This is a genomic window from Paenibacillus wulumuqiensis (assembly GCF_000971965.1).
GTDB classification, from domain to species: Bacteria; Bacillota; Bacilli; order Paenibacillales; family Paenibacillaceae; genus Saccharibacillus; species Saccharibacillus wulumuqiensis.
This window is the reverse complement of record NZ_LAQP01000001.1, coordinates 749,728-807,398: the sequence shown is the minus strand read 5'-3', so window position 1 is coordinate 807,398 and position 57,671 is coordinate 749,728. Positions and strand designations below refer to the sequence as shown.

Here is a 57,671-nt window from a genome sequence, read left to right as displayed (position 1 = left end):
TTAAGCACGGGGATCGACCGATTCATCGGTCATTCAAGATCCTCATGCTTAACCGGAGAGAATGATAGAATCTCTTTCCGAAGCGGTGCAGCTCACAACCATATACCAGCAGCTACATCAACACACCATTTACATACAACCCAGTATAAGGAGGAGCCCCCACCATGAGCCATGCCAAAAAACTGTTCACCAACGGAATCGCTACAACAACCAATAAAGAAGGCTTCGTCGCCTATAACCGCAGCATCGAAGAGGAATATCTGCAGCTGCTGCTAACCAACACATTCAGCAACACCTTTTATGCCAATACTCAGGAACTGCTGGCCCAGGCGCAATCGATTCACCAGGGCATGGTGGAGCTGAATCCGGAATTTATGGCCAAAGCGCTGATTTACGCGCGCAATGAAGGTTTTATGCGGCTGCAGCCATTGTATGGTCTGGCCGTATTGTCAGGCGCGCATCCCAACCTGTTTGCAGCCGTATTTCCACAGGTAGTCCGTATACCGTCCGATCTGGCGGATTTTCTGACGATTCTGCGAGCGATGCGTCGCGGGCAGGGAGGACGTGCCGTCAAACGGCAGGTCGCCCATTTCCTCGGACAAACGAGCGAATACTGGGCGCTTAAATATAACGGCCGTGGACGCGGCTTTAGCCTGGGTGATGCCATCGCTACTGCCCATCCAAAGCCGGTCAATCTGCAGCAGCAGGCGCTATACCGGTATTTGCGCGGTCAGAAGAGCAACCTGGCGCTGCTTCCCCAGATCGAAGCACTGGAAAAGCTCAAAAAAGCCACCGATGACAATGAACGCATCCGGCTGATCCAGGAAGGCAAGCTGCCCTACGAAGCAGTGACCAGCGCCATCTCGCCAACACGCGGTATCTGGCAGACACTGATGAAGGAAATGCCTGCTTTTGCACTGCTGCGCCATCTGAATACGCTCGATCGGCATGGAGTATTCAGCCGGAAAAAGAACCTGAAATACGTACAGAAACGCTTGACCGATGCCCAGGCACTGCGCAAGGCGCGAATTTTACCGTTTCGCTTTGCTAAAGCTTTTACAGAAGTGAACCACCCCGATCTGCGGGATACTCTTCGTAAAGCGGTGGATCTGAGTTTTGATAACCTGCCGGATCTGCCGGGACGGACAGCGATCTTCCTCGATATTTCCGGTTCGATGACCGGTGAGTATTTGCAGACCGGATCGATCTTTGCACTGGCATTGTACAAAAAGACCGATGGCAGCTCGCTCTTCTGGCTGTTTGATACACTGGTGGAAGACGCCAGGCCTTCACGCCGTGACAGCATTATGAGCCAGGCGGAACGTATCCATGCACGTGGTGGTACCGATACCGGAGCACCGGTACGCCGCCTGATCGAGACGGGGGAAAAGGTAGACCAGATCATTATGATTACAGACGAACAGCAAAATGTCGGCAGCCCGTTCTATCGGGAGCTGCTGGAATACCGTCGTCAAATTAATCCGCATGCCAAAGCCTTTATTGTGGATATTGCGCCCTACCAGAGCGCCATGGTGCCACCGGAAGATACAAATACCTTTTATATCTATGGCTGGAGTGATACGGTATTGTCCTTTATCGCCCAATCGGTACAGGGATATGAAGGAATGGCCCGGCATGTCGAATCGTTGGAACTGGAGGATGCGGGTTTCCGTGATGCGGAAGCTTAAATAGACAGAGCAGCATAGCAAAGCGGCACGAGAGGGAAAATTGCTCTCTCGTGCCGCTTTTTTATTTATACCGTATTTGACGCTTAATCGTGGCTGAAATTGCTGATCATTGAAGCGGGATAATGGCTTCCTGCCGAACCATGAGGGAGGATGTCCTGAATACGCTGCAGATCAGCTTCGGTCAGTGTGACTTTGGCAGCGCGGATATTCTCGTCCAGACGCTGACTGTTTCGTGTGCCGGGGATCGGTACGATATCTTCACCCTGATTGAGCAGCCAGGCCAGAGCCAGCTGGGCTACAGTGATATGTTTGCTGTCCGCGAGCTGCCGCAGCTGCTCGGTGGCGTGCAGATTGTACGTATAGTTGTCACCCTGCCAGCGTTCATCGATTCGCCGGAAATCGTCTGCGGCATATTCATGCGCAGGGTTTACGGCACCAGTGAGGAATCCGCGTCCGAGAGGAGAGTAGGCCACTAGTCCGATTCCCAGTTCACGCAGTGTCGGCAGGATGCGGTCTTCAATTTCCCGTTCGAAAATGGAGTATTCCATCTGCAGTACAGATACCGGTGTAATTGCATGGGCAAGGCGAACAGTTGTAGCTCCCACATTGCTCAGGTCAAAGTATTTCACTTTGCCTTCCTGGATCAGCTCGCCCACGATGCCCGCGACTTCTTCAATCGGTACTTCCGGATCGAATATATGTTGATACAGCACATCAATATAATCGGTTTGCAGATAACGCAGACTGTTGTCCACAACCCGGCGGATATTATCCGGACGGCTGTTCATACGGGAGCCGGGCGGCTCGGCTGTCATATCAAAACCAAATTTGGTTCCGATAATGATCTGGTCGCGGTAGGCTTGTACGGCTTTGCCAAGCAGCTGTTCATTATGACCGTTGCCGTATAACTCGGCAGTGTCAAAAAAGCGAATGCCCTGTTCATAGGCATGATGCAGAGTCTGAACCGATTCTTCAGCATTGGAAGGGCCATAAGCGACAGACATTCTCATCACCCCCAGCCCCAGCTCGACTATCTGGCCAAAAAAATCAGCAAAAATCTGTACTGAAGGTGAATCTTGAACACAAAAAAGACTGCCTTGTATGGAAAAGACCCCTGTCCATTAGACAGAGGCCTATCCGATCAGGCAGTTCTTTTTATTTCACAAAGCAGTAAAATCATTCAAAGCTTATTATTGTACAGCTGTACCGGTAACCGTACTGCCGCTCTTGGTAATGGTATAGTTAATTACCGCGCCGCTCCAGAAATGGAATTTCAGGTTAACCTGTCCATCCTGAGTTTCGTTAAAGAAAGCCGGCTGCAGCTTGATGGCATTACCGCTGTAGACAGGAGTAAAGGCAGTCTCGAACTCTTTGAACGATGTCCAGTTCTGCGGGCCTGCATTGCCGCCGGAAGCATAGGTGGCTTCCATAGTCGCCAGCTGATCGCCATTAAAAGCAGTCGGGATGCTGAACGAACTGGTTGTACCCTGTGCATTGCTCAGTTTTGGTGTGTCGTATACGATTACATTGAATTTCCAGTTAGCCCCTTTGCTGAACTTGGCAAGGATGGTCGCGTTGACACCGTATTTGCCGGAGGAAGTCAGCTTGGTCAGCTGGCTGGCTTTGAGGGTCAGGATATTGCCGCTCAGCGTATAGTCAGTGCCGGATTGCAGCGTCGTACTGCCAACGCTAAGCGAGGACAGCTGGTTGCCGTTCAGATTCAAGGTGATTTTCTTGTCCTGTGCAGCAGCCCCTTTTTTGATATAAATCAGGTCACTTTCGGCATTGGAGGAGCGGCCGGTCCAGCTGGCTTTGATGACGCTGAACAGATCCGGATCGGACCATGTGTAATTGGTACGGCTGAAGTGCTGACCGTTATCCCACAGCATGGTGGCGACTTTTTTCTGCTTCAGGTAATAGCCCAGGAATTCGAAGAACTTGAGCTTCTCACCCTGTTCGATGACACCTGTGTTTTTGTCAAAGCCGAGCAGGCCGTATTCACCGAGAATAACCGGGATACCTTTGGCTGTGAACGTATTGTAAACGTTATCAAAAGTGGTCGTAATGTCTTTTTGTACTTCTTCATTAAACTTGGTATAGCCGGCGATATTCACGCTGAACGGCCAGTAGCCATAGTAGTGGACCGTAGCAATCAGATTCGAATCGTTCAGCTTGCTCATCGTGTTGGACAGTGCCGTCATTCGTTCCTGGGAAGGGGAAGCTTCCAGTGTGGACAATACGAGCGGGCGTGTCGCATTCTGACCACCCGATGCTCTCAGAATTTTGTGGAAAGACACATTCAGCTCATCCAGCATCTGCTGCTGTTTGGCTTCATCCTTGGTACCGCCATCGGTAAAGCGTGGCTCGTTTACACTCTCGAACATCAGCTTGTTGGAACTGTTTTTGAAGCGGTCAGCGATTTGTTTCCAGACAGCATTGTAACGGGCCAGCACCGTGTCATGCTGGGTCTCCATTTTGCTGATCCAGAGCCAGGAGTCATGATGCACATTGATCATTACGTACAGATTCTCATTCAGCGCCCAGTTCACGACTTCTTCCACACGGCTCAGATAGGCCGGGTCAATCGTGTAATTCGGCGCTGCGCCAATGTGAGTATCCCAGGTCACCGGAATACGGATACTTTTGTAACCCTGTGCCGCGATTTGCTTGATCAGTGTCTGGGTGACACGCGGATTGCCCCAGGAAGTCTCGTCAGCTCCTGTCGCATCGAGTGTGTTACCGAGGTTCCAGCCGGGCTGCATGGCATCGACATAGGATTGCATATTGGTTGCAGCAGCGACTTTGGGCTGTACGGATTCTTCAGTACTTGCTGCCGAAGCGGCCGAAGGAATGAGCGAGAGGAGCAGTGCAGCAGCCATCGTCAGAGATAGCAGCGATTTGTACTTTCGTTTGATCATTACATTCTCCCTTTCCGTGCAATATAGTTTTTAAATATGAAAGCGCTTTCTAATTTATAAATTATCATAGTGGTTCTTTAAATAACACCTGCATAATTGCAGATAAATTCATGTGTAAATTAGTGATTTGCTAATAAAAAGATAAATATATAATATATGGGAAATAAAATACCGGATTAAAAGGAAATGAAAGAGAATAACTTTTGAATTTTCTTTATGACTGTCTTCTCGTTGTGCTAAAATATCGGCAATACAAAGTAGGAGGAATATGTCATGATCACCTGTTATCTCAAATACATCATCGATCCCTACAAAACAAAAGAATTCGAACATTATGCCAAGCTGTGGATTCCACTGGTCAATCGGCTTGGCGGGAATCATCATGGCTATTTTCTGCCGCATGAGGGAGCCAATAATATCGCATATGCATTATTCAGTTTTCCGAGTCTGGCTGCCTATGAGCAGTACCGATGCGAGATGGATATCGATGAAGAGTGTCAGGCTGCCTATGCCTATGCCATGGAGACGCGGTGCATTGTGAGTTATGAGCGCAGTTTTATGCGTCCTGTGCTGGAATAGAGGTGACTGGCTGAGACAAGCGCTCTGAATCGCTGGCTGCATCGGTTATATAGACAATTGTACATACAGGCAGGGAGGTACATAATATTGGTAATCAATGTGGAGGGAGCGATCTACGAGGAGGTAGTGACGAATATTGGGTGTCTGTGTGAATATGCAGACGGTCAGGCGCACAGCAAAAGCGCAGAAGAAGTAGAAGCAGTCTACTGGATAACAAGTGAAGAGCTGCTTCAGAATCCGTCTGCACCGCCATGGACGAAGGAAAGTATCCGCCGTGCAGAAGCGGCGCGCCAGCACACTGCTTCGCTCACCACTGTAAAGCAAGGGAAGCGAACGTAGGAGGGCCGGAAGTTACAGGAAGAGAGCCATCAATTCCTCATCATAATATGTCTGGCCGATCTTGAGCGCACGCCAGTCCTTGCCGTACGCTTCAAATCCGAGCGCTTGGTACAGCCGCTTGGCAGGCTCATTATGCGCCATCACGGACAGATAGATCTGTTCCACATTTCCGGCGCTGCGCGCAGTCTGAATCGCCTGCTGCATTAGCTGCTTGCCGATCCCCGAGCCGCGATGGGGCGGCTTTACATACATGGCGATAATATTGGCCCGGTGCCGCAGCTTGGGCTTGCGTTCATACACCAGCGTGACCGATCCGATCAGCTCCGATTCATGCCAGGCACCGAGCGTGATGGAATCTGTACCGGCGAGCCGCCTGTGAAAGCGTTCCAGCGGAAATTCCTTTTCTTCTTCATAGCTGGAAGCGAATGCTTCCGGGTACTGCTCCAGTGCCTCCAGCCGCAGCTGTCTGTAAGCTTCGGCATGCCGGACATCCAGAATTTCAATATTCATTATTGGCCTCCTGACGGGTAGGTAAATATGTACTCCCTTATATTATATCCCGTTACCGACCATTGTCACAAATACTTATCACACTACGATCGGCTGCAAATTTGTAAATTATGGAAGATGATTCTCCCCCTATCCGTAATGAGTATCTGCAATAACCATCAAGGAGGAAGCCCCATGTTCTCTCTGGAAAGACGTAACCAGATTCTGGAGCTGCTGCGGCGTGACGGCAGGGTACTGGCCAAGGATCTGGCAGAAATATTCGGCGTGTCTATCGATTCCATCCGGCGTGATCTGACTGCGATGGAAGAGGAACGTCTGCTGAGGCGTACACATGGCGGAGCCATTCCGCTATCGCATATGCGGACTATCTCCCAGCCACCCCTGCTTCAGCGCCACTATAACGGCGAAAGCAGCCAGCAGCATGCCATTGCCCGGCTGGCTGCTTCCTGTATTGAAGAAGGTCAGACTATATTCATGGGCGGAACATCCTTGCATAAAACGATGCTGCAGTACCTTCCCTCACGGGTTCCTTTTACAGTAGTGACCAATTCACTCCAGATCGCGGATGGTCTTCGTGAAGCGAACCGGATTGACACGTTCCTGCTGGGAGGACGAATGAATTCGTCAGGTACGATGACAGATGTACTGGCTGCCGAATGGATCAGGCAATTTTCGTTGGATGTGAATTTTGCCGTCGTCAAGGGAGTATCGGTGAATGGACTAAGTATGGCTACGCCGGAAGAAGCGGCTTTTGAACGCGCGGTAATGGAGCAATCACGCAGCAGCATCTGTCTGGTAGAGCATACCGGACTTGGGGTGGACGGATTTGCCCGAGTTGTCTCTTTGAAAAAGGTGGATCTGCTCATTACCGATGAGCAGGCTTCCCGGGAAGAGATTCACCGGCTGCAGGCAGCATCCTCACTTCAGATTCGACTGGCAGAAGAGCAGTTCGATACAGGCTGATACGCTTAGCTTGTATAACTCTCATTGCGCGATACGGATTAATATGTTCAGTCTCTGTTATTCACCGCAAAGAACCCCTGTGCACTTTACAAAGCACAGGGGTTCTTTGCCGTCAGACACCGTCACACGAAGTAGGAAGCGGGGAGATACACTTAGAATATTCCTGCTTTCTGGGACGTAGCTTTGATTCCACTCGGATCATTAACGACCGTATTGCCAAAGCTGGTCAGACTGCCATTTGGACCGGTAGCCATATCCAGATAGTTCAGATTACTGCTGTTACCATACCAGGACCAGGCCAGCCAGCCAATCCCTTTCTCCTGGCTATATCTCATGATAGCGTATTCATCAACATCGCCATTAGTGTGGTATCCACCGAATTCACCGATGATAACCGGAAGTCCTTTGTTTAGTACGCTGTCAATATTGGCTCTGACGGTGGCTGCATCTTTGCCTGCATACTCGTACATATGAATCGAGAAGACCGTATTACGCTGCGAATCGGCAGCAAATACGCTTTGTCCGTAATCCGCGATCGATTGCGGGTATTGTCCCCAACCTGCGGCATCCACGATCAGCGTGTTTTTGATGCCGGCATTTCTCAGTTTGGGAATAGCCTGCTTGTAGCCGTCTGCCCATGCGCTGCCATTCCATGTGCCATACCACTCATTCGCGATATTGACGATGACACGGTCTTCCTTACCGATCAGGGCATCCTTGATGCTGATCCAGTAATTTACGGCAGCATCGAGCGAATTGTAATCGTCTTTGCCTGTAGCATCATGGACTTCCAGCACAGCGATCATTTTGTTCTGGTTGACGAGGGAAATGATATTTTTAACGGAGTTGATATCATCCTTTGTATACTGCGTACCATTGGAAAGTACGATACGAACCGTATTGGCTCCCGTGCGTGCAATCGCCGGAATAGCGGTGGACAGATCGTTTTTGTACCATGTATGTGCATGGTTTATACCCCGCATGGCAAAAGGCTTGCCTGTGGAATCATACAATTTGGTACCGCTTACATAAAATCCTGTTGCAGCTGACGCTTTGGGTGCAAAACTGTTCATTCCATAGATAGCCAGAATCATAACGAGTGTAGACAGTATACCTCTGCACAACAGCTTTTTCATACAACAACCTCCAGATTTTTTTTATTTTAACCTTGCGATTCCGGTGCAATTGCATGAAGAGGCTGGCCAGCCGTCCGGAACCGCATGGGCCAAAATCGTACAAAATATTCTTTGATTCATAAGCTGCCGCTTACTGCACGGCAGAGTACGGAAAAGGAAACCGGATCGGGTGGAAGTACATAATCGTACTTTACGCCATATCCTTTACGGAATCCCGATATATGATATTGCCCTGTACAAGTACTCTTCCGAATCTTGTATGAGGGTCACGTATCTTTTTCAAAATAGAATCCACGGCCGTATAGGCCATCTTGTTAATATTGACTTCCACCGTCGTCAGATGAGGCTCGGACAGTGTGGCATAGATATCGTTGTCAAAGCCGACGACCGAGCAGTCCTGCGGCACCCGGTAACCTTCGGCACGCAGCTGCTGGATGAGCAGATGTGCGACCTGGTCACAGTTGCAGACAAAGGCGGATGGCAGGGAAGAAGGAAGCTTCAGATCGACAATCGTCCCTTGTTCATCACGATCACTGAGTATCCATTCCTGCCGCAGTGGAACATGATGCTCCAGCAGCGATTTATAATACCCGAGGAATCGATCCTGGATACTGCTCGTCGAATACAAATTGCCGACATAGGCGATATCGCGGTGTCCCTGACGGATCAGATAGTTGGTCAGCTCATAAGCACCGTAAAAGTTATCCGTAATAATCGAATCAATCTCGGCATGCTCATCGTAAAAGTCGAGAAACATTTTGGGCTGTTCGATCTGTTCGATAACTTCGATATACGCCTTGCTGACCTGTCCGAGCAAAATAAAGCCATCGACTTTTTGCTCATGATAGATACGCGGCAGATTCAGCTGCTCTTCATCTTCGCGGCTCAGAATATGCAGAATGCCATAATAATTATGCTGCTGGAGCGCTACAGCGATCTCCTGATATAGACGTAAGTAGAAGGTCTGGGAAGTGCCGGTGAACCGCTCCGGGATAATAACGCCCAGATTATAGGTCAGTCCTTCGCGCATCGACTTGGCGACCGTATTCATGCGGTAGCCCATTTCCCACGCAGCCAGCTTGATTTTTTCCTTAAGTTCATCGCTGACGCCGTCTTTGTCATTCAGCGCTTTGGAGACGGTGACACTGCTGACACCCATTTTGAGTGCAATATCACGCATCGTAATATTTTTATTCATCATTTCTCTCCCGGCCTCTCTTGTAAATGGATACTGGTTGTCGCGACAAAAGTCGGTATTGTACACACAGTATACATTTTTACTGTAGAGTAATAAAGCAAATGAGGACGGGAAGTGAAAAGACCCATGGATTAACGGGATGCCAGCAGGCGTTCATTATCTTCAATCAGCGCAGATCGCTGAATCGCACAATCCAGAGAACGGAAAGGATCGGCAGGTGTATTGAATGCATAGTCAACCAGCTTGTCCAGAGTGGTGGTAGCCACATGGATGCGGGTGTCGCTGGATGCGTAGTAGATGTAGACTTCGCCCTTTTCATTGACGACCGCGCCGTTGCAGAAAATTACATTGGATACATCTCCGACACGTTCATCATCATAAGGAGCAATAAACAGACCGCCCGGCTTGGCAATAACAACCGTCGGATCTTCCAGACTGGTTACAAATACATACAGTACATAGCGCAGACCTGCTGCCGTATTGCGCACCCCGTGAGCGATATGAATCCAGCCGCGATCCGTCTTGATCGGTGCGGGACCCTGGCCGTTCTTGGCTTCATAGACGGTATGGTAACGGCGTTCGTCCATGACTGTCTCGGTCTCGATGACCGGATTCAGAATGTCGTCGCATACGCCGAAGGCGATGCCGCCGCCGGAACCGGTGGAGATGAATCCATCCTGCGGACGAGTGTAGAATCCGTATTTGCCATTTACAAATTCCGGATGCAGCACCACATTACGCTGCTGTGGGGAAGAGGTGCGGATATTCGGCAGACGCTCCCATGTGTTCAAGTCACGGGTGCGGACGAGTCCTGCTTGCGCCACTGCACTGGACGTATCACCGGCTGGTGCATCCGGGTCCTTTTGCTCGGAGCAGTAGATGCCGTAGATCCAGCCGTCTTCATGCTTGACGAGACGCATATCATACATATTGGTCTCTGCCGGATCGGTATCTTCCCAGGTGAGCGGTTTGCCGGTAAACCGGAATCCGTCTACGCCATTATCGCTTTCCGCCAGGGCGAAGAACGATTTGCGGTCCATACCCTCCGTGCGTACGACCAGAATATATTTGCCTTCATGATAAATGGCTCCCGGATTAAGCGCGGCATTAATGCCCAGGCGCTCCATGAAATGAGGATTGCGCGCTGCATCCAGATCAAATCGCCAGTGTACCGGTACATGATGACGGGTCAGGACAGGATAGAGGTAACGGTCATAGATGCCGTTATAAAACTCGGTATTTTTCTCATTGCGTCGGTTCAGTAATTGTTCCTGCTTGGCTGCGAGTGCTGCGTATTGTTCATGAATCATCGTTTAATTCATCCTCTCGGTAATTTCGATACAAAAACGGCTGTTGTGATACGGGCATTTCCACATGCCGGCGACTTCGCGCTGACCGGGTTCTCCCTGATCGCCGGTAGACCAGAACCATTCCCCGCCCGGACGCGGGTCGATAATATGAGCCTTGATATAGTCCCACATGCTCCCAATTAGCTTGAGGAACTGCTCGTCCCCGGTACGCTGATACGCATTGTAAAAGCCGACAATTGCCTCGGCCTGTACCCACCAGATCCGCGAAGTATCCACATGTTCGTCTTCCTGTTCATTCATCAGCGATCCATCGGACTGCACAGCGGCTTCGGCGACCCTGTAGGCCATATCGATAACCATCTGTTCATAGGCCGGATGGGTGCTGCCGATCACCTGCATCGCGTCGTCAATCAGCCAGCTGGCTTCAATATCATGTCCAAATGAAGTCAGATCGATCAGCGAATTCCACTGGTTATCAAAAAACACGTTCAGTCTGCGCCGCTGCGAATCGTACATCCGTTCATGCAGAATAACGAGCAGATTATCCAGAGCAAGGCGTACCTGCTCATCCGGCCAGACCCGGTACAGATTGGTATACGCTTCCAATACATGGATATGCGTATTCATCGTAATATCCGCGATGATTCCATTCTCACTCAGCATTTCATTTGGCTGCTCCTGCCAGAAGCGGTCGAATTCCTCGCGATAGGCACCGGTTACCCGGTTATAGCCGGTCTGCTCCAGCCATCTGAACAGCCGGATACACAGCTGCAGGGCTTCTTCATCACCGGTCGCCCGGTAATATTCACTGAATGCATAGATGGCAAATGCCTGATTATACACATGCTTGCGTGTATCCAGCGGTGCACCCAGATGATCGACAGCCCAGTAGATGCCTTCATGTTCAGAGTCATAGAGCGGACCACTGAGAAACTGATAGGCATGACGGGCATGGTCGGCATACTGCGGTTCGCCGGTGATCCGGTAAGCGGAGGCAAAGGACCAGAGAATGCGCGCTGTCGCGATTCCGCCTTTGGGCTTGTCCCGGATAATATTCAGATCATACCCGACCTCACCGTAATAACCTCCGTGTTGTTCATCTTTAAGATTCATCCAGAAAGGAAGGATATGCTCCAGCCATTCCTGCCGAATCTCTGTCTGTAATATTGTCACATCGGCACCACCCTAACTAACTTTATCGATAACCTTATGTGAACACTATAATGACTAACAAAAGCAAATGTCAATTGAAAAATACAGAAGTAGAAGTTAGCAATTTAGAAATAACAATCAAAATAACGATTGACTAGAAAGCGCTAACAATATAGAATGCGTATGTAACCTAATCGATAAGGTTAAATAAAGTTAAGAATTAAGGAAGGGGATTGGAATGAAGAAGCACAAATGGTTGTCCAGCTTCGTAGCGTCATTGCTGGTAGTTTCACTATTGGGAGGCTGTTCCAAAGGCAGCTCGGACAATAGCGACCCAAATAAAATTGAAGGCGATATCACTGTTATTACTCAGCGTACGGATATTGTGGATACCGTATTTCAGGATTATGCCAAGGAATTCAACAAGATTTATCCTGACGTTAAAGTAAATTTTGAGGCGCTGTCCGACTACGAAGGACAGATTAAAGTACGTATGAGTACAGAAGATTATGGAGATGTGCTGCTCATTCCGACCAGTATTCCGATCAAGGATATTCCCGATTTTTTCGAACCGCTCGGTTCCTATGATGAAATGAAGCAGAAATACACCGGGATCGAAGAGCGAATGGTAGACAACCAGATCTACGGTATTCCAGTAGCGATTACATACTCTGGAATTATCTATAACAAGCAGGTATTCAAACAGGCGGGAATTACCAAAGTTCCGCAAACAACCGAGCAGTTCCAGCAGGCACTGCAGCAAATCAAAGCCAAAACGCAAGCGGTTCCATTGTATACCAACTATGCTGCCGGCTGGCCGCTGACCCAGTGGGAATCCGATCTGATGACAGTGGCAGGCGATCCGGACTATGTCAATGTCGCTCAGCCTAACTCGGATGACAACTTTGTACCGGGACAGCCGCATTATGAATTGTACAAAGTAATGTATGATGCAGCTAAAAATGGCCTGATCGAGAAAGATCCAACCACCACTGACTGGGAGAGTTCCAAGGCTGATCTTGCCAATGGCAAAATCGGTACAATGGTACTCGGTTCCTGGGCAATCGACCAGATCAAGAGCGTAGCTTCCAACCCGGATGATATCGACTTTATGCCATTCCCGACCAATGCCTCCAAAGTGGTCGTACCCCTGGCGGCAGACTACAATATCGCCATTAACGTAAACAGCGAGAACAAACCGGCTGCCAAAGCATGGGTAGACTGGTTTATCAATAAATCCAATTATTCCGTAGAGCAGGCCGGAAGCATCAGCCCCGTCAAAGGTTCCGAACTGCCAGCCATCCTCAAGGATTATGAAAAGGAAGGCGTCAGCTTTGAGACGCTGACTCCAGGCAAAGCCGGTCAGGAAGGTCTCGTGGACAAAATCGATAAGGAAGCCGAGATCGGACTGTGGCAGCCTGACTTCAAAAAGCGGATTATCGAAGCGGCAATCGGCAATACGAATGAGTCGTATGACGACATTATGAAGCAATTGAATGACGCGTGGATCAAAGCAAGAGCAGCTGTCGCCCAGCAGTAGACTGTTATGCGGACGGGAGGGAAAGTTCTATTCTCTCCCCGGGCCGCCTGCAGTGAGGCGACAAGATTTTGGTATCTGAGTGAAGCTGGAGGTACAAGGATGTTTAAACTTTCCCATTATAATTATTCGACCCAACGGAAAATCATTATCGCTGCTTTTTCGGCTATTCCGATGCTGCTGCTGATTGTATTCTCCTATCTGCCTGTATTCAATATGTTCAAGTATAGCTTTACCGACTGGAACGGCTACAGCAAGCATATGGACTATGTCGGTCTGGAGAATTATACCCGGATCTTTAGCGAGCCGGAATATTTCGCCGTATTCAAAGTCAGTTTGTATTACTTCTTTGCCACTTTCGTGCAAATGGGATTGGCGCTTTATTTTGCGACCATTCTCAGCTTTAACACCCGCTTCAAGAACTTTTTTAAAGGGGTGCTGTTTTTCCCGTATATGCTGAACGGGGTAGCGATCGGCTTTATTTTCCTGTTTTTCTTCCGTCCGGATGGAACGCTGGATACGCTGCTGAATGCGCTAGGACTGAGCCAGTACATTCAGCTGTGGCTGGGCAATCCGAACATTATCAACTATTCGTTGGCCGGAGCTTCCGTATGGCGGTATATGGGCTTTAACTTTATTATTTTCCTCGGCGCGATCTCGTCTATCGACCGTGATGTCTACGAGGCAGCCGATATTGATGGTGCCAACCGCTGGCATCAGTTCCGGCACATCATTTTGCCGAGTATCGGCAAGATTGTACAGTTGAATATCATTCTCGCCGTCAGCGGTGCGATCAGTGCTTTTGATATTCCTTACATTATGGTTGGCGGTTCGAATGGTAGTGAAACCTTTGTTATTCAGACGATCGATCTGGCATTCAAATACAGCAAGCTGGGGCTGGCATCAGCCATGGCGGTTATCCTGCTATTTATCGTAGTGATCGTTACGGTTGCACAGCGCATGCTGGTAAAGGAGGAGAAGTAAGCGGTGTATAGACTCAAATATTCGGCAATGTCCACGTTCAAATACGCCACTCTGATTATCGGCGCGATTATTGCCCTGCTGCCTATTATGGTTGTATTTTTCGCTTCATTCAAAACCAAGCAGGAATACGGAAGCACCAGTCCGCTGCTGCCTCCGGAGAACTGGCTCAACTTTGCCAATTACACCAAAGCTTTTGTCGATGGCAAAATGCTGCTCGGTTTTGCCAATACGACGTTTATTCTGGTGATCTCGATTATTGGGGCGACCCTGACCGGTTCCATGATCGCTTTTGTACTCAACCGCTTCAAATTCAGAGGCAGCAAGCTGATTATGGGTGCATTTCTGCTGGCGACACTGATTCCGAGCGTAACGACCCAGGTGGCGACCTTCCAGATTGTGAATGCGCTGGATCTGGTCAATACCCACTGGGCGGCCATTATCCTGTATCTCGGTACGGATATTATCGCTGTCTACATTTTCCTGCAATTCCTGGAGTCCATCTCTCCGGCGCTTGATGAATCGGCGATGCTGGATGGTGCTTCGTACTTTACGATTTACTGGAAAATTATTTTGCCGCTGCTCAAACCGGCCATTGTCACCGTCATTATCGTCAAAGGGATTAACATTTACAATGATTTCTATATTCCGTTTCTGTACATGCCCAAGTCGGGATTGCAGGTCATCTCAACGGCCCTGTTCAAGTTCAAAGGGCCATATGGATCACAGTGGGAAGTCATTTGTGCCGGCATTATGATTGCGATTATCCCGACATTGATTATTTTCCTGATCCTGCAAAAGTACATCTATAACGGATTTACGAATGGCTCTGTGAAATAAAAACCCAAAAAAAGAGAATATGGAGGAGATTAATCATGACTGAACTTCAACAAAACACGGTAAATAAAGTAAAAATTATTGGTGAAGCATTATCATCCATGCCCTGGCAGGACAAGCCGGAAGGATACGAATTTCCGGTATGGCGCCACAGTGCCAACCCGGTCATCGATCGCAATCCGGTCAAAGGAATCGCCCGTATTTTCAATAGCGCAGTTGTTCCTTATGAAGGCCGGTTCGTAGGCATATTCCGTGCGGAAACGGTGAATGGACGCCCGCATCTGCATCTGGGCTGGAGTGACAATGGGCTGGACTGGCAGATTGAAGAAGATCGCATTGAATTTCACGATGAAGCAGGCAATCCGTTTCAACCGAACTATGCCTATGATCCGCGTCTCGTGAAGGTCGAGGATACATATTATATTATCTGGTGTACCGATTTCTATGGAGCGGCGATTGGCTTTGCCAGCACCCAGGATTTCAAATCATTTACCCGTCTGGAGAATCCGTTCCTGCCGTTCAACCGTAACGGCGTATTGTTCCCGCGCAAAGTGAACGGCAACTTCCTGATGCTGTCCCGTCCAAGTGACAGCGGACATACACCATTTGGTGATGTATTTGTCAGTGAGAGTCCGGATCTAGTCTACTGGGGCAAGCATCGTCATGTGATGAGCAAAGGCGGTCAGGGCTGGTGGCAGTCGGTCAAAATCGGCGGCGGTCCTGCACCGATCGAGACAAGCGAAGGGTGGCTGATGTTCTATCATGGCGTTACCGGTACATGCAACGGACTCGTATACAGCATGGGTGCGGTCATTCTCGACAAAGATGAGCCATCCCGGGTGAAATACCGCGCGTCGACATTCGTACTGACGCCGGAAGAATGGTATGAAGAGCGCGGATTTGTCGCCAATGTGATATTCCCGTGCGCGACACTGCATGATGCCGATACCGGCCGGATCGCTATTTATTATGGAGCGGCAGATACGTATGTAGGGGTTGCCTATACGACAGTTGAAGAGATTGTCAGCTATGTGATCGAACACCATGAAGATATTGCGGATGATCAGGAAATTGGCCGAATGTAGGCAAGCCTGAATCATAACGAAAGGAATGGAATATGGACTATATCAAAGGATTTACCTACGGATGGATGAGCGGACGCGGCAGCTTCCGCACACCGGAAGCCAGAGAGTCGCTGCGCCTGATGCAGGAGCGCACAGGCAGCAATTATGTTATTTTTGCCCTGGCAGCACTGCAGGATACACCGCACTCCACCGAAGTGGATTACCGGGGAGAGCATATGGTGGATGATGAGGAACTGATCGATATGCTGGAGTATGCCCGTTCGCTGGGACTCCGGTTAATTATGAAACCGACAGTGAACTGCCGCAACGGCACATGGCGGGCACATATTAATTTCTTTGATGAGGATGTACCGTGTGAGCCCAAATGGCATGAGTGGTTCGCCAGCTATACCGAATATCAGCGTCATTATGCGCGGATTGCCGAGCAAACCGGCTGCGAGATGATGATGGTGGGCTGCGAAATGGTGCAGACCGAGCGCCGGGCAGAGCAGTGGCGCCAGCTGATAGCCGATGTGCGTCAGGACTATTCCGGTCTGATCACCTACAATACGGATAAATATCAGGAGAATAATGTGAAATGGTGGGATGCGGTGGATGTGATCTCGTCCAGCGGATATTATCCGATAAATGACTGGGATCATCAGCTCGATCGGATCGAGAACATTATCCGTCCTTACAACAAGCCCTTTTTCTTTGCCGAAGCCGGGTGTCCGAGCCGGACGGGTTCAGCGATGATCCCGAATGACTGGGAACTGGCGGGAGCAGCCAATCCGGATGAACAGGCGGACTACTACCGGGCGATGTTCAGCGCGACAAGGTCTCGTCCATGGGTGAGGGGATTCGGGTTGTGGGATTGGAGTGCCGTACTGCATAATGAACAGGAAGCACTGAACGATGATGGGTACAGTGTCTATGGCAAGCCTGCCGAGCAGGTCATCCGGGAATTCTATAACTCACTGACGGAGCAGCCGCAGACAGCAGGCTGAGCACCAATGACAAATGGAAGAGGGGAAAGCCGATGGCAGCAGACATGCCTTTGGAGCAATTAAAGCAATACATGGGCAGCAGTCCGATCCCTGATGATTTTGATGCATACTGGGACAGGGGACTCGCCGAGCTGGACCGGCAGACGATGGAATATGAGCTTGTTCCAGCAGAATTTCATTCACCGGTAGCGCAGTGTTATCATCTGTATTTTACAGGTGTCGGCGGCGCCCGTATTCACTGCAAACTGGTACGACCAACCGCTCCATCCAATCTTCCGGCAGGAGGGCCAGGCATCGTGATGTTCCACGGATATGCCTGTGACAGCGGAGACTGGTTTGACAAAATCGGCTATACCGCTCACGGCTTTACCGTACTGGCGATGGACTGCCGGGGACAGGGAGGGTGGTCGGAAGATACACTGACGGTCAAGGGAACGACGATTCGCGGACATTTTATTCGCGGTATCGATGATCCGGACCCGGACAGGCTGTACTTCCGTAACGTTTTCCTGGATACGGTACAGGCTGCACGTATCCTGATGTCGCTGGATGGCGTGGACCCGGAGCGGATCGGAGCCCATGGTCTGTCGCAGGGCGGTGCACTGACGGTAGCCTGCGCTGCTCTGGAACCGCGAGTAAAGATCGCTGTACCGGTCTATCCGTTCCTGTCGGATTACAAGCAGGCGAACCAGCTAAGTCCGACGACTTCTGCCTATGAGGAACTGGTCTATTATTTCCGGTTCTTCGATCCGCATCATCAGCGGGAGGATGAGATCTTCGAACGGCTGGGCTATATCGATATTCAGAATCTGGCACCACGGATTCAGGCAGATGTGCTGTGGGTCACCGGACTTGCGGATATTATCTGTCCGCCATCGACCCAATTTGCCGCCTACAACAAGATTACCTCAGCCAAGGAAATGCTGATTTATCATGAATATGGACATGAGTATTTGCCTGCTCTGGCTGACCGTACACTGGAGAAGCTGATGCAGCTGACCAAATGATTTGTTGCATGTATTCATATTTCATTGTATAAGAATGTTAACGGACGATAATAACCGGACCTTCTCGGAGGCTCCGGTTATTATTTCATTTCAGGCCGCAGTTTCCAGAAATAGGATGCAGCCTGCACCGATAGACGGGCAGCAGTCAGGAACAAGCCATTTCGCCGTGTTCTGACTGATATGAAGGAGTAAATAATAACCATGATATTGCTAAATGCCAGACAGCAGGATATTTTGCGGATTTTGCTGAACCGACCGGGCCAGTTTATCCAGATTCAGAGCATTGCCGATCAGCTGCACTGCTCGGAGAAGACCGTACGTAACGACTGCAAAATGATTGAACAGTATATAGCCGACTATCCGCCGACTGCGCTGATCCGTCGTCCGGGCGCAGGCATCAGCCTGGACGTATCGGGTGAAATGGCGAATACCATGCTGACCCGGCTGCAGACGGTACAATCTTCTGCGGCGGCAGTCGTCCCGAATAAAGAGCGGATCGTACAGATCGCCTACCGCTTGCTGATGAGCGCCGAGCCGCTGACTGCCCAGGAATTGGCCGACCGCTTCTATGTCAGTCGCAATACGATTCGCAGCGATCTGGATCTGATCGCCGACTGGCTGGAGCCCTTGCAGCTGAGGGTAGTCACCCGGCAGCGTATTGGCATGATCATTGAAGGAGAAGAGCGGTACAAGCGGCTGGCGCTGGTTCGGCTCAACCGACTCGCTGACAATGGAGAGCCTGCAGGCAAATGGCTGAAAAGCCAGTTCGCCGCTCATGAAGTGGATACGGTCTACCATGAGCTGGAAGCGTTATGCAGACGGCATCAGCTGCATTTCACAGATGAGACATTTGACAGCCTGGTCATACATATTCTGCTGATCAGCCGCCGGATCAAGCTGGGACAGCCGATTACAGTAACCGGAGGCGAGATGGAAGAGATTCGCCGCAAGCGCGAATATGAATGGGCCCATGAGCTGTCGACAGTGCTGGGTAAAGTATTTGCCATATCGTTCCCGGAGATGGAGCAGTGCTATCTGGCGCTGCATCTGCTCGGCGGCAAGCTGCGTTACAAACCGGCTGTACCCGCTGAAGAACCGACAGCCGAAGAAAATGAACAACTGCCGGCAATTCTCGTAGAGCAGCTGGTACGCAAAATGTGCAGTCTCAACCTGATTGATTTTACCCGGGACGAGACGCTGATCAGCGGACTGCATGTCCATCTGCGTACCATGCTGAATCGGCTGAATTATGGATTGCCGGTATCGAATCCGATGCTCAGTGAGATCAAGAAAATGTATCCGTACATGTTCGATATGATGGTGTCCGCAGTCGATGAGCTTAACCGGGAATACGGACTGAATATTCCCGAGGAAGAGATGGCCTATCTGACGCTGCATTTTCAGGCGGCGGTGGAGCGGCTCAATCACAGCAGCCATAAGCACAAGCAGGTAGTCATTGTCTGCCATATGGGGATCGGGATGTCCCAGCTGCTGTCTTCCCGGATTGAACGCAAATTCTATGCGGTCCATGTGGTGGGCTGCATCGCTCTGACCGAGCTGGATGAATTCCTTCGTCAGCATCAGGTCGATATGATCATCTCGACAATTGAACTGCCGCCTGTCAGCATCCCGCATATTGTCATTTCTCCTCTGCTGGAAGCCGGGGAAGAGAAGAAGCTGGAGCAGTTTATCCAAAAGTCCGAGAACGCTCCGGCAGGCCAGCCCCAGCAATCGGTACTGCTCAAATACACGACGCCTTTTCTCGTATTGCTTCAGCAGCAGGCGGAGCACCCGTATGAGATTATCGAGCGGCTCGCTCAACTGCTGCATCAAAAAGGCTTTGTGACCGCCGAATACGTGCACAGCGCCATTGTCCGGGAAAAGATGTCTGCTACGACAATCGGCATGGGAGTCGCTATCCCGCATGGCAGTCCGCAGCATATTGTGCAGTCGGCGATCGCCATTGCGACGCTGCAGCAGCCGCTGCGCTGGGGCAATGAATATGTATCGCTCGTATTCATGCTGGCGGTGCAAAATGATGATCAGCAGGAGACGCGCCTGCTATTCCGCGAACTGTCGAGTATCAGCGAGAACCCGCTGCTCGTGCAGCGCCTGCGTGAACAGCAGGATGTGATGACTTTTCTAAGCGGATTCTGATAGGCAGCTCCGCTTTTTCGACAATAAAATCGCTTTTACCGCATCTTCTGTCCGCTTCCGGTAAAAGGTTGAACATTTGATACTCATTCTCCGGTTTATAATACATGTAAGCGTTACAACAATGGAGGATGATAAGCATGAAACTATTGGCAATTACCTCATGTCCTAACGGAATTGCGCATACGTATATGGCGGCAGAGAATCTGCAAAAAGCTGCCGATCAGCTTGGTGTACAGATGAAAGTCGAGACGCAGGGCTCCATCGGCGTCGAGAATGAATTTACCGAACAGGATATTCGTGAAGCGGATGGTATTATTATCGCCGCAGACAAGACGGTCAACACTTCCCGGTTCGGCGGCAAACGGCTGCTGGTAGTCGGTGTACAGGATGGAATCCGCAAGCCGCAGGAACTGATCAAGCGTTTTAGCGAAGGACAGGTACCTGTTCATCAGGCAGAGAAAGGTTCTTCCTCCGCCGGTAAGCAGGAGCGTCAGGACAAGCAGAATCCGATCTACCGCCATCTGATGAGCGGGGTATCGTACATGATTCCGTTTATCGTTGTCGGCGGTCTGCTGATTGCGATTGCACTGACGCTGGGCGGACAGAAGACACCGGGCGGGCTCGTGATACCGGATGGTTCGTTCTGGAAAACGATTGAGCAGATCGGTTCGGCGTCCTTTACCTTTATGGTGCCGATTCTGGCGGGATTTATCGCCTACAGTATTGCTGATCGGCCGGGTATTGCGCCGGGGGTGATCGGTGGTTTTATCGCCGCTAACGGCAGCTTTTATCATAGTGAATCCGGTGCAGGATTTATCGGCGGGATCGTAGCCGGCTTCCTGGCAGGTTATGTAGCACTGGGAATCAAGAAGCTCAAGGTCCCGCGGGCGCTGCAGCCGATTATGCCGATCATCATTATTCCGATATTAGCGTCGCTTGTCGTTGGATTGGTGTTCGTCTATCTGATCGGAGCGCCAATCGCCCAGATTTTCGAGACGCTGACCGTATGGCTGGCGAGTATGCAGGGAACGAGTTCGGTACTACTGGCGCTTATTCTTGGAGCGATGATTTCGTTTGATATGGGTGGACCGGTTAACAAAGTCGCTTTCCTGTTTGGTTCGGCGATGATTGCGGAAGGCAATTATGAGATTATGGGTCCGATTGCCGTGGCAATCTGTATTCCGCCAATCAGTATGGGACTAGCTACATTTATTGCCAAGCACAAATTCCGTCCGGCAGAACGTGAAGCCGGCAAAGCGGCATTTACGATGGGATTGTTCGGGATTACTGAAGGGGCGATTCCATTCGCAGCCCAGGACCCGCTGCGCGTCATTCCGAGTATTATGGTCGGTTCGATGACCGGATCGGTAATTGCGATGCTCGGTCATGTAGGAGACCGCGTCGCTCATGGCGGCCCGATCGTGGGTGTGCTGGGAGCTGTAGACAATGTCATTATGTTCTTTATCGCGATTATTGTCGGTGCGGTCGTCGGCGCACTGCTGATCACACTGCTCAAAAAGGCCGTCCCGCTGGAAGATTCCGTGCAGCTTGAAGGCATTCCTGCGGATATGATTGCCGATCATGCTCCGGCTCCATCAAATCATGTTTCTGTTCAGCCGGGCAGCACTTCCGTACCAGCATCCGCCGCTGCAGTATCTGCCAGCCATGCATCATCGTCTCAGGCAGCCGAGGAGACCCGGATCGAACAGCTGACCGATATTATGGATCTGGATCTGATCCGACTCGATCTGCAGGGAGAGACGCGCGACCAGGTTATTGACGAGATGATCGATATTCTGGATCAGAACGGCAAATTATCATCTGCACCCGATTTCAAGCAGGCAATTCTGGCACGTGAGCAGGAGAGCACAACAGGCATCGGCATGAATATCGCGATTCCACACGGCAAATCGCAGGCAGTTCAGCGTCCGGCAGTCGTGTTCGGCTTGAAGCGTGACGGAGTGGACTGGCACAGCATGGACGGTACGGATGCCCGGTTGATCTTTATGATCGCTGTACCGCGCAGCAGCCAGGGCAATGCCCATCTCAAAGTACTGCAAATGCTTTCCCGCAAATTAATGGATGAGCAGTACCGGAACCAGCTGCTTCAGGTGAACAGCCGTGAAGAGGCCTATCAACTGCTGGAGCAGATCCGTTAATGGGCATTGCTTTTTGGAATAGACAGCATCTGCAATTCCATAATAAATAATGAAAAGGAGCACTGATCCTATGCAGTGCTCCTTTTGTCATTTGAAGACAATCCGTATGAGGGACATGTATTCCAGAGCTTGTAGGCACACTCCAACAACATTATGCGATCATTTATATTAAATTTTATAGGGAACGTTTTGTAATCTGCATTACAGAAGCTCAAATCAGGGTGGTTTATGATGAATATCATTCTGGTATGGATTATCCTATATAAGGAACAATAATCAAGAAGCACATAACGCTGGTCATTCGCAGCATAAAAAGGAGGGCAAAATGGTACAGTATGAGATGACAGAACATATCACATCACTTTTGCCGCAAATCAAAATATTTGAATCGCTTCCCGCAGAAATTATCCATGAAATCGAACGATTGGTAACAAGATCCAATGTGTACACACTTGCCAAAAATTCTCTTTTTCAGACGCCCGGTGATGAAAGAAAGGGTTTATTTTTCGTAATCACCGGTAAACTTCGCTTCTACAAGACCAACCCGGCCGGCAAACAACATACCGTCTGTATCCTCAGTGAAGGCGGCATATTTGGCGAACTTGATACCTTTTCACTGGGCGCCAAAGGGGCTTACGTAGAGACGATGGAAGACTCGATAGTGTTCTCGATTGCGACGGAGCAATTCGAACCGCTTTTGGTCAAGTACCCTGAGTTGTCTTTGCGATTCCTGTCGGAAATGAGCAAACGTCTGCGAGATCAGGATGAATTGGTGGAAAAGCTGGTTTTTAGAGATTTACGCGGTAAAGTGCTGTACTTTCTCAATCGATTATCCCAAAAATTCGGCACCGAAGAAAAGGAATATCGTAAAATCGATATCCCCCTGACACATCAGGAATTGGCCGATATGATCGGCGCTACCCGGGAAGCGGTATCAGTGACCCTGAAGGAACTATCCAATGAAGGTATTCTTGTGACCAGTCGTCGCACGGTCATGATTCATATGGAGAAAACGATGCACGAACTGGCTTGATCACTTGCCTGTATCCAATTCCCTTTGACGATATGTTTTCCAGCGTAATCCAGATTACGGAGGAATAATTCATTCCGCGTTATGATCAATATTGTAACGTAATCACTACCAAACAGGACACGTACAGGAGGCATATAGACATGGGGAAATTGGAAGGGAAAGTAGCGGTTATTACGGGAGGAACAAGTGGTATTGGACTTACGACAGCGCAGCGATTCGTTGCAGAAGGGGCCTACGTATTTATCACCGGTCGCAGACAAAGCGAGCTGGACGCGGCCGTGCAATTGATCGGTGACCGGGTGACTGGCGTTCAAGGTGACATTTCCAATCTGGGAGACCTGGACCAACTGTTTGCTGCGGTCAAACAGGAAAAAGGACATCTGGATATTCTGTTCGCCAACGCCGGCATTGGCAGCATTTTGCCCTTGGGTCAGATTACCGAAGAGCAGTATGACAAGACCTTTGATGTGAATGTAAAAGGGACTTTGTTTACTGTTCAAAAAGCTTTGCCGCTGTTTCCCAATATGACGGGAACGATCATCTTAACCGGCTCGACAGCGGGTTCGGTCGGCGACGCAGGCTTTAGCGTCTACGGTGGTACCAAGGCGGCGCTTCGCCAGATGGCGCGGAACTGGATCACGGATCTGAAAGGCACAGGAATACGGCTTAATGTCATAAGTCCCGGCTGGGTCCACACACCCGCTTATGATGATCTGTTTGGCGAAGCGCTCAATCAAGTCGTGGAATCGGCCAAGAATCTCGTTCCACTAAGTCGCCTGGGCAAGACAGAAGAGATTGCCAGCGCGGTAGTGTTCCTGGCTTCGGAAGAAAGCAGCTATGTGAACGGCATCGAATTGTTCGTAGATGGCGGTATCGCTCAAGTCTGACGTTGAATGGTACGGGATAAGTTGTGATTCAAGTCCTTTCCCAATAAGTGTATATATCCAAACAGGCAGAGAAGTCTATACAGGCTCTCTGTCTATTTGTCATACCATAACGGATTAGATTGCACTGATCCACTATCAATTCATCCTCTCTTAAGGTTCCGATCTTGCTATTCATCGTTCTGACCGTGCTACTGGTGAGCGCGTCGGACAATATCCCGGCAGTGATCTGCTTTGGCCTGCTGGTAACCGAAGGGATCATACTGGTAATCGTTTGTCAGCTGCCGCTTCAATTCCCCATACTGCAAGGCTTGCTCTGGATGCCGGGCCAGATAGTTCCGGAACAGCAGATGATCGCTAACCTGCGGGTGTGATTGCTCATATACATGCAGATGATGGGTACGATGATCTCGGCCTTCTCTGTTACGGATAGAGTTAATGCCCGGAGGGAACGCCGTTCCATTCCCGTAGACTGTCTGCATTGTTGTAGTCACTGGCTATTTTCCAGTTTCCATTTTCATTCTGCATAATCAGCTTGCCGCCCAGCGGGATGGACTTATTTGGTTTATCCAGATGCAAATCAAGCCGGTAGGACAGCCGGATCATCTGATCCGTATTGGAAACGGTACGCGAGCGGATGGTGATATCCTTTGGAGTGATGGAGGTCTTTTCCTGAATGGCGATCTGCAAAGGGAACCCGGCAGAACGTTCTTTGCGAACCCACTCATAATATTCCGGTGTCAGCAGGGTTTTGATCTTTTGCTGAATCTGCTTCAGCTGGGCAGTTTCCTCGTCTTCATCATAAATATCCTCGACGGTATACTGTGTTTTCAAATACTTGGCGGCAGCTTTCATGGCCTCCTGTATCTGTACATCATTCAGGCCCACTATATCATCTGCTTGATGACCGGATTCATTCGTACGGGCGGCCTGAGCAGAGTTGGCATTGGGCGGATTACCGGTATCTGTACAGCCGAGCAAAATGGCTGTCAGCAGAGAGAGGCTCAGCAGGGGAGCGGTAATTTTACGCATGGCGTTCTCCTTTCGTCGTATGCAGCAGATTTCGGCTGAAATCGCCGATTTTCCTTTTATGCAAAATATTTTGCTGCGCAAACATCCTCTGAGATGGAATCGATCACGTCATATAACCAGACGCTATCAAGTAACTGAACGTTTGGGCTGCTGGTCTCTCTGAAGCTGAATATATGAGTACAAATGAAGGAAGGAAAATGGTCGGTCAGGAGGAAGATCGTTGCCCGAAGAGCAGTAAAAGAAGTTGTTGCTCATTACATACCCAGCCGAGCGATTAAGAAAAGGGAACAAGTTACAAAAATGAAAAAAATGTAACTTTTTATAAAACAGTGAATACAGCAGGATATAGCGTATCCAAATATCTTCACAGTATATGAACCTGTATGAGAAGCTGCAGCAAATAGCCCGGCGGTATCGGGTCGCCAACATAGTAGATCAGCGACCGTACGTTTGCCGATTAGACGAGTGTACAAACCGGTTAATAAATGAAGTGATTTACCAGGCAGCTATCTACAGGCTGTCTGATCATACTGGATTATATCCATCCAGCAGCCTGCAGAGGGCTGCCGGAAAGCGAGGTTATACAATAATGCGCTATCTGTTGCTGATCGTCTGGATTGGATTTATCGGCTATGCACTGCTGCTGTATATCTGGCAGACACGCCTGCCGGTAAATGAAGAACAGACCATTAAATGAACAACAGAAATGAACACTGCATCAGCATGCTATAATACCTGCAGCAGGAAATCATTCCAGATTAATAACCGAAGGAGATTGTAATCGTGCAGGTGCTTTTTCATCAAATAACATCCCATGCAGATATCACCGTGTATGAGACCCATGAATTGTACGGGGAGAAGGGGCATTTCCGGGTACTTCAGTTTGCCAATTCCGATATCCAGGGAGCGCTCGATCTCCGTAACCCGCAGCGGATTGTTTTTGAATATCCCCGGGCGATCATTCATCTGCTGGAGTATAATTTGGGGGACCCTCAGCATTTGTTTATGATCGGCCAGGGAATTGGTACACTTAGCCGTTATTTTGCCGATAGACAGATTCAGGTTGCCGAGCTGGACCGGACAGTAGCGGAGCTGAGTGTGGAGTATTTTGGCTGCTCCTCTGATTCATTGTGGATTGGCGATGGCCGGGAACTGCTGGAGAGGCAGTCGGCTGGGCAGTATGAAAGCGTGATTCTTGATGCATTCGACGAATCAGGGACGCCGGATCAACTGGTATCGCTGGAATTTTTCACACTGGTGGATCACAAACTTCATGAACAGGGAGCACTGATCATGAATCTGATCGGCAGGGGTACGCATGATACACGCATTCATGCGATCTATACGACGCTATGTGAAGTGTTCCCTTATGTGCGCTGCTTTCAGCTGCCGGTGGAGAAGAATAGCGATGTGCGCAATATTATTATGATGGGCAGCAAGCGCCCGATTCGCTACCAGTCCCGCCAGCTGGCCGGATTCACCGAGGAACAGCCGGAGTATGCTTATATTATCAGGGACTGAGCCAGATAAGGAGCAGAGAAATACATTTCACCCACCTGCCAGTCTGTACACCGAAGTTATCTATTTATACAGACATCATTTTATAGGAGCCATTCAACATGGCTTATCCAAATATGAATTCTCGAAACAGCAAAAGCACTCTGCACAGTCATGATGAGCATGACTGTTACAGAGTGCTTTTTGGCTGTTAACCGGAATATATCCATATATTCGTTGGTATTACACGCCTACTTTGGTTTCCTGTCCGAGCTGACGGCGGATATCCTGAGCGGCTTCGACCATTAGTTTCAGTGCAGCGACCGTCTCCGGATGGGCACGGGTCTTCAGACCGCAGTCGGGATTGATCCAGAACAGCTTCGGATCGAGTACACGCAGGGCGCGTTCGATCAGCTGTACCATTTCTTCCTTGGCTGGTACACGCGGGCTGTGGATATCGTACACGCCAAGACCGATCCCTTTATCATATCCATGCACTTCAAAGGAAGAGATCAGCTCGCCATGACTGCGCGATGTCTCGATCGAGATGACATCGGCATCCATTGCCTTGATTGCATCGATAATATCATGGAATTCCGAATAGCACATATGCGTATGAATCTGGGTCGTTTCCTTGACAGCAGCGGTAGAGAGACGGAACGAACCGACTGCCCAATCCAGATATTCCTGCCATTTGGAGCGCTTGAGCGGCAGACCTTCACGCAGTGCCGGCTCATCCACCTGGATCATCTCGATACCCGCTGCTTCCAGTGCCAGAATTTCGTCGGAAATGGCACGGGCAATCTGATACGATACCTGGCTGCGCGGAATATCATCCCGTACGAATGACCAGTTGAGAATCGTCACCGGACCTGTCAGCATGCCTTTAACCGGCTTGGAGGTGAGGGACTGTGCATATTTGGTTTCTTTGACCGTCATCGGCTCCACAAAATTCACATTGCCGTAGATGATCGGCGGTTTTACGCAGCGTGAGCCATACGATTGAACCCATCCATTTTTGGTAAAGGCAAAACCGTCCAGCTGCTCTCCGAAAAATTCCACCATATCCGTACGCTCAAACTCACCATGAACGAGTACATCCAGTCCCAGTTCTTCCTGAATCTCGATCCATTCACGAATCTCCTGCTGGATAAACTGCTCGTACTGCTCCGGTGTCCATTCGCCGGTACGCCACAGGCGGCGCGCACGACGAACTTCAACCGTCTGCGGGAAGCTGCCGATCGTCGTCGTCGGCAGAACAGGCAGCTGCCATTTCTCATCATGGAGAGCACGACGCTCTTCAAATGGAACATTCCGTGTATCGTTATCTTTCTCCGCTTGATCCGGATGCAGCGGGGAACGCCAGTCCGAACCCGCCAGCTGGGATACCGCTTTGCGGCTCTGTTCCAGCTCGGTCTGCACGGCAGCGCCGCCAATATTGGCTGCACGAGTCAACAGTGCCAGCTCAGCCAATTTCTCATCGGCAAAAGCAAGTGCATTTTGCAGAACAGGCTCCAGCGCGTTCTCATGACGGGTCGTTACCGGCACGAACTGCAGACTGCATGAAGGCTGCAGCAAAATGCGGTCACGCGATACCGTCTGGGCAATCACATTGATCAGTCCCAGCTTTTCCTCCAGATTAGAGCGCCATACATTACGACCGTCGATCAGACCGACGCCAATCACTTTATCTTCCGGGAAGCCCCAGTCATCCAGCGCATTCAGATTCTGTTCCAGACCGTAGACAAAGTCCAGACCAATCCCCTGCACCGGCAGATCGATCAGTTTGCCGAATCCGTCCACACCTTCAAAGTAGGTTTGTACCAGCAGATTACTGCTGCCGGACGCTTCGTTCAGCTGTGTATAGGCTTCCTGTACGAGTGTCCATTCGTCAGCGGACACTTCCAGAGCGAGGGAAGGCTCGTCGATCTGCACCCAGTTGGCGCCCGCCTGGTTCAGCTCGCTGAGCACCTGGGCGTACAGCGGCACCAGCTTGTTCAGCCAACCAGCGAATTCGCTGCTGTCATACCCTTTGGACAATTTGAGGAAGGTATACGGTCCGAGCAGTACCGGCTTGCCTTCCAGTCCAAGCTCCTGCTTGGCTTCCAGATACAGCTTTAGTACACGATTCTCGGTCAGCTGCGGTGTCAGATCGTTCAGCTCAGGCACGATATAATGGTAGTTGGTATTGAACCATTTGGTCATCTCGCCTGCTGCCGCTTCCTTGGTTCCGCGGGCAATGCCAAAGTATTGTTCCAGCGACACTTCGCCGCCGGTATAACCGAACCGTGAAGGAACCAGACCAAAAGTGACAGCCGTATCCAGTACATGATCGTAATACGAGAAGTCACCAACCGGAATCAGATCCACACCGGCCTGCTGCTGCTTGCGCAGATGATCAAGACGCAGACTTTTCATCGTATCCAGAAAATTCTCTTTATCCGTCTTGCCACTCCAATAGCTTTCCAGTGTTTTTTTCCATTCACGCTGTTCACCGAGACGCGGGTAACCGAGATTGCTGCTAAGTACTCTTGGCATTTTCATTTCCTCCCAGATTTGGATTGCGATACTATCGCTTAAGTTGTTTCTCATATTACAGCATTCAGGCGCAGCGTGGTTATACGTTTTGGCTATACCATACAATGGCATGGGGCTATAACAATGGAATCGCCGGTTATCCATCAGCCTCATCCCTTTTGGAAAAGGCTGATGTAATGGTAAAATAATAACGTTCGTACATAGATCAATCTGCCGTACAGCTGTCTGCATGACTTTTCCCTTTTCGAGAATACAGCGTGCAGATAGATGGACCGCAGTACGATTAGACACAGATGTACAGGTGAGAGGAGAGACTTGATGAGTTTTTTATACTTTTTTTACGGGTTTTTATGCCAGTGGGTACTGGCGCTGATTACATCGGCATTCAGCACGTCCGGTCTGGTCGGCAGCTGGATCGATAGCATCCCGATGCTGATTGCTTATGTCCTGTTTTATATCGGGTTTCAGAAATTAGAGCCGATCCAGCCATTGTTCGTCAAAGGTAAAATCAGTGCGCTAATCCTGTTCGTACTGTCCCTGATTTCGATGTTCATTCCCGCCAGTACAACGGCACTCAGCCAACCCTGGTGGGGAACACTGCTAACACTGATCGTGATCATTCCGGAGACGTATATGATCTATTATCTGTGCACCGGTATCGGCGAGATCGCGGATAAACAGTATCAATCCAATCTGCAGGAAACTGCCAAAAAGCGCTGGCGCTTATTCATCTACTGTCAGGTAACTATCGTCCTGGCCCTGCTGTCCGGCCTGCTCGCCAATACAACCGATCCCACCACATGGACATTCGTATCCGGCATATTCAGCGTAATCTACGTCATACTGAACCTGGTCGTCTACATCCTGATGCTCACCCTCGTATGGCGCGCACATAAACAGCTGGAACTGCCTACTGAGCAAAAGCATCATCATTAAAGATTAAAGATTAAAGACTAAAGACTAAAGATTAAAATAGCAGGAGAATAACCCGACGACTAATCATGAACACAGGAGGTATTACATTATGCAAAATGTACTCGTCATTGGTGGCACCCGCTTTTTTGGTAGAGATCTGGTTGAACTGCTGCTAGACAAAGGAATCAACGTAACGCTGCTTACGCGCGGAAAGACCGAAGATTCGTTCGGCGACCGCGTACAGCGTCTAATAGCCGATCGGACGGATATGCAGGCGCTTCAGCAGGCTGTAGGCAGCCGGACATTCGATATTGTATATGACAATATTTGTTACAACGCACAGGAAGCCATAGATGCCTGCGCGGTATTCAGCGGCAAGGTGGGACGATACATTGTAACTTCATCGCTGTCTGTCTATGACTTTGGAGAACAGGTGCTGCATGAGGAACAGGTGGATACTTACCATCATCCGTTTGACCCGCAAGCCAAGCCGGATTATGCAGAAGGAAAACGCCAGGTGGAGGCGGTATTTTTCCAGCAGGCTAATTTCCCTGCTGCTGCCGTCCGCTTCCCGATCGTGCTGGGACCAAATGATTATACGAAGAGACTCCATTTTCACGTAGGCAGAGTGCAGCGCGGCGAAGTGATCGGTATACCCAACCCAGCTGCTCGCATGAACTTTATCCATGAACAGGAAGCGGCCGAATTCCTGTACTGGCTGGGATTATCCTCGGAGCTGACCGGTCCGGTCAATGCCCGTTCCGACGGAGAAATGACACTGCTGGAAATGATGACTCTGATCGAACAGGAGACCGGGGTGAAAGCAATCGTCCGCAGCAAGACTGAAGAGAGCGAGCAGTCCCCATTCGGTGTACCATCGTCATGGATCATGGATACGTCCAAAGCCTACAAGGCGGGATTCCGCTTCCGCCAGCTGTCCGAGTGGTTCCCGCTGCTGGTCAGCCAGATTGCGGCAGAGGAGAGAGGAGAACAAACATAATGAGAAAACAAAGTATCCATCAAGAGCTGTTCGCAGCGGATGTACCGCTGGTGGACGGAATTATCGAATCCATCACCCTGCTGCCTGAAGAAGTCAAAGTCTATTTCAGAACAGAAAATGGCGCAGCAGCAGTGTTCACATTTGAACAAACCGCAGGCGTATGGGAACGGCGTGCAGCCGGTCAGGAGATCGGCGGGATGACCATACGGCCGGTTCACCTGGCCCAGCCGCATATCCGTGAAGCCCTGCTGGCCGACGTGGAGACCGGCGAACTGACTCAGGAGAGGCTGGACAGTCTGTCGATCTATTCCTTTCTCAACAGCTGGAGCGAACAGCCGCTTCTGGAGATCGCTGCTGCAGAGATGAGAGTAGACAGCTGATGAAATAAAATAAAGCTTCAATCCATAGATCACAGCATACTTGATGTCAATCTACGGAGGAGATCGCGGTGATAAAGGAAGAACAGATTGTTTGCTATGAAGAAAAATTGCGCAAAGCGATGCTGGAAAGTGATGTTAACGCTCTTGATGAGCTGACTCATGATGATCTTGCCTTTGTGAATCATTTCGGGCAAATACTGACCAAGACAGATGATCTGGAAGCTCATCGCTCTGGAGTAGTGGACTTTACCACTATTGAATTTCTGGAGCAAAAGATAACGATCCTGGAAAGTGCCGCTGTTACGATCACACGGGCTGCACTGCAGGGAAATGTTAGCGGAAATCCAATCCAGGAAGAAATGTGCTACACACGCATCTGGTTGATGAACGCGGACAAAGCAAAGGTAATTTCTGGACACTGCAGTTTGGTCCAAGCCTAATCCTGTAAAACAAATGTCCATATATATGTAAAAGAATATGTAAAAGCCGGATTGTGAACTACGACATTTTTAGGGTCATCTGTCCATTATGCAGCAATAGAAAATAGACAGCAGAACAGAATAGCAGCGAAATGAAGACAAAACGGACAAAAATAGGGTCTATTGATATCTTCCCAAATTGCTGTTCAATCAACTGCTGCCACAGTACCCTATTTTTGTCTTATTTCATTAAATGCTTTGGCAATAGTTAAATGGCTCCTTTTTCAAATACCATGCGATATTGTTATAAATCAGTCTGTGTCTGGACATACTCTTTTAATAAACGCATAGACGAACGGTATTAACTGCAGAATATTAATCAACACCTATTAATAAGCGCAAAAAGAGCGTATCCCATCGCAAGGGGTACGCTCTTTTTATTGCAGACGATCAGACAATCTGCCCACTTTTGCTATTAGCCTGTTATTGGACATCTTAACAGCTGCCAGCAGAGTGGACTGCCGGTTTTTGAATCCTTTTGCCATCGCTCTGCCTGGATCGATACAGCCACTGTTAAAGGTAAACTGTCGTCTCACCAATCTTATTCGTAGCAGTGGTTCATTAATCTCCAGATGTCACATGCTATGCCTGTTCGCTCCGATACACTTCCATGGTATAGTCTGCGAAAAACTTCTTCTGGATAAACTGCTGGAAATACGCTCCTGTCATACGATGCGGATCGGTCGCATCCTCGTCAATAATATCGATATCCTTGTCTTTCACGCTTGCTTTGAGCCCGGACAGTTCAGCTTCCAGCTCTGCCGGTGACAGACGGCCAATAAAATCGCTGACTTTTTGGGAAAGTGCTTTGTAGTAACTTTCCGCTTCGATCGCTTTTTGTTTTTGCGCATGTTTTTCTTCCTGCATTCGTTCCTGTTCAGCCTGCAGACCGGTTTTGGGACTGCGATAATCATTTTTTAGGGCAGCCATCGTATAGGCAGGAATATCCTTCACTTTGCCGCGCAGCACATCCTGCCTTACTTTCTCCAGATTCTCCAGAATATAATCTCTCGTATACTCGGCCAGAATCGGCTGGATCGCCGGCGGCTTGAGTCCGAATTCGTACTTCAGCAGGCTGCTCAGCTGCTGGGAAGTGTTCGGCTGGGCAATTGCCGCAGTCTCACGGTTTGGCAGCAGAGTAGTCTTTTTCTCAGGCGCTTTGGACGTAATAATGAATTTCACTTCACTGACCTTGCGCCCGGATTTGATTTCGATATAGTCGATTTTGATATCGGTATGCTTGTTGATCTCTTCCTGCGCTTTGACTATGACACGCTTCTTGAAATCGGAATAGACCGGGTACAGCTCCTCCACCCCGAGCAGTTCCTTTAGCCGCTGAATCGTAAATGTTCGTGTGCCGATCCGTTCGTACTGCTTGAGCAGTTCGTAGATCCGCATCGCATAGGCGCTTTTCAGCTTGATAATATCCTGCAGCCGGTAGGTGGTGAACTTCTCCTTGAGCTGCAGCAGATAAGGTTTGAGCTTGGGGGAGAACTCCACTTCAATCATGCCTTCTCCCGGAAAATATTCCGCCGAGGCGAGCCAGGTGACCTGCAGATTGTCATGTACATAAAACGGCTGGGACATCAGGCTGTATGTATAATCCTTGATCTGCTGATACACATTTTTATTTTTCACGCCAATTAGTTTGGCAAAGTCGCTGATTTTGAAGCGATAAGGTTTGAACTCCTCATCATTGGGAGAGATGGTGCTGATCAGCACAAAAATAATACGCAGTTCCACAACGCCCAGATTAAGCGGCGTTTCGATCAAATTATTGGATTTGGTGACAAGACTGTTTTTCCGCATGTAAGCCTCCGTATCTGAATCATAGGCTCATTATAAAGCAAGGTGAAGGATAAGAATAGGATAAAGCAGAGTGAAAGAGCAGAATTGGGGAGTGGAGAAAAATGACATCATCCCTTTGTGATGTTTTCTCCTGTTTTATAAACATGGTTTTAATATCTTTTAAATCTTTTGCTTGTTTTAGATCGCCCTGAACTCTTATAGATAAAGGGCTTACAAGCTCTATCCCGGACATAAATAGGGTGAAGTGAGACTTTTTTAGGGTTAACCATGGACAGGAAGAGGGCAAAGCATGGACAAAAAAAGGGTGGTTAATCAGACAGAAATAGGGCGAAGACAGACAACTTTAGGGTATAAGGAGACATTTCTAGGGTATCACAGACAAAATTAGGGCCTAATCCACTCTATTCATTCCGATCACCCTATTTTTGTCCGATTAAACGATAGATCGGCTGAAGAAAACAGCCGGAAAAAGGAGAATGACAAGCGAAAACAAAAGTTCGGCAATTGAAACAGCCATTCACCCTATTTTTGTCCGATTTTATAGCTGTTCGGCCATTAAGGAAATTTACTATCGTCCGTTACCTGTACATAGCCTAATTACCATATGCAAAATATTGAATATCAAATTCATGTTTGTTCGCAGGAAGAGACGGGTAACAATATAGAGGAACAGCAAAACGGTAATATACTAACTTATTGTTATCATTATTGTGTTTCTGATACTTATTCGCAAGTTGACTACAGGGAGGAACAACATATGACACTTTTACAATCCAAATTTGCCAAATGGAATAAACAGTTTATCGCCGGTGAGTGGGTCGAAGGTTCGTCCGATAAAACCGTCAAGGATATAAACCCATATAATGGGGAACTGCTCGTTGAAATGAAAGCATCCAGCCAGGACGATCTGGACCGTGCCTATCAGACGGCTTACAAAGCAGGCAAAGAATGGTCCAAAGCGCCGCTTGGCGTTCGTGCCCAGGTCATCTACAAAGCGCTCGCCCAGATGGATGAGCGCAAGGAAGAGATTGTGGAACTGCTGATTGCCGAAGCCGGCAGCACACGTATCAAAGCCGAACGGGAATGGATGGCTGCACGACGGGTAATGGAAGAATCCGCCTCATTCCCTTACCGGATGAAAGGCGATATTATCGGTTCGGATATTCCGGGCAAAGAAAATCGCGTCGTTCGTGAAGCCAAAGGCGTAGTCGGCATGATCGGTCCATGGAACTTCCCGCTTCATCTATGTATGCGTACCGTTGCTCCGGCGCTTGCGCTCGGTAATGGTGTGGTGATCAAGCCAGCTTCGGATACGCCGATTACAGCCGGACTGTTGATTGCAGACATTTTCGACCAGGCGGGTCTGCCCAAAGGTGTACTGAGCGTCGTCAGCGGCAGCGGTAGTGAGATCGGTGATGCGTTTGTCGCACATCCAATTCCCAAAATAATTTCCTTTACCGGTTCGACAGAAGTCGGTCGTGGCATCGGCAAGCTGGCCGGTGAGAATCTGAAGGAAGTAGCGCTGGAGCTGGGCGGAGATAACGCGATGATCGTACTGGACGATGCGGATATTGATCGGGCGGTAGATGCAGCCGTATACGGCAAGTTTTTCCATCAGGGACAGATCTGTATGGCACTGAACCGGATTATCGTGGATGATTCCATTTACGATACTTTTACCGATAAATTTGTCGCCAAAGTCAAAACGCTGAAATACGGTGATCCCTCCGATCCGAAAACGGTCGTTGGTCCGCTGATTCATGAGAAAGAAGCAGAGCGTCTGCTGGAGGTAGTCGACAAAGCACAACAAGCCGGAGCCAAGCTGCTGTATGGCGGCAAAGCAGACGGTAGTGTGTTGGAGCCTACCGTGCTGAGTGAAGTGGCAGCAGATAACCCAGCAGCCCAGAAAGAGCTGTTCGGCCCTGTAGCCCTGCTCATTCGTGCCAAAGGGGAAGAAGATGCCCTGCGCATTATGAACAGCAGCGAATATGGACTGAGCGGTTCGGTATTTACCACCAATCTGGAACGCGGCTACCAGGTCGCCCAGCAGATGGAGACCGGCATGATTCATGTCAATGACCAGTCGGTGAATGATGAAGCACATGTCATGTTCGGCGGCGAGAAAGCTTCAGGTGTAGGACGCTTTGGCGGCGAATGGGCGATTGAGAAGTTCACCCGCAGCCGGTGGATCAGCATTCAGCACCAGTACCGCGATTTCTTCTGAACCAGCGAGCATTGAAATAGTATAAGCAGATTCCGACTCCTATATAATGATCCTGATTATATTATCCCCGGTCTATTCTCCGCAGCAGGAGGATAGGCCTTTTATGGGCAAATAAGCAAGTGGTCTGGCGGTATTCCAAGTCGCTATATCTCTACATATCAAGCAGTTTGCAGCAGGTAGAAGCAATAATACAAATATGAAAAATAGTTACAAAATTTTTACCGGATAAATACAATATAATAGCGTTTATTGCGGTTTAGAAGCCATGGGAAAAGGTTATTAATGGATACCGGAACATTTACAACGAATACACCAGACTACATCTATCCGGCGACTTGAGAGGGAGTGAACAGGCATGTCAATAGACCGTTTTATATTGCAAAAGCTGAGCCGGAATGCCGACGAACATACGCGTACGAATCTGCTGCGTCTGTTCATCATTCGCATCCGCAGAGCGGAAAAGATGGAAGCCGGTAAAAACACACAATATGTTAGCTAGTGATCACGAACTTGCTGTAATAGGCATTATTTGATTGCAATATTCACTCCAATTAATTTCACTGCGATACCTGACCGGCATCCATAGGATAAATAAAATCATAGAGCACACCCATTTTTTATGACAAAAAAACATCCGGCTCCTCTTTTAATGAGGAAAGCCGGATGTTTTTGTTATCCTATGGTTTGTTTACTTGGCAGCTTGAGTATATTCGCATTCTGCCTGCTGTTCCCCTGGCTGGATCCAGGCTTGAGACCAATCCTGAATACCACGGATGACAGTTTCCAATGCCAATCCTTTTTCGGTCAGTTCATATTCGATACGTACAGGAGTCTCCGGATAGACATGACGAACAACCATTCCTTCATGCTCCAGATCTTTGAGACGTTCGGATAAAAGACGACCGCTTACAGGAAGTGATGATTGAATTGAGCAAAAGCGCTGGGGACCATTCAGCAACTGATAAATGATAAGACCATTCCAACGTTTACTTAAAATCTGCATCCCTTTTTCAAATCGGGGACAAAGCATTGATGTATCCATCTATATCACCTCTTTTATTAAACCTATTATAACATACAATATATATTTGATACAGACTAACCTATTGGTAATATAATAACTTTATACATCCTTCTTATAAAAAGCTATCAAATTACTTAAAGTCAATTTGTTATCAATTGATTATGACGCAATAGAGTGAAATACATATTACTTTAATACGTATACATTTGACACCAAAAGACCGGATTCCTGCTGAATAGAGTCTATTCAGCAGGAATCCGGTCTTTTATTCTATCCTGCATCAACAGGAGAAATATAGAAGTGATAGTAATCAATAGCATCCAAAAGCCTGCCTAAAAACAGAAAGGGCCGTTCGGAAAATCAATTTCCGGTTCCCAGGCCCGTCCAAGTTTCTGTTTATGATCGTTTTTTAATGATCATGCTCATTATGTCTGTAATTGATTTTAGTAAAGTGATAAGGCTAACGTATCACTTTCACGGTAAGTATGCAAAATGGCTTCCGATCCGATAACTTCGATACTGATTACGGTATCCAGACAATTTTTAATCATTTTTTTGCCGTTAATCACTTTATTTTCAATGGTTCTGCGTAATAGTCTGAGAAGTTTGGATACGGGTTGTGTATTATCGGCGTTAAAGTAAACCGGAACGATTTTGCTTTCTAACAGAATTGTCGTTTTCACTATTAATCACCTCATCTATTTGTAAGTCATTCCTAGTTAACGGCAAGTGATCATAAGTCTATCATTCAGGAAAATAGATATAGTATTCCGTTAACTTGAGATTATTGTAATATCCTTTCCTTAAAGAAAACTTAAAGGAACCTGATATTCACCTAAAACATCAGTAAAAATCAGCATCCAGGACACAAAATTCTCAAAAAAACAAAGCATTGAAGAAATGTTATTAATGTAATGTTCATAATAAGAAGATAAGATGCAGAAAATTCTAATTATTGTTTAAACTATAATTGACAAATTTAAGTCTATAGTGCTACATTTAAATGGGCATAAAGAACCTTTAAATACTATTATATAAACATGATTACCCTTTTATATAGATATAAAAGCTTACATGTCAATATTGAAGGGAGAAGACCTGCCATATGTTCGCCTTTAACTCATTTAATGAGAGAACGTTGACACTGACAGATAAAGAAATGTTTTTTCTGGCTGGCATTCTGGGTTTTGACCGGATTCTGGGAAGAGATAATCCGTTTCCGTCTCAGGGCACAGGAACACTGACCACAAGCTGGAAACAGGTCGCTGTGTCGTTACTGCAAAAAGGCTGTCTGAGTGCAGAGCAGTTTGAATCTCTGGTCACACGGACGTCAGCGGGTGCCCATCCATTTAACGGTATTTATAAGCGTGGATGCTGTCTTCGTTATCAATATAAGACAGAATCGGGCAAGCAGATTTATGATAGCCATACTTATTTCAGCAGTGATGGAGTGATCGAGATTCGACAGGCCGATGATCTGCCCGGGCATTACATCCTGAGACCAATGGGCGCATTGTCCGAGGCATGCAGCCTGGTAATGGAACAGATGAATCTGAACACCTACCCGGCCAATGAGATGCCGGCGCTGACGTTTTCGGGCCAGTGGTTTGATGACTATATACGGAACAAGCAGGCTCGCCGTAATCGCCAGTTAACGAACCAGCTGAGTGAAATGACGGGTGATCTGGAAGGGTCCAGACTGTTTGCCGGTGTATTGTCGGAGAACCGATTGTATGCGGAAGTTCAATTCTCCTACTGGGACGAAGAGAACTGGCAGCGCAAAGGTGCCATCCTGCTGGCTGATGACGATACCAACTGGATCGTACGGCGCAGCAATCTGGATCAGGAAGATTGGATGATCGCGGTACCGGCTGACAAGATCCATTTTCGCCAGATGCTGCTGGATTGGGTGCAGCAGCCCGAGTCGGTCTAGGACTTTATCCGGTTACAGAGTTGATAGGCTAAATTAGTCAGTGACCTTATTTTTTTTGGATAAAGGTTTCATTTCATGTCGAGAGTGTCAAAACGTTCATACGAGAAGTCTTATCAGACCGGACAGCCTATTATGCTGTTCGGTTTTGTCGTTTTTCTCCCATAACTGTACATAAATATATATTAAGGTGATTCCTTATCGGCTTCATGTGGGTAATTGTTGTGGCAAGCTAATTAGCAAAGGGCCAATAACATATGTGAGGGAGTGAATGATATGGAATCCACAGTTCAATCTAACCGTTTTGAAGGCAAGACGGCGCTGGTTACCGGTGGCGGCTCCGGTATTGGTAAGGCTACAGCATTGAAGTTTGCTGCACAGGGAGCCAATGTCATTATTTGTGATCTGTCGCCGGAACGAATTCGGGAGACTGAAGAAGAGATCAATGCGATCCGTGCCGATGCCGCACTCGCTTTCGAGATAGATATCGCTGATGAAGAACAGGTCAAACATGCTATTGAGAAGGGTGCCGAGCATTTTGGCGGACTGAATGTTGTCTTTGCCAATGCAGGGATCAACGGTACGGTAGCCCCTATCGATGAAATTAGCTATGAAGATTGGCAGCGCACGATCAATACCAATCTGGGTGGTACATTCCTGACTGTAAAATATGCGCTTCCTTTCCTGAAAAAAGAAGGCGGCAGTATCGTAGTCACCAGTTCCATTAATGGCAATACCACGTTTGCAAGCTTCGGAATGTCCGCGTATAGTTCATCCAAGGCGGCACAGGTTGCTTTTACCAAAATGGCAGCGTTGGAGCTGGCTCAGTTCAAAGTACGTGTCAATGTTATCTGTCCGGGAGCAATCTCGACCAATATTGATCAGAGTACTGAACGTAATGAAACGGTTGAGAAAATCGCGATTCCGATTGAATTCCCGAATGGCAGACAGCCGCTGGCAGGTCAATCCGGCTCAGCTGATAATGTAGCGGATCTGGTTACGTTCCTGTCGTCGGGTGAAGCTTCCCATATTACAGGCGCACAGATCGTAATTGATGGCGCGGAATCTCTGCTCTGTTAAAATAACAGAAAATCTGTTTACAGAACGGCATACACATAAATAGTTAAAAAAGGAAGCTTTCGAAGAGGGAGCTTCCTTTTTTGCGTTCAGGCTCAATATTTGGAGACGTATCATGTATAATTAAAAATAGGAATAGACAGTCGTTCGTTATGCATATAAGGAGATTTGAACATCATTATAAGAGACATGACCTTTATTATGGTATGGGACATGAACCTTATTTATGAGATTGAACTTTGTGCTTCGCATTCGGACATTGCGCTATTCCATGACTGCCGAGAGGAGATGGAGATATGCTATCCTGGTTAGCAGATCAGATGATTGAAGAAGCGATGCAAAAAGGAGAATTCGACGATCTGCCCGGCAAAGGCAAACCGCTGGAGCTGGAAGATCTGTCTCATGTGCCCGAGGAACTGCGGGCTGCCTATAAAATTATGAAAAATGCGGGCATTATGCCGGAGGAATTGACTCTCCGTCAGGAAATGCTCACACTGACCGATCTGATTGCGGCTTGTCAGCATGATGGCGAGCGGCAGGAGCTGCGGAGGAAGCTGGATGAGAAGACGCTTCGCCTGAATATGCTCACCGCGCAAAATGGATGGTCGGATAATCCATCCTATGGACGTTATGAGAGCAAAATCCGCAAGCGTCTGACCGGACGGTAATTCGACCAATTTATAGATGTGGATTTATAAATGCTGTTTCGCTTGACACAACTGTTTTTCACCTTGTTGATCGGAAAGGAACTCCAATGCTGAATGAATCTGTACACTTACCGGTGGATGATCTGATCCCCGATTTGAAATATGCGCTGGCACAGTCCGGTTCTGCGGTATTGACTGCAGAACCGGGAGCCGGCAAAACGACGCGTCTACCGCTGGCACTGCGGCATGAACCCTGGCTGGAAGGCCGCCGCATCATTATGCTGGAGCCAAGACGCCTGGCAGCCATCTCGGCTGCACGGTATATGGCGGCTGCGCTGGGAGAACGGGTCGGAGAGACAGTCGGTTACCGCGTCGCTCTGGATACACGTGTAGGTCCGCGTACGTTGATTGAAGTGGTGACTGAAGGAGTGCTGACACGTATGCTTCAGCATGACCCCTCACTGGAACAGGCGGGACTGCTGATTTTTGATGAATTTCATGAGCGTAATCTGCATGCGGATCTCGGACTTGCTTTCGCACTGGAAAGCAGGTCCCTTTTGCGTGAAGATCTGAAAATACTGATTATGTCCGCGACGATGGACCCGGAGCCGGTAACCTCACTGCTCGGCGGTGCACCTGTTCTGTCCAGCGCTGGCCGAAGCTACCCGGTAGAAACGATCCATGAAGAAGGGGAATCCGCCTATACGCTGTATCGCCGTGCTCCCGGAAGAATGGAGCAGAAAGTGGCATCTGCTGTATTCCGGGCGCTGCATCGTCATGAAGGCCACGCGCTGGTATTCCTGCCGGGTGTGCGGGAGATTCGGCGCGTATACGACGAACTGCTAAAAAGCGGTGATCCGCTGCTCAGGCAAACAGACATCGTCATGCTGCACGGCGGACTGAAGCCGGAACAGCAGGATCTGGCGGTCAAGCCGGGACCCGCCGATCGCCGCAAAATTGTACTGGCTACCTCGCTCGCCGAATCGAGTGTCACGGTGGATGGTGTCAATATCGTTATCGATAGCGGTCTGATGCGTACGAGACTATTCTCGGCGCGTACAGGTATGGAGCGGATGGAGACGCTGCGGGTATCGGTGGATGCGGCAGACCAGCGCCGAGGCCGGGCGGGACGGCAGCGTCCCGGTGTCTGTTACCGAATGTGGAGTAGAGAAGAGCATCAGCGGCTGGCAGCAGCCCGTACTCCCGAGATTATGCAGAGTGATCTGGCCCCGCTGGCACTGGAAGTCGCTTCCTGGGGAACTTCGGTGCAGGAACTGAGCTGGCTGGATCAACCGCCGACAGCTTCCTATGATCATGCGGTTGAACTACTGAAGCAGCTGGAAGGACTTCATCCGGACGGGCGAATTACCGGACACGGTCGCCGTCTGGCACGGCTGGGTACGCATCCTCGTCTTGGTCACATGATTCTGCGGGCTGCGCATTGGAAGATGGAGCGAGAAGCATGTGAACTGGCTGCTCTGCTGCAGGAACGGGATATACTGTCCCCGGCAGCTGCCGGTATTGATCTGATACACAGGATGGAAGCATTACAGGGCAAAGGCAGTTATACTGCAGACCATCATACAATTGGACGGATCAGGGAGTGGGCAGACCGTTTTCATAGTCAGCTGGGCCAACTGCTGCAGAATGATCGTACTGCTCGTTCTGTGGAGCAAGAAAAGAGTCCGTCTGCTGAAAATATCGGCTATCAGCGAAATGATGATTGGCTGGGTGCACTTCTGTCTCTGGCGTATCCGGATCGGATTGCCAAAGCCCGGGGGGATGGTAAATTCCTGCTTCGTCTGGGGCGGGGCGCTTCTATCCCAGCCAGCCGCGGACGTACGGAATATCTGGCAGCTGCCGCTTATCTGGTCGCTGCCGAGCTGGATGATAACGGCAGTGAGAGCAGGATTCTGCTGGCTGCCGGCATCCGGGAACAGACGATCCGCCAGATTCATGGTGATCACATCCAGACTGTTCAGGAAGTGACTTATGAGGCAGAGCGGGAATCCGTATCTGCACGTAAAATCACGCGGCTGGGAGCGATTGAGCTGCTTGCAGTCAATGATCCATCACCTTCCGCAGAAGCTGTACAGCAGGCGCTGCTGGAAGCTATTCGTGAACAAGGGCTTGCAGCGCTCCAGTGGTCACGTCCGGCCAACCAGCTGCGTCAGCGGATGGGATTTATGCATCGGGTTGATCCTGACTATCCATCTGCAGAGGAGCAGCAGCTTCTGGAGGAAGCGGACGAATGGCTGCTGCCTTATTTACAGGGAATGCGGCGCCTGTCGGAAGTGAGAAAGCTGAATCCGGCCGAACTGCTGGCGAACCGTCTCACCTGGGAGCAGAAGCAGAAAATGGACCAGCTCGTTCCTACTCATATTCAGGTGCCGAGCGGGTCGCGTATTCCGGTCGATTATACAGATCCGGATCGTCCGTCGATCGCCGTACGTCTGCAGGAGATGTTTGGCTGTACCTCCACACCGCTGATTGGCGGGAGGGTGCCGCTGACGATCCAACTGCTCTCTCCGGCGAGCCGACCGGTTCAGGTGACCAATGATCTGGAGAGCTTCTGGCAGAATGCCTATTTTGAAGTGAAAAAGGATCTCAAAGGACGCTATCCAAAGCATTACTGGCCGGATAATCCGCTGGAAGCCCAGGCGACGAGCCGGGTCAAACCGCGCCAGTAGATGCTTACATGCTGGGCGGACGTTTGAACGAATCCCTGTACGGGTAAGTATAGACAGGACCACATGTACAGTTATGTACCATCTTGGAAGTTACAACATCTTCACGAAGGCTTGCATAAGCCAACAATAGGAGGTAACAATCATGGATAAGAAAATTGTGGGTGTATTCGAAACGGAACGCGAAGCATCTAAAGCGATAGAAGACCTGAAAGCCAAGGGATTTACTACAGATGAAATCTCGGTCATTACCAAGGATAAAGAAGACATGCGTAGCATTACGGATGAAACAGATACCAAAGCGCCGGAAGGCGTCGCTACAGGTGCTACTACTGGTGGTATCCTGGGCGGCACAGCAGGCTTACTCGCTGGATTGGGCGCACTGGCTATTCCGGGTATTGGACCGATTCTGGCAGCCGGACCAATTGCAGCGACGATCACCGGAGCGGCAGTAGGCGCAGGTGCAGGCGGTCTTGTAGGCGGTCTGGTCGGCATGGGAATTCCGGAAGATGAAGCGAACGAGTACGAAGGCTATGTTAATGAAGGCAAGATTCTGGTACTGGTAGATGAAGATGACCGTTATGATCATGCTTATGGCGTATTCCGGAATAATCGTTCCCTGAACGAATCCAGATACCGTACACATGATAGCGGACAGATGATCGATTCTACGGCTACCGGCACAGGGATGAATGCTTCCACGGGAACATCCAACCTTGACAATATGTCCCAAACAGGACAAAAAGAAACACGTACCGAAGATGATCCAAACGCGTCGGAAGTGCGCAGCGATGTCACTCCAAAAGACACTAATAATGACAGTCAGGGATCCGATAACAAATTGACTTCCTACTCGAATGGCGGATACGGTGTCTAAATAAAGCCGTATGACCCAGGCGAAATATACCAGTGAACCCAATAAATGATGCAGCAAAACAGACAGGTTAATTGCTTGTCATACGCAGCCATGACGCTTAAAATAGGCTCATCTTCGGTAAACTTCTACCGAAGGTGGGCCTTTCGTCATATTTCTACCGGTTTCGCTATAATCTTTGGGTAAGATTTGCGGATTAGGTTATAAATGCCCTATCCGATTTAAAGGATTGGCGTTATACTGGCAGTGAAGGTATGATATCTTCAAACTATGGATAAGGAGGTGATACGGATGCAAGCTCAACTTATGTTTAATCACCAGGCGTCAGGCTCTGCCAAGGAAAAGAAAAAGATACGCCGTGAGTGGATTAAAAAGCTGCGTAATGAACTGCGTATGCCAGGTTCATCTTCACAGAATCCAAAACAACAGGGCTCTCAGATTCCAGCACCGCCAGCCATGTCAAATACAGGTGACTGGAATGATGAAATGGTAATGATGTGTAAATAATCATGCAGTTGTTATGATGATCGGGAGAGCAGTATGATACAAAAACAAAGACTTGGAGAAATTGAGATTTTGCGTGGCATGGCTTTTGCCGCCGTTGTGCTGCAGCACTCGATCGCTCATTACTCCGTCGTGCCTGAAGTGACGGCGGGAGATGGTGTAAGGCTCACATTGATGCTCTTAGCGGCCAAATTTGCGGTACCGGCCTTTATTTTTATCACTGGGCTGGTGCTTTTTTATAACTATGACGGGGTGATATCCTACAGCTCTTTTATCCGCAAACGGTTTAAAGATATTATTGTGCCCTATTTATTATGGTCACTGCTTTATGCCGGGCTGAATGGAACCTATGCCAGACCGGTTATAGAATGGCTGCCGGATGTTACCCGGTACTGGTATACTGGCAAGTCCAGCTACCATCTCTGGTATATCGTGATGATCATACCGATGTATCTGCTGTTTCCTTTTCTGCGTACAATCGTGCGCAAAGCAGTGCAATGGACAAGTGACCGGCGATATGGAATACTGATTTTGCCGGGTGTACTGTTTGCGGGTTATGAGCTGATTTTGTTGCTGCGTCCATGGTTATCCGAGCTGGCGCAAGCCTGGCAGATTCCGGTGCTCATGCCGTACTTTACAACCTATGCGGACCGTAATATTGTGTACTATCTGTACTATTTCTTGCTGGGCGCACTGGCCGGCTTACATATCAATACTTTCCTGGATACGCTGCGACGGGTAAAGTTCCCGGTCGTGCTGCTATGCGGGTTATTTGTAGTGTATTATACAGGTCTGGTGATGGGCGGGTATCCACTGGATGCTACCTATGGCAGACGATTTATTGGTCTTACGCTGCTGCAGCCGCTGATGGCTGTGTTCCTTACGGCCTCCGTGCTGCTGGTCTATCAGCTTGCCCTGAGCATTACGAAGTCAGGCGGCGACAGACATCGTCAGTTCTGGATTACGATCAGTCGTTATTCCTACGGGGGTTATCTGGCACATGCCCTGATGCTCAGAATTACGTATGAACTCGATGATTGGATCATGGCAGGCTGGGATGTGACGATACGCACCCTAATTACGGCTGTCATTACGCTCGGTCTGTCCGTACTGCTGACCTATTTGCTGACCCGTATCCCCTATGGGGTATGGTTGACCGGGATTCCATACAAGAAAGTCCAAAAACAAGCCTGATCCAGCCAAAGACCTGTTCGTTTCTGAACAGGTCTTTTTGTCGGTGCTGCTTAACTTTTCAAAGTAGTGAAAGTTTCATATAATAGAACAAGTGGAATAATTTGTTCCACAGCGTTGCATGCACAGGCAATTAGGGAAAGGAGCAGAGTGATATGGCATTTATGATCGCCCAGCGCGCCTTTATTAAATTATATCTGATCACCATGGTGGAAGAGCATCGCGGCTACGGATACGAGATGCTGGAGAACATGAAGGAACGGTTTAAATCATTCGGCTATTCTCCACCGCAGAGCGAGATTTATCGGGCACTGCATGAACTGGTGCATGAAGGTATTTTTTACCGGACCAAGCAGTTAAAAGGTAACGATCCCAAGGTTGATTTCCAGGAGATTGTTATTTACCATTTTACGGATGATGGACGCGAGAAAGCCAAACTATACAAAAAGCAGGTCAAAACCGATCTCGATCGCTGCATCGGTATGCTGACCAAAGCCGAAGCGGATAACTATAACTGACAGGCTGCTTGACTATATTGGAACAGCCTGCAGATGGTTCATCGGCCTGTAGGGATCACTCGAACGAACCGAACAGGTGCGGGTGACCCCTATCCGGTCCGCCGGCAGTGCCGGATATGTATTTTACTTTTACTGGAAAACAAGGTGACCTGACAGGATGCACTCTATATAATAGAAAGAAGTCTAATCTTCTGCAGAAGCGGAAAAGGATGCCATTCGGGATAGAGGCTTGTCCCAAGGCAGGCAAAACCGCATCTGAAGCGAAGGGAAGGGATACAGCCATGACTGAACGTAAATTGAAGTGGGGCATTATCAGTACTGCAGAAATTGCTGTAAGCGCCATCATACCTGCCATCAAAGAATCCCGGCGTAATGAAGTACTGGCAATCTCCAGCCGTGATGCCGAGGTGGCAAGACATGTGGCAGACCACTGCGAGATTCCCAGATCTTACGGAAGCTATGAAGCGCTGCTGACAGATAGCGATATCGATGCTGTCTATATTCCGTTACCCAATCATCTTCACAAGGAATGGACGATCAAGGCTGCAGAAGCAGGCAAGCATGTATTGTGTGAAAAGCCAGCCGCCCTGGAAGCAGCCGATGCGGCCGAGATGGTAGACCGCTGCCGTAAGGCAGGCGTGACTTTTGCAGAAGGATTTATGTACCGTTATCATCCCAAGCATGACCGGGTCAGGGAAATTATCCAGTCGGGAGAAATCGGAGTGCTGCGCAGCATGCATGGGCGTTTTACTTCAAGCAATGCCGATGATCTTGACAATGTCCGCTATCAGCGGGCGATGGGTGGAGGTTCCCTGTATGATCTCGGCGTCTATCCCGTATCCGCTGCCCGCATGTATTTTGGAGCCGAGCCGACAGCCGTTACTGTTCATGCGATGTTCTCGGCCAAGCATGATCATGTGGATATGATGGCATCGGGTCTGATGGAGTTTCCAGATGCGAGGTCAGCTACATTTGAGTGCGGGATGTGGGCCTATTCCAGCTGCGCGCTGGAAATCATCGGGACAAAAGGAAGAATCAAGCTTCCTTATGCTTTTCGTCGTGACGATATTCATGGGGAACCGCAGATTACTATTTATACGGATGAAGGCAAACGGGACGAATACATTGAGCCCGCCAATCATTTCGCGCTTCAGATGGATGCTTTTGCAGCTTCGGTACTGGATCGAACGCCATTGCCCTACAGCCCTGAGGATGCGGTGCGTAATACGCGGGTAATTGCTGCCTGTTTGGAATCGGCCCGTAAAGGTGAAAAAGTACGTATCGTCTAAATGAAATGAACAGCACCGGGGAGATTCAGTCCTGTGTCTTCCCGGCAGTCTGTTTTCTTTTGGCGGATGGTTGAAAATATGCTACACTCATTAATAGTTGGCTTATATATTAATTAGTAAGCAAAATCATTAACGTTAGCTGCAACCTGCATAGACAGGATATCCCATTACATAACGAATTTTCTGCCTATGCCATTTTGATTTGATCAGAAAAGGAGACTTTAATTATGTCCAATCATTCCAGTGCTTATGAACAACCTTATCAGGGAGAGCCGGCAGTATGGCTGAAATATGGTCCGTATGAAGCTGCTGTACTGCCAGGAGTAGGAGCGAATCTGATCGCTTACCGTGATACTGTCAAAGGATATAACTTCCTGCGTGAACCGGAGCAGGGTGAAATGGACGAGTTCCGTGCCAGCCCGGGAACTCATGGTATTCCGGTATTGTTCCCACCGAACCGTTATGAAGACGGTACATTTACATGGAACGGCAGACGATACAGCTTCCCTATTAATGAAGAAGCGACCAACAACCATCTGCACGGGTTCTTGCATACGATTGTATGGGAAGTGGATTCCTATGATGCCAACGAGTTCTACAGTACGGTCTGCCTGAGTGTGAGTATTGATGATTCGCATCCGGTCTACCAATACTGGCCGCATCAGTTTACGGTGAAACTGCAGTATACATTGTCCGAAGACGGACTGCAGCAGCAGGTTACGGTACGCAACGAAGGCAATGATCCGATGCCGATGATGCTGGCATTCCATACGGCACTGAATGCGCCGTTTGCACCGGACAGCACAGCGGATGATATGACGTTCCGTGCCACCTACGGTCAGCGCCGCCAGATGACCGAGCGTATGCTGCCGACAGGCGAATTCCAGCCGCTCTCTGACTGGGAAGAACAGCTCAAGGCAGAAGGAGCCAACCCATACGGTGAAGTGATGGATAACCATTATACAGCTGCACCGCAAAATGGCCGCAACTATGCAGAGATTATCGACAGCCGTCTGGGTGAGAAGCTGGTATATGACGTAGGAACAGGGTACAAGCACTGGATGATCTGGAACAGCGAAGCTTCCGGCGCCTTCCTCTGTCCGGAGCCGCAGACCAATCTGGTCAATGCACCAAATGTGGACCTGCCGGATGAAGAAAAAGGATTCTTTAGTCTGAAGCAGGGCGAGATTTGGGAAGAGACTTCCCGACTGTATCTGATCCAGAAATAATGTGACAGGCAAGGATAGGCATACCGTTCAACCGCACATGGCAAAGTATGCATGCAAATAAACGGCAATACACAGGCACGGCACACGCTGCGGGTTAATAATCTGTAGAGGTGCCGTGCTTCTTTGCTTGCCAAAAGGATGGAACTGCTGATCAGGTGGGGTGACGATCCAGATCGTAATTATTTTGGATAAACGTATTGACAATGCTGACATACGAGGAGTAAAGTAAGTCAGGTGGTATTCGTAACGGTTACGATAAGAACGGAAGGAGGGCTAATCTTGTTATTGGCTTCCATGCAGGATATAGTGTTTGGTTATGACCGGGAACCGGTAGTGAATCGGTTGTCGATGGAAATATACAGTAATGAATTTATGGCACTCAGCGGGCCCAATGGTGCTGCCAAGACGACATCATTAAAGCTGCTGCTCGGCATATTGAAGCCTTGGAGCGGACGGGTACAGATTAATCGTAATGAAAAAGGAAAGCGTCCGGTGATCGGCTATGTGCCCCAGCAGGTCGCTTCATTCAATAGCGGTTTTCCCAGCACGGTCTATGAACTGGTGCGCTCGGGATGTTATATGAGACTCGGTTTGTTCAAGCGTTTTGGCGAGAAGCAGGAGGCGCTGGTGCACTCCTCCCTCGAAGCGGTAGGCATGTGGGAACTGCGTGACCGCAAAATTGGCGAGCTGTCCGGCGGGCAGAAGCAGCGTGTATGTATCGCGCGTGCTTTGGCCCAGGAACCGGATGTATTGATTCTGGATGAACCGACGACCGGGATGGATCTGGAGAGCCGCAAAGGATTCTATGAATTGATGCGCCATCATGTAAAACAGCACGGACGGACGGTAGTCATGGTAACCCATGGACTGGAAGAGGCAGAGCCTTATCTGGACCGCATGATCCGTCTGGAACGAGAGGAGGGTGGAGGATGGGCATGTTTGACTACGAGTTCATGCAGCGCGCGTTTTGGGCCGGAGGAATGATTGCTGTCATCGCTCCGCTGCTCGGGATATATCTGGTGCTGCGCAGGCAGATTCTGATGGCGGATACGCTGTCTCACGTCTCGCTGGCCGGTGTGGCAATCGGAGCGATTATGGGCATTAACCCTTCGGTCGGAGGGTTTGTTATTGCGGTAGCCGGAGCGCTCGTCATTGAGCGATTGCGGCAAAATTTCCGCGGATATGGAGAAGTGTCCATCGCCGTTATTATGACTGGCGGCCTCGCCCTGGCGCTGGTGCTCATGAGTATGGATTCCGGGCTGAACCGCAGCTTCAGCTCCTATCTGTTTGGTTCGATCGTGGCTGTCAGCTCTACCCAGCTGTGGATTATCGGTACGGTCTTTGCACTCGTGCTGATCTACTGGGCAGCGATGAGACGGCCGCTGTACAATATTACTTTTGATGAAGAAACGGCGCAGATCGGTGGCACCCGTGTGCGCTGGCTGTCCCAGACCTTCTCGGTACTGACCGGGATGACCGTAGCTGCAGCGATGCCGATTGTCGGTGTACTGCTGGTGTCCGCATTGATGGCACTGCCTGCTGCACTGGCACTTCGTTTCGCGAGAGGATTTACCTCTGCACTGATCATGGCTGTCAGTATCGGTCTGCTCGGCATGTTCGGTGGACTCACGACTTCCTATTATGTCAATACGCCGCCGGGAGCGACAGTAGCGTTGCTGCTGCTGGCTTTCCTGCTGATCGGCATGGGCATTCAGCGTATTGTCTATCGTATTCGCCGGGATAAAGACCCCGGTTATGTGGTCGATGTGGACAGCCGCCGTTTCTGGCAGCGCCAGAGCCGCAGTTCACAGCAGAGCAATGTCAAAACAGAAGTACTGAACAAAAACTAATATAACCACTTAATCACGGAGTGGGGAGGAGAAGTATGGAAATGAAATGGAACAAAGGTAAATTGTTGGCTCTGCCGGCAGTAATCGTTCTGGGAATGAGCACGGTGCTGGCAGGATGCGGTGACAGCAGCCCATCCACATCCGGTACAACTCCGGGACAAGGCAGTACAGACAAACTTCAGATTGTCACCAGTTTCTATCCAATGCAGGAATTCACCTCCAAGGTCGCCGGCGATCTGGCGGATGTGCAGGTACTGGTTCCGCCGGGAACCGAGCCGCATGACTGGGAACCTACTCCACAGGATATTGCCAAAATCACCGAAGCCGACATGGTCGTCTATAATGGAGCCGGCCTCGAATCATGGATGACCCAGGTACAGGATGCTGTAGGCACCAGCGGCCCCAAAATGGTAGAAGCAAGCAAAAGCGTACAGGTGATGGACGGTTACAGTGAAGAAGAAGAGCATGCAGGCGAAGCGGAAGCCCATGCGGGTGAAGAGGCTCATGATCATGCTGCAGAAGAAGGACATGATCACGATCATGGCGGTATGGACCCGCATGTATGGCTGTCTCCGATGCAGGCTCAGACCGAAGTGCGCAATATCGAGACTGCACTGAGCGAGCTGGCTCCTGATCATGCGGCCGACTTCAAGAAAAATGCCGATACCTATCTGGCCGAACTGAAAAAGCTGGACGAAGATTACAAAACCGATCTGTCCAATACGAAACGCAAAGACTTTATTACCCAGCACACTGCGTTTGGCTATCTGGCACGTGATTACGGGCTGACTCAGGTAGGAATCAGTGGACTGTCTCCCGAAGAAGAGCCAACAGCTGCCAAAATGGCGGAAGTGGTTGATTTTGCCAAGCAGAACAATGTAAAAACGATCTTCTTCGAAACGCTGGTCTCCTCCAAAGTGGCTGATACCATCGCGAACGAAGTCGGTGCCCAGACGGCCGTACTGAATCCGCTGGAAGGACTGACCAGTGAGCAGACGGCTGCCGGAGAAGATTATATCTCCGTTATGCGCGAGAATCTGGCTGCACTGAAAAAGGCACTGAACGAGTAAACTTGAGCTATTCAAGCATTCGGGTAATCAGGATATTGCCTGTTCTCAAGCAGGCTGCCGATCCAAACGGATTGCTCATAATATCACAATAATATGTATTCAGGGCACCCTTACCTTTGGTGGTACAGGGTGCTTTTTGATATGGTGCAGTAATAGACGGATAGCAGATTAATGAATAATACGAAGTAGAGAGGTTAATAAATAAAAGCGCATATCTGAATGAAAAGGAGCCGAGCAGCAGTGGCTATCGATAAATGAAGAGAAAATTATCCGCTCTGGCAGATCGGAAAAGAATATATACATTTATTACATTGTATACATATTTTTGTTAGGACAACGATTGACTTTGTAAATAAGTTCATATAAAATAGTAAGTAAGAACTGACGGGTTTCCTGAGTACCATCAGGTTTCATGGGGTATATTAGAAAATAGGAGATGTACGATTATGGCAGAGGACCGGAAGAAAACGATCCTGTATGCAGGGAGCCAGTTATTCGCAGAGAAAGGATATTTTGCGACGACTGTTCAGGATATTGCCGAGCAATGCAATATGTCCAAGGCTTCCATTTATAAATTATTTCAGTCCAAAGAGGACATACTGCTTCAGATCGTAAGCACATTGCATGAGGAGATTGTACAGGCGAGCAGTGCACTTCATTTTGAAGATAATGTGCCACCGCGGGATCAGCTGGTACAGAAGCTGGTTGTTCAGCTGCGTGAATTTATAGTGAGACACGACTTTTTTATTAACCTGAACCAGAACGTACCGATGGAGCTGGGCAGCCAGATTCGTACGGTAATGCTCAGTTTCAAGCGCACGATGATTAACTGGCAGAAGGAAGCGCTTGTTCAGGCATTTGGCACAGAGGTTGAGCCAATTGTGTGGGATCTGGCGGTCTGTATGCAGGGGATGATGAGAGAGTTTGTATTTCTGTCTCATGTCGACCGCAAGACCATACTGGATCTGGAAGCACTGGCTGGCTTTATCGTGGACAGCATGGAGGCCATCATTCAGCAGCGGATGGGCAAGACTCCTGTACTGGATGCGGAGCTGGCCGCCCATCTGAACCTGTATGATCCGGAAGTGGGGCGCCGATACTTTGGAGAGAGTGAATGGCGTAAGTCCGTACGTGAACTGACGCTGGCCATTCATCAGCGTTCCCCGGAAAATATCCGGGCAGATCTGCTGGCTGCTGTCGAACGACTGGATGCCGAGCGCAGAAAGAAAGTGCCGCAGGCATTTATGATTGATGCACTGATCGCCTATCTCCGGCAGCGTGAAGAACTGAGTGAAGAGGTCTCCTACCTTCAACATGTCTATTTTGCAAATTGGGAGGAAGAGAAACATGGGTAATGCTGTAGCACAACAGCCACAACCGAAAGTAAATGTAAAACTCATTGTCGGCATTATGCTGGCCGGCGCGTTTGTGGCGATTCTGAACCAGACTCTGCTGGTGACGGCGCTGCCGCATATTATGCGTGATTTGAATATTGATGCCACAGCCGCACAATGGCTGACCACAATCTTTATGCTGGTCAACGGGATCATGATCCCGGTCACCGCTTATTTAATTGATAAGTTCAACACGAGAGCACTGTTTATTACATCCATCGGATTGTTTGCACTCGGTACGCTGATCGCAGCGATCTCGCCGAACTTTGGCACACTGCTCGTCGGGCGGGTTGTACAGGCTGCCGGAGCAGGGATTATTATGCCGCTGATGCAGACGGTATTTCTGATTATTTTCCCCAAAGAAAGCCGCGGAGCAGCGATGGGTATGATCGGTCTGGTCATTTCCTTTGCGCCGGCGATTGGTCCGACACTGTCCGGGTGGATCGTCGACACGTTCTCCTGGCGTGATCTGTTTTATATTATTTTGCCGATTGCCCTGATTGACCTGGTGATTGCAATATTTGCACTCAAAAATGTAGGTCAGCTGCGTGATCCGAAGCTGGATATTCCATCGGTCATGTTGTCTACGCTGGGATTCGGTGGACTGCTGTACGGATTCAGTACCGCTTCCAAAGGCTGGGGTGATCCGGTCGTGATCGTGACGATCGCCGTCGGTGTCATCAGTCTGATTCTGTTTGTAACACGCCAGTTCAAATTGAAGCAGCCGCTGCTGGAGTTCCGTGTATTCCAGAACCGCCTGTTTACCATTTCCATGATTATTACGGTTATTGTCTTTACAGCGATGATCGGTGCGTCGACACTGCTTCCGCTCTATATCCAGAATGCACGCCATCTGACTGCGATGCAGTCCGGTCTGATTGTACTGCCGGGTGCGATTCTAATGGGCATTATGTCGCCGATCACCGGACGGATATTTGATAAATTCGGTGCCAAGCGCATCGGGGTGATCGGTCTGCTGTTGCTGACCATCGGTACAATTCCATTCGCTTTCCTGACGGATCAGACACCGGTTCCGTTTATCGTGGCGATGTTCGCTCTGCGGATGTTCGGTCTGTCGATGGTCATGATGCCGGTAACGACAGCCGGCCTGAATCAGCTGCCGGTGCATCTGCTGTCTCACGCTTCAGCGATGAACAATACCCTGCGGCAGGTAGGCGGATCGATCGGTACAGCGGTGCTGATCACCATATTCACCAATGCGTCCATCTCGGCGGCCTCTTCCGGCCAGAATGCGGATCTGTCATTGATCCATGGTACGAATATGGCCTTCCTGGTCGCTTCGGCGCTGTCCGTACTCGCGCTGATCATGATGTTCTTCCTCAAGGAACCTCCGCGTGTGGATGTTCAGAAGAAAGAGCAGGCGGCAGAAGCTGCCGGTCAGAAGAGCAAGCCGGTCTCGCAGTCCTGAGAAGGTAATATAACAGGCTAAACACTCCAAGCCTTTCGAAATGCGGATTGCTTTACTGCAGGAACGAAGTCGATCATGCCGCAATTTATAGGTTACAAAATATATAACATCAGCGTTTGAAAACAGGTTCCACTGGCTAAAGGTTAACGTATAACCATGCCAGAGGGAGCCTGTTTTTGCATGAATTTGGATAACAATAAAACGGGTAAACACAGGACGGATCAGCCGAATTTCAAAAAAATAAAGAACATTTATAAAATAACTTGTGAAAAATATAATTGTTTACTATAATATATATTGTTACTTTTAATAAGAGCTTTTGGTGTATACCATACGCTTCGCAAACCAACACATATAGATAGGAGAGAGAAATCTTGAATCCAAAATATAATGCTTTGTTCGAACCGTTTGAACTGAATGAAGGTATTCAGCTGAAAAACCGTCTGGTACTGGCACCGATGACTCACTCCTCTTCCAACCCGGATGAGACTGTATCCGATGCAGAGCTGGAATACTATGCAAGCCGTACAACCGGTGTAGGTCTGGCGATTACTGCTGTTGCTCACGTGACTCCAGGTGGAAAAGGCTTTGCCAACCAGTTCCGTGCAGTGGGTGAGGAGTTCACGCCAGGACTGACTCGTCTGGCAGAAACACTGAAAAAGAACGGTGCCAAAGCGGTACTGCAAATTTTCCATGCGGGTCGTCTGGCTCCGCCTGAACTGGTCAATAACGATGTAGCTGCACCAAGCGCAGTGCCAAGCGAGCGTGGTGATGGTGGTCAGGGTCCAACTCCACGTGAGCTGACCGGGCAGGAAATCGAAGACATTATCAAGGATTTTGGTAAAGCAACCGCCAACGCGATTGCAGCAGGCTTTGACGGCGTGGAGATCCACGGTGCCAACGGCTACCTGATCCAGCAGTTCTTCTCCCCGCACTCCAACCGTCGTGAAGACAAATGGGGCGGTGATGTGCACCAGCGTCTGGCATTCCCGCTGGCTGTTGTGGATGAAGTGCAGCGTGTCGTCAAAGAACAAGCCAAAGGTCCGTTCATCGTTGGCTACCGCTTCTCGCCGGAAGAGCCGGAAACTCCGGGAATCACAATGGCAGATACACTGGTACTGATCGATGCACTGGCTGACAAAAACCTCAGCTACCTGCACACTTCCCTGATGGAATACACTTCCGTACCACGCCGTGGTGTAGAAGATACACGCTCCCGTCTGGAAATCATCCAGGAACGCGTAGGTGCCAAAGTGCCGGTTATCGGCGTTGGTTCCGTGAAGACTCCTGATGATGCAGCTGCTGTACTGGCAACAGGCGCTCCACTGGTCGCACTGGGCCGTCAGCTGATCGTAGATCCAGCATGGGTGGAGAAAGTAGAATCCGGCCGCGAGGACGAGATTCTGTATACACTTAGCAAAAATGATCAAAAAGCGCTGACCCTGCCGGATCCGCTGTGGAACATGGTAATTAACGTTCCTGGCTGGTTCCCTATCGTGGAAGCGGAACAGTCTGCGAAGTAATATGCTTTGAATCTAACACCCCGGCATGTACGCAGACGCGGAAGCCGGGGTGTTTTACATATACAGGGCAGGCAGCAGCAGGCTGACCGTCCACAAAGGAAACAGATGTACAGGAACACGGAATAGGCTACAAAGAGAGGGATATAATGTCATTGTCCAGTTATGAGCGAATGCAGCAGAAGCTGGCTTACAGTAAAATTAAACGATATGCAGATCAACTCCAGGGCATAACCGGAGTAGTCATTATGGACCGGCAGACCATCGATACATCATGGCACGAGCAGATGCTGCGCAGCATTCACCGTTATGAACAGCGGCCTGCTCCTACAGCGGTACTACCGTATCCGGCAGATGCGGACTTTGCCCATATCTGGGTGAAAAGCCTGCTGCAGGAAGCTGGTGTGCAGAAAGTTATTCAGCCTGTAGACGATACTTTTTGGCTGAGTATGACGATTATAGATAAGGATCTGTTTTTGAACAGTCTGTGGGAAGGTCAGGGAAACCGTGATGTTACGCTAATGATGTTCCGTCCGGACCGGCTGATTGTGTTTAGCGATAATGAGTATGAACTGGAGTATTTTCATATATGAAATTCTGAACATTAAACAGCCTGTATATGCTGAACTTCAGCATAACAGGCTGTTTGTGTCGCTTATGGTATGCATGATGCAGTGGATCTTTTTATTCCGTTAGTCGATGGTAAAAGGGATTAATTCTGCTGGGAATAGGTACGACCCTGTGCATCCACATAGACAGATTTGATCAGTGTGCGTTTGTAAGGCGTTCCGCTGGCGGTTTTGCCTTCCACATCAGTCGTGATCACATAGTTGGAAGCCTGTCCGGGAGCCGGTGCTTTGACGCTTTCTTTTACACTGTCAGCAGAGAGGGAGCGGCGGCTTTCGGTTGGTGCAGCCAGACGATTGCCCTGTGCATCGTAATATTCGACTTTGTAAGTGAGAGCTGTCTGCTCGGTATCCAGCCCATGTGTATTCACCGTCATATCGAGCGACTTGCCGGAGAAATGAGCATCCAGGCGTGCCTTCTCCGCTCCTGGAGCATAGATGGCAGTCATTAGATAAGCGCCGGATTGGCTGCTCACTGC

Annotated in this window: 52 protein-coding genes (1 of these 52 running past the window's edge); 38 read left to right on the top strand and 14 right to left on the bottom strand. The window is 49.3% G+C overall.

Translation table 11 applies throughout. The features are described from left to right. Window positions 1-164 precede the first annotated feature (164 nt). A complete protein-coding gene (locus WH45_RS11575; RefSeq protein WP_046214468.1) occupies window positions 165-1,688 on the top strand; it encodes a TROVE domain-containing protein in 1,524 nt (507 codons plus the stop codon). 83 nt (window positions 1,689-1,771) lie between these two features. On the opposite strand, the gene WH45_RS11570 is transcribed toward WH45_RS11575, so the two are convergent. Together WH45_RS11570 and WH45_RS11565 are read right to left on the bottom strand one after the other, a co-directional pair. Beyond that, window positions 1,772-2,707, bottom strand: coding sequence for an aldo/keto reductase (locus WH45_RS11570; protein WP_268748571.1), 936 nt, complete (start codon window positions 2,705-2,707; stop codon window positions 1,772-1,774). Window positions 2,708-2,878: 171 nt separating this feature from the next. Then, a complete protein-coding gene (locus WH45_RS11565) occupies window positions 2,879-4,606 on the bottom strand; it encodes a cellulase family glycosylhydrolase (RefSeq protein WP_046214466.1) in 1,728 nt (575 codons plus the stop codon). 273 nt (window positions 4,607-4,879) lie between these two features. Here WH45_RS11565 and WH45_RS11560 point away from each other — a divergent pair, with 273 nt between their 5' ends. Then, window positions 4,880-5,185 carry an NIPSNAP family protein gene (locus WH45_RS11560; protein ID WP_046214465.1) on the top strand — a complete coding sequence of 102 codons (306 nt, stop codon included), beginning with the start codon at window positions 4,880-4,882 and terminating at the stop codon, window positions 5,183-5,185. 87 nt (window positions 5,186-5,272) lie between these two features. Beyond that, window positions 5,273-5,524 (top strand): hypothetical protein, encoded by a 252-nt coding sequence (locus tag WH45_RS11555; protein WP_235338347.1) that lies wholly within the window; start codon window positions 5,273-5,275, stop codon window positions 5,522-5,524. A 12-nt stretch (window positions 5,525-5,536) separates the two neighbouring features. Here WH45_RS11555 and WH45_RS11550 read toward each other — a convergent pair whose 3' ends face one another. Next, complete coding sequence (locus WH45_RS11550) at window positions 5,537-6,034, bottom strand: GNAT family N-acetyltransferase (RefSeq protein ID WP_046214464.1); 498 nt, start codon at window positions 6,032-6,034, stop codon at window positions 5,537-5,539. A gap of 174 nt (window positions 6,035-6,208) precedes the next feature. On the opposite strand from WH45_RS11550, the gene WH45_RS11545 reads away from it, so the two are divergent. Next, the gene (locus WH45_RS11545) at window positions 6,209-6,997 is read left to right on the top strand and encodes a DeoR/GlpR family DNA-binding transcription regulator (protein ID WP_046214463.1); all 789 of its coding nucleotides are present in this window, start codon (window positions 6,209-6,211) and stop codon (window positions 6,995-6,997) included. A 152-nt stretch (window positions 6,998-7,149) separates the two neighbouring features. Here the strand turns inward: WH45_RS11545 and WH45_RS11540 are convergent, their stop codons facing one another. From WH45_RS11540 to WH45_RS11525, 4 genes are all read right to left on the bottom strand, one after another. Continuing rightward, entirely contained in the window at window positions 7,150-8,133 is a 984-nt protein-coding gene (locus tag WH45_RS11540) for a glycoside hydrolase family 5 protein (protein ID WP_046214462.1), read from the bottom strand. A gap of 190 nt (window positions 8,134-8,323) precedes the next feature. Further along, window positions 8,324-9,331 carry a substrate-binding domain-containing protein gene (locus tag WH45_RS11535; protein ID WP_046214461.1) on the bottom strand — a complete coding sequence of 336 codons (1,008 nt, stop codon included), beginning with the start codon at window positions 9,329-9,331 and terminating at the stop codon, window positions 8,324-8,326. 131 nt (window positions 9,332-9,462) lie between these two features. Next, complete coding sequence (locus WH45_RS11530; protein ID WP_046214460.1) at window positions 9,463-10,641, bottom strand: glycoside hydrolase family 130 protein; 1,179 nt, start codon at window positions 10,639-10,641, stop codon at window positions 9,463-9,465. Window positions 10,642-10,644: 3 nt separating this feature from the next. Next, window positions 10,645-11,814: an AGE family epimerase/isomerase gene (locus WH45_RS11525; RefSeq protein ID WP_407668022.1), complete on the bottom strand. Its 1,170-nt coding sequence runs from the start codon at window positions 11,812-11,814 to the stop codon at window positions 10,645-10,647. A 217-nt stretch (window positions 11,815-12,031) separates the two neighbouring features. On the opposite strand from WH45_RS11525, the gene WH45_RS11520 reads away from it, so the two are divergent. The 10 genes from WH45_RS11520 (at window position 12,032) to WH45_RS11475 (ending at window position 24,462) form a co-directional block, all read left to right on the top strand. Continuing rightward, on the top strand, window positions 12,032-13,333 hold the full coding sequence (locus WH45_RS11520) for an ABC transporter substrate-binding protein (protein WP_046214459.1): 1,302 nt from the start codon (window positions 12,032-12,034) through the stop codon (window positions 13,331-13,333). A gap of 99 nt (window positions 13,334-13,432) precedes the next feature. Continuing rightward, window positions 13,433-14,314, top strand: coding sequence for a carbohydrate ABC transporter permease (locus WH45_RS11515; protein ID WP_046214458.1), 882 nt, complete (start codon window positions 13,433-13,435; stop codon window positions 14,312-14,314). A 27-nt stretch (window positions 14,315-14,341) separates the two neighbouring features. Further along, complete coding sequence (locus WH45_RS11510; protein WP_407668026.1) at window positions 14,342-15,151, top strand: carbohydrate ABC transporter permease; 810 nt, start codon at window positions 14,342-14,344, stop codon at window positions 15,149-15,151. Window positions 15,152-15,186: 35 nt separating this feature from the next. Then, window positions 15,187-16,233 (top strand): glycoside hydrolase family 130 protein, encoded by a 1,047-nt coding sequence (locus WH45_RS11505; protein WP_046214456.1) that lies wholly within the window; start codon window positions 15,187-15,189, stop codon window positions 16,231-16,233. A 32-nt stretch (window positions 16,234-16,265) separates the two neighbouring features. Further along, window positions 16,266-17,219: a glycoside hydrolase family 113 gene (locus WH45_RS11500; protein ID WP_046214455.1), complete on the top strand. Its 954-nt coding sequence runs from the start codon at window positions 16,266-16,268 to the stop codon at window positions 17,217-17,219. 32 nt (window positions 17,220-17,251) lie between these two features. Beyond that, window positions 17,252-18,226: an acetylxylan esterase gene (locus WH45_RS11495; protein WP_046214454.1), complete on the top strand. Its 975-nt coding sequence runs from the start codon at window positions 17,252-17,254 to the stop codon at window positions 18,224-18,226. Between the two features lie 201 nt (window positions 18,227-18,427). Next, the gene (locus WH45_RS11490; protein ID WP_046214453.1) at window positions 18,428-20,383 is read left to right on the top strand and encodes a BglG family transcription antiterminator; all 1,956 of its coding nucleotides are present in this window, start codon (window positions 18,428-18,430) and stop codon (window positions 20,381-20,383) included. A gap of 137 nt (window positions 20,384-20,520) precedes the next feature. Further along, window positions 20,521-22,542: a PTS fructose transporter subunit IIABC gene (locus tag WH45_RS11485; RefSeq protein ID WP_046214452.1), complete on the top strand. Its 2,022-nt coding sequence runs from the start codon at window positions 20,521-20,523 to the stop codon at window positions 22,540-22,542. A gap of 325 nt (window positions 22,543-22,867) precedes the next feature. Next, a complete protein-coding gene (locus tag WH45_RS11480; RefSeq protein WP_046214451.1) occupies window positions 22,868-23,575 on the top strand; it encodes a Crp/Fnr family transcriptional regulator in 708 nt (235 codons plus the stop codon). 140 nt (window positions 23,576-23,715) lie between these two features. Further along, window positions 23,716-24,462, top strand: a complete 747-nt coding sequence (locus tag WH45_RS11475; protein ID WP_046214450.1) for an SDR family NAD(P)-dependent oxidoreductase — start codon at window positions 23,716-23,718, stop codon at window positions 24,460-24,462. A gap of 188 nt (window positions 24,463-24,650) precedes the next feature. On the opposite strand, the gene WH45_RS11470 is transcribed toward WH45_RS11475, so the two are convergent. Beyond that, window positions 24,651-24,953, bottom strand: coding sequence for a GrpB family protein (locus WH45_RS11470; RefSeq protein ID WP_235338346.1), 303 nt, complete (start codon window positions 24,951-24,953; stop codon window positions 24,651-24,653). Then, window positions 24,895-25,491, bottom strand: a complete 597-nt coding sequence (locus WH45_RS11465; protein ID WP_046214449.1) for a hypothetical protein — start codon at window positions 25,489-25,491, stop codon at window positions 24,895-24,897. Before WH45_RS11465 ends, WH45_RS11470 begins: the two co-directional genes overlap by 59 nt. Window positions 25,492-26,274: 783 nt before the next feature. Between WH45_RS11465 and WH45_RS11460 the strand changes: the two genes are divergently transcribed. Then, a complete protein-coding gene (locus WH45_RS11460) occupies window positions 26,275-27,012 on the top strand; it encodes a spermidine synthase (RefSeq protein ID WP_046214448.1) in 738 nt (245 codons plus the stop codon). 219 nt (window positions 27,013-27,231) lie between these two features. On the opposite strand, the gene metE is transcribed toward WH45_RS11460, so the two are convergent. Next, a complete protein-coding gene (gene metE / locus WH45_RS11455; protein WP_046214447.1) occupies window positions 27,232-29,526 on the bottom strand; it encodes a 5-methyltetrahydropteroyltriglutamate--homocysteine S-methyltransferase in 2,295 nt (764 codons plus the stop codon). A gap of 318 nt (window positions 29,527-29,844) precedes the next feature. Here metE and WH45_RS11450 point away from each other — a divergent pair, with 318 nt between their 5' ends. The 4 genes from WH45_RS11450 to WH45_RS11435 all read left to right on the top strand — a co-directional run bounded on the left by WH45_RS11450 (window position 29,845) and on the right by WH45_RS11435 (window position 32,261). After that, the gene (locus tag WH45_RS11450) at window positions 29,845-30,462 is read left to right on the top strand and encodes a hypothetical protein (RefSeq protein WP_046214446.1); all 618 of its coding nucleotides are present in this window, start codon (window positions 29,845-29,847) and stop codon (window positions 30,460-30,462) included. 88 nt (window positions 30,463-30,550) lie between these two features. Next, entirely contained in the window at window positions 30,551-31,441 is an 891-nt protein-coding gene (locus WH45_RS11445; RefSeq protein WP_046214445.1) for an NAD-dependent epimerase/dehydratase family protein, read from the top strand. Then, on the top strand, window positions 31,441-31,821 hold the full coding sequence (locus tag WH45_RS11440; protein ID WP_046214444.1) for a hypothetical protein: 381 nt from the start codon (window positions 31,441-31,443) through the stop codon (window positions 31,819-31,821). Before WH45_RS11445 ends, WH45_RS11440 begins: the two co-directional genes overlap by 1 nt. A gap of 68 nt (window positions 31,822-31,889) precedes the next feature. Next, the gene (locus WH45_RS11435) at window positions 31,890-32,261 is read left to right on the top strand and encodes a nuclear transport factor 2 family protein (protein WP_235338345.1); all 372 of its coding nucleotides are present in this window, start codon (window positions 31,890-31,892) and stop codon (window positions 32,259-32,261) included. Window positions 32,262-32,882: 621 nt separating this feature from the next. Here WH45_RS11435 and WH45_RS11430 read toward each other — a convergent pair. Then, on the bottom strand, window positions 32,883-34,109 hold the full coding sequence (locus WH45_RS11430) for a replication initiation protein (RefSeq protein ID WP_052723738.1): 1,227 nt from the start codon (window positions 34,107-34,109) through the stop codon (window positions 32,883-32,885). Between the two features lie 757 nt (window positions 34,110-34,866). Between WH45_RS11430 and WH45_RS11425 the strand changes: the two genes are divergently transcribed. Further along, window positions 34,867-36,333 carry an aldehyde dehydrogenase family protein gene (locus tag WH45_RS11425; RefSeq protein ID WP_046214443.1) on the top strand — a complete coding sequence of 489 codons (1,467 nt, stop codon included), beginning with the start codon at window positions 34,867-34,869 and terminating at the stop codon, window positions 36,331-36,333. A 355-nt stretch (window positions 36,334-36,688) separates the two neighbouring features. Beyond that, window positions 36,689-36,832, top strand: a complete 144-nt coding sequence (locus WH45_RS23765; RefSeq protein ID WP_200897679.1) for a hypothetical protein — start codon at window positions 36,689-36,691, stop codon at window positions 36,830-36,832. 189 nt (window positions 36,833-37,021) lie between these two features. Here WH45_RS23765 and WH45_RS11420 read toward each other — a convergent pair whose 3' ends face one another. Beyond that, window positions 37,022-37,375, bottom strand: a complete 354-nt coding sequence (locus WH45_RS11420; RefSeq protein ID WP_046214442.1) for a winged helix-turn-helix transcriptional regulator — start codon at window positions 37,373-37,375, stop codon at window positions 37,022-37,024. A gap of 425 nt (window positions 37,376-37,800) precedes the next feature. After that, on the bottom strand, window positions 37,801-38,040 hold the full coding sequence (locus WH45_RS11415; protein ID WP_017813140.1) for a hypothetical protein: 240 nt from the start codon (window positions 38,038-38,040) through the stop codon (window positions 37,801-37,803). A gap of 422 nt (window positions 38,041-38,462) precedes the next feature. Here WH45_RS11415 and WH45_RS11410 point away from each other — a divergent pair, with 422 nt between their 5' ends. The 17 genes from WH45_RS11410 to WH45_RS11330 all read left to right on the top strand — a co-directional run bounded on the left by WH45_RS11410 (window position 38,463) and on the right by WH45_RS11330 (window position 57,159). Next, entirely contained in the window at window positions 38,463-39,290 is an 828-nt protein-coding gene (locus WH45_RS11410) for a hypothetical protein (RefSeq protein ID WP_046214441.1), read from the top strand. Between the two features lie 273 nt (window positions 39,291-39,563). Then, window positions 39,564-40,367, top strand: a complete 804-nt coding sequence (locus tag WH45_RS11405; protein WP_046214440.1) for an SDR family oxidoreductase — start codon at window positions 39,564-39,566, stop codon at window positions 40,365-40,367. Between the two features lie 293 nt (window positions 40,368-40,660). After that, entirely contained in the window at window positions 40,661-41,032 is a 372-nt protein-coding gene (locus WH45_RS11400; RefSeq protein WP_046214439.1) for a DnaJ family domain-containing protein, read from the top strand. A gap of 86 nt (window positions 41,033-41,118) precedes the next feature. Then, on the top strand, window positions 41,119-43,701 hold the full coding sequence (gene hrpB / locus WH45_RS11395; RefSeq protein WP_046214438.1) for an ATP-dependent helicase HrpB: 2,583 nt from the start codon (window positions 41,119-41,121) through the stop codon (window positions 43,699-43,701). Between the two features lie 142 nt (window positions 43,702-43,843). Then, window positions 43,844-44,575 (top strand): general stress protein, encoded by a 732-nt coding sequence (locus tag WH45_RS11390; protein WP_046214437.1) that lies wholly within the window; start codon window positions 43,844-43,846, stop codon window positions 44,573-44,575. Window positions 44,576-44,863: 288 nt separating this feature from the next. Continuing rightward, a complete protein-coding gene (locus WH45_RS11385) occupies window positions 44,864-45,079 on the top strand; it encodes a hypothetical protein (protein ID WP_046214436.1) in 216 nt (71 codons plus the stop codon). 33 nt (window positions 45,080-45,112) lie between these two features. After that, window positions 45,113-46,270 carry an acyltransferase gene (locus WH45_RS11380; RefSeq protein WP_046214435.1) on the top strand — a complete coding sequence of 386 codons (1,158 nt, stop codon included), beginning with the start codon at window positions 45,113-45,115 and terminating at the stop codon, window positions 46,268-46,270. 152 nt (window positions 46,271-46,422) lie between these two features. Then, the gene (locus WH45_RS11375) at window positions 46,423-46,785 is read left to right on the top strand and encodes a helix-turn-helix transcriptional regulator (RefSeq protein WP_046214434.1); all 363 of its coding nucleotides are present in this window, start codon (window positions 46,423-46,425) and stop codon (window positions 46,783-46,785) included. 281 nt (window positions 46,786-47,066) lie between these two features. After that, window positions 47,067-48,074: a Gfo/Idh/MocA family protein gene (locus WH45_RS11370; RefSeq protein WP_046214433.1), complete on the top strand. Its 1,008-nt coding sequence runs from the start codon at window positions 47,067-47,069 to the stop codon at window positions 48,072-48,074. Between the two features lie 227 nt (window positions 48,075-48,301). Further along, window positions 48,302-49,303: an aldose 1-epimerase gene (locus WH45_RS11365; protein WP_046214432.1), complete on the top strand. Its 1,002-nt coding sequence runs from the start codon at window positions 48,302-48,304 to the stop codon at window positions 49,301-49,303. A 279-nt stretch (window positions 49,304-49,582) separates the two neighbouring features. Beyond that, a complete protein-coding gene (locus tag WH45_RS11360; protein WP_046214431.1) occupies window positions 49,583-50,287 on the top strand; it encodes a metal ABC transporter ATP-binding protein in 705 nt (234 codons plus the stop codon). Further along, window positions 50,233-51,153 carry a metal ABC transporter permease gene (locus WH45_RS11355; RefSeq protein ID WP_046214430.1) on the top strand — a complete coding sequence of 307 codons (921 nt, stop codon included), beginning with the start codon at window positions 50,233-50,235 and terminating at the stop codon, window positions 51,151-51,153. The genes WH45_RS11360 and WH45_RS11355 overlap by 55 nt, the downstream gene beginning before the upstream one ends. 41 nt (window positions 51,154-51,194) lie before the next feature. Beyond that, on the top strand, window positions 51,195-52,223 hold the full coding sequence (locus tag WH45_RS11350) for a metal ABC transporter substrate-binding protein (RefSeq protein WP_046214429.1): 1,029 nt from the start codon (window positions 51,195-51,197) through the stop codon (window positions 52,221-52,223). Between the two features lie 446 nt (window positions 52,224-52,669). Beyond that, a complete protein-coding gene (locus WH45_RS11345) occupies window positions 52,670-53,578 on the top strand; it encodes a TetR/AcrR family transcriptional regulator (RefSeq protein ID WP_046214428.1) in 909 nt (302 codons plus the stop codon). Further along, on the top strand, window positions 53,571-55,046 hold the full coding sequence (locus WH45_RS11340) for an MDR family MFS transporter (RefSeq protein ID WP_046214427.1): 1,476 nt from the start codon (window positions 53,571-53,573) through the stop codon (window positions 55,044-55,046). The genes WH45_RS11345 and WH45_RS11340 overlap by 8 nt, the downstream gene beginning before the upstream one ends. Window positions 55,047-55,420: 374 nt before the next feature. Continuing rightward, window positions 55,421-56,569 (top strand): NADH-dependent flavin oxidoreductase, encoded by a 1,149-nt coding sequence (locus tag WH45_RS11335; protein ID WP_046214426.1) that lies wholly within the window; start codon window positions 55,421-55,423, stop codon window positions 56,567-56,569. Window positions 56,570-56,715: 146 nt separating this feature from the next. Next, window positions 56,716-57,159, top strand: a complete 444-nt coding sequence (locus WH45_RS11330; protein WP_046214425.1) for a hypothetical protein — start codon at window positions 56,716-56,718, stop codon at window positions 57,157-57,159. Between the two features lie 119 nt (window positions 57,160-57,278). Here the strand turns inward: WH45_RS11330 and WH45_RS11325 are convergent, their stop codons facing one another. Continuing rightward, window positions 57,279-57,671, bottom strand: partial view of an esterase/lipase family protein gene (locus WH45_RS11325; RefSeq protein WP_046214424.1) — the final stretch only. 1,284 nt of this gene lie beyond the right edge of the window; the window shows 393 of its 1,677 coding nt (coding positions 1,285-1,677); its start codon lies beyond the right edge, outside the window — the gene reads right to left on this strand; the stop codon is at window positions 57,279-57,281.

Excerpts from the sequence above, each read along its gene's own strand:
- WH45_RS11330 (WP_046214425.1), top strand. The coding sequence starts at position 56,716 with ATGTCATTGTCCAGTTATGAGCGAATGCAGCAGAAGCTGGCTTACAGT.
- WH45_RS11550 (WP_046214464.1), bottom strand. The coding sequence starts at position 6,034 with ATGAATATTGAAATTCTGGATGTCCGGCATGCCGAAGCTTACAGACAG.
- WH45_RS11350 (WP_046214429.1), top strand. The coding sequence starts at position 51,195 with ATGAAATGGAACAAAGGTAAATTGTTGGCTCTGCCGGCAGTAATCGTT.
- WH45_RS11575 (WP_046214468.1), top strand. The coding sequence starts at position 165 with ATGAGCCATGCCAAAAAACTGTTCACCAACGGAATCGCTACAACAACC.
- WH45_RS11425 (WP_046214443.1), top strand. The coding sequence starts at position 34,867 with ATGACACTTTTACAATCCAAATTTGCCAAATGGAATAAACAGTTTATC.
- WH45_RS11520 (WP_046214459.1), top strand. The coding sequence starts at position 12,032 with ATGAAGAAGCACAAATGGTTGTCCAGCTTCGTAGCGTCATTGCTGGTA.
- WH45_RS11355 (WP_046214430.1), top strand. The coding sequence starts at position 50,233 with ATGGGCATGTTTGACTACGAGTTCATGCAGCGCGCGTTTTGGGCCGGA.
- WH45_RS11495 (WP_046214454.1), top strand. The coding sequence starts at position 17,252 with ATGGCAGCAGACATGCCTTTGGAGCAATTAAAGCAATACATGGGCAGC.
- WH45_RS11390 (WP_046214437.1), top strand. The coding sequence starts at position 43,844 with ATGGATAAGAAAATTGTGGGTGTATTCGAAACGGAACGCGAAGCATCT.
- WH45_RS11510 (WP_407668026.1), top strand. The coding sequence starts at position 14,342 with ATGTCCACGTTCAAATACGCCACTCTGATTATCGGCGCGATTATTGCC.
- WH45_RS11380 (WP_046214435.1), top strand. The coding sequence starts at position 45,113 with ATGATACAAAAACAAAGACTTGGAGAAATTGAGATTTTGCGTGGCATG.
- WH45_RS11405 (WP_046214440.1), top strand. The coding sequence starts at position 39,564 with ATGGAATCCACAGTTCAATCTAACCGTTTTGAAGGCAAGACGGCGCTG.
- WH45_RS11375 (WP_046214434.1), top strand. The coding sequence starts at position 46,423 with ATGGCATTTATGATCGCCCAGCGCGCCTTTATTAAATTATATCTGATC.
- WH45_RS11445 (WP_046214445.1), top strand. The coding sequence starts at position 30,551 with ATGCAAAATGTACTCGTCATTGGTGGCACCCGCTTTTTTGGTAGAGAT.
- WH45_RS11430 (WP_052723738.1), bottom strand. The coding sequence starts at position 34,109 with ATGCGGAAAAACAGTCTTGTCACCAAATCCAATAATTTGATCGAAACG.
- WH45_RS23765 (WP_200897679.1), top strand. The coding sequence starts at position 36,689 with ATGTCAATAGACCGTTTTATATTGCAAAAGCTGAGCCGGAATGCCGAC.
- WH45_RS11485 (WP_046214452.1), top strand. The coding sequence starts at position 20,521 with ATGAAACTATTGGCAATTACCTCATGTCCTAACGGAATTGCGCATACG.
- WH45_RS11345 (WP_046214428.1), top strand. The coding sequence starts at position 52,670 with ATGGCAGAGGACCGGAAGAAAACGATCCTGTATGCAGGGAGCCAGTTA.
- WH45_RS11490 (WP_046214453.1), top strand. The coding sequence starts at position 18,428 with ATGATATTGCTAAATGCCAGACAGCAGGATATTTTGCGGATTTTGCTG.
- hrpB (WP_046214438.1), top strand. The coding sequence starts at position 41,119 with ATGCTGAATGAATCTGTACACTTACCGGTGGATGATCTGATCCCCGAT.
- WH45_RS11385 (WP_046214436.1), top strand. The coding sequence starts at position 44,864 with ATGCAAGCTCAACTTATGTTTAATCACCAGGCGTCAGGCTCTGCCAAG.
- WH45_RS11440 (WP_046214444.1), top strand. The coding sequence starts at position 31,441 with ATGAGAAAACAAAGTATCCATCAAGAGCTGTTCGCAGCGGATGTACCG.
- WH45_RS11365 (WP_046214432.1), top strand. The coding sequence starts at position 48,302 with ATGTCCAATCATTCCAGTGCTTATGAACAACCTTATCAGGGAGAGCCG.
- WH45_RS11400 (WP_046214439.1), top strand. The coding sequence starts at position 40,661 with ATGCTATCCTGGTTAGCAGATCAGATGATTGAAGAAGCGATGCAAAAA.
- WH45_RS11475 (WP_046214450.1), top strand. The coding sequence starts at position 23,716 with ATGGGGAAATTGGAAGGGAAAGTAGCGGTTATTACGGGAGGAACAAGT.
- WH45_RS11535 (WP_046214461.1), bottom strand. The coding sequence starts at position 9,331 with ATGAATAAAAATATTACGATGCGTGATATTGCACTCAAAATGGGTGTC.
- WH45_RS11530 (WP_046214460.1), bottom strand. The coding sequence starts at position 10,641 with ATGATTCATGAACAATACGCAGCACTCGCAGCCAAGCAGGAACAATTA.
- WH45_RS11370 (WP_046214433.1), top strand. The coding sequence starts at position 47,067 with ATGACTGAACGTAAATTGAAGTGGGGCATTATCAGTACTGCAGAAATT.
- WH45_RS11500 (WP_046214455.1), top strand. The coding sequence starts at position 16,266 with ATGGACTATATCAAAGGATTTACCTACGGATGGATGAGCGGACGCGGC.
- WH45_RS11540 (WP_046214462.1), bottom strand. The coding sequence starts at position 8,133 with ATGAAAAAGCTGTTGTGCAGAGGTATACTGTCTACACTCGTTATGATT.
- WH45_RS11505 (WP_046214456.1), top strand. The coding sequence starts at position 15,187 with ATGACTGAACTTCAACAAAACACGGTAAATAAAGTAAAAATTATTGGT.
- WH45_RS11565 (WP_046214466.1), bottom strand. The coding sequence starts at position 4,606 with ATGATCAAACGAAAGTACAAATCGCTGCTATCTCTGACGATGGCTGCT.
- WH45_RS11465 (WP_046214449.1), bottom strand. The coding sequence starts at position 25,491 with ATGCGTAAAATTACCGCTCCCCTGCTGAGCCTCTCTCTGCTGACAGCC.
- metE (WP_046214447.1), bottom strand. The coding sequence starts at position 29,526 with ATGCCAAGAGTACTTAGCAGCAATCTCGGTTACCCGCGTCTCGGTGAA.
- WH45_RS11450 (WP_046214446.1), top strand. The coding sequence starts at position 29,845 with ATGAGTTTTTTATACTTTTTTTACGGGTTTTTATGCCAGTGGGTACTG.
- WH45_RS11480 (WP_046214451.1), top strand. The coding sequence starts at position 22,868 with ATGGTACAGTATGAGATGACAGAACATATCACATCACTTTTGCCGCAA.
- WH45_RS11340 (WP_046214427.1), top strand. The coding sequence starts at position 53,571 with ATGGGTAATGCTGTAGCACAACAGCCACAACCGAAAGTAAATGTAAAA.
- WH45_RS11515 (WP_046214458.1), top strand. The coding sequence starts at position 13,433 with ATGTTTAAACTTTCCCATTATAATTATTCGACCCAACGGAAAATCATT.
- WH45_RS11420 (WP_046214442.1), bottom strand. The coding sequence starts at position 37,375 with ATGGATACATCAATGCTTTGTCCCCGATTTGAAAAAGGGATGCAGATT.
- WH45_RS11410 (WP_046214441.1), top strand. The coding sequence starts at position 38,463 with ATGTTCGCCTTTAACTCATTTAATGAGAGAACGTTGACACTGACAGAT.
- WH45_RS11545 (WP_046214463.1), top strand. The coding sequence starts at position 6,209 with ATGTTCTCTCTGGAAAGACGTAACCAGATTCTGGAGCTGCTGCGGCGT.
- WH45_RS11560 (WP_046214465.1), top strand. The coding sequence starts at position 4,880 with ATGATCACCTGTTATCTCAAATACATCATCGATCCCTACAAAACAAAA.